The sequence below is a fragment of the Arachidicoccus sp. genome (assembly GCF_050436765.1).
Classification (GTDB): domain Bacteria; phylum Bacteroidota; class Bacteroidia; order Chitinophagales; family Chitinophagaceae; genus Arachidicoccus.
Genome location: NZ_JBNQGD010000199.1, coordinates 1 through 55,229, shown reverse-complemented (window position 1 = coordinate 55,229; position 55,229 = coordinate 1). Strand labels below are relative to the sequence as shown.

47 protein-coding genes, 1 tRNA gene, 2 pseudogenes and 1 riboswitch are annotated in these 55,229 nt (G+C 37.5%); of the genes and pseudogenes, 19 read left to right on the top strand and 31 right to left on the bottom strand.

All coding sequences use genetic code 11. The features are described from left to right. The 8 genes and pseudogenes from ACQR30_RS08765 to ACQR30_RS08730 all read right to left on the bottom strand — a co-directional run. On the bottom strand, window positions 1-1,062 hold a 1,062-nt coding region (locus tag ACQR30_RS08765), incomplete at its 3' end, for an ATP-binding cassette domain-containing protein (protein WP_429734114.1). A 257-nt stretch (window positions 1,063-1,319) separates the two neighbouring features. Continuing rightward, entirely contained in the window at window positions 1,320-1,988 is a 669-nt protein-coding gene (locus tag ACQR30_RS08760) for a M13-type metalloendopeptidase (RefSeq protein WP_429734156.1), read from the bottom strand. A 114-nt stretch (window positions 1,989-2,102) separates the two neighbouring features. Continuing rightward, window positions 2,103-3,332, bottom strand: a pseudogene (locus ACQR30_RS08755) (M13 family peptidase); the annotation flags it as partial. 337 nt (window positions 3,333-3,669) lie between these two features. Next, window positions 3,670-4,233, bottom strand: a complete 564-nt coding sequence (locus ACQR30_RS08750) for a cysteine hydrolase family protein (protein WP_429734112.1) — start codon at window positions 4,231-4,233, stop codon at window positions 3,670-3,672. Between the two features lie 4 nt (window positions 4,234-4,237). After that, a complete protein-coding gene (locus ACQR30_RS08745) occupies window positions 4,238-5,464 on the bottom strand; it encodes an MFS transporter (protein WP_429734110.1) in 1,227 nt (408 codons plus the stop codon). Window positions 5,465-5,531: 67 nt separating this feature from the next. Then, entirely contained in the window at window positions 5,532-5,840 is a 309-nt protein-coding gene (locus ACQR30_RS08740; RefSeq protein ID WP_429734108.1) for a hypothetical protein, read from the bottom strand. A gap of 71 nt (window positions 5,841-5,911) precedes the next feature. Next, complete coding sequence (locus tag ACQR30_RS08735) at window positions 5,912-6,481, bottom strand: Crp/Fnr family transcriptional regulator (protein ID WP_429734106.1); 570 nt, start codon at window positions 6,479-6,481, stop codon at window positions 5,912-5,914. 215 nt (window positions 6,482-6,696) lie between these two features. Beyond that, on the bottom strand, window positions 6,697-7,107 hold the full coding sequence (locus tag ACQR30_RS08730) for a hypothetical protein (RefSeq protein WP_429734104.1): 411 nt from the start codon (window positions 7,105-7,107) through the stop codon (window positions 6,697-6,699). Between the two features lie 315 nt (window positions 7,108-7,422). Here ACQR30_RS08730 and ACQR30_RS08725 point away from each other — a divergent pair, with 315 nt between their 5' ends. Together ACQR30_RS08725 and ACQR30_RS08720 are read left to right on the top strand one after the other, a co-directional pair. Then, window positions 7,423-7,950, top strand: coding sequence for an acyl-CoA thioesterase (locus tag ACQR30_RS08725; protein WP_429734102.1), 528 nt, complete (start codon window positions 7,423-7,425; stop codon window positions 7,948-7,950). Between the two features lie 138 nt (window positions 7,951-8,088). Next, window positions 8,089-9,909 (top strand): UbiD family decarboxylase, encoded by a 1,821-nt coding sequence (locus ACQR30_RS08720; RefSeq protein WP_429734100.1) that lies wholly within the window; start codon window positions 8,089-8,091, stop codon window positions 9,907-9,909. Window positions 9,910-9,915: 6 nt separating this feature from the next. Here the strand turns inward: ACQR30_RS08720 and bcp are convergent, their stop codons facing one another. Next, window positions 9,916-10,386, bottom strand: a complete 471-nt coding sequence (gene bcp, locus ACQR30_RS08715; RefSeq protein ID WP_429734098.1) for a thioredoxin-dependent thiol peroxidase — start codon at window positions 10,384-10,386, stop codon at window positions 9,916-9,918. A gap of 186 nt (window positions 10,387-10,572) precedes the next feature. On the opposite strand from bcp, the gene ACQR30_RS08710 reads away from it, so the two are divergent. From ACQR30_RS08710 to ACQR30_RS08700, 3 genes are all read left to right on the top strand, one after another. Then, the gene (locus tag ACQR30_RS08710) at window positions 10,573-11,364 is read left to right on the top strand and encodes a penicillin-binding transpeptidase domain-containing protein (RefSeq protein WP_429734096.1); all 792 of its coding nucleotides are present in this window, start codon (window positions 10,573-10,575) and stop codon (window positions 11,362-11,364) included. 96 nt (window positions 11,365-11,460) lie between these two features. Then, on the top strand, window positions 11,461-12,465 hold the full coding sequence (locus ACQR30_RS08705; protein ID WP_429734094.1) for a VWA domain-containing protein: 1,005 nt from the start codon (window positions 11,461-11,463) through the stop codon (window positions 12,463-12,465). Then, the gene (locus tag ACQR30_RS08700; protein WP_429734092.1) at window positions 12,462-13,121 is read left to right on the top strand and encodes a tetratricopeptide repeat protein; all 660 of its coding nucleotides are present in this window, start codon (window positions 12,462-12,464) and stop codon (window positions 13,119-13,121) included. Before ACQR30_RS08705 ends, ACQR30_RS08700 begins: the two co-directional genes overlap by 4 nt. A gap of 21 nt (window positions 13,122-13,142) precedes the next feature. Here ACQR30_RS08700 and ACQR30_RS08695 read toward each other — a convergent pair whose 3' ends face one another. The 6 genes from ACQR30_RS08695 to ACQR30_RS08670 form a co-directional block, all read right to left on the bottom strand. Further along, window positions 13,143-13,754 (bottom strand): hypothetical protein, encoded by a 612-nt coding sequence (locus tag ACQR30_RS08695; RefSeq protein ID WP_429734090.1) that lies wholly within the window; start codon window positions 13,752-13,754, stop codon window positions 13,143-13,145. A gap of 81 nt (window positions 13,755-13,835) precedes the next feature. Next, window positions 13,836-14,603 carry a Rossmann-like and DUF2520 domain-containing protein gene (locus ACQR30_RS08690; RefSeq protein WP_429734088.1) on the bottom strand — a complete coding sequence of 256 codons (768 nt, stop codon included), beginning with the start codon at window positions 14,601-14,603 and terminating at the stop codon, window positions 13,836-13,838. Between the two features lie 18 nt (window positions 14,604-14,621). After that, window positions 14,622-15,323 (bottom strand): LytR/AlgR family response regulator transcription factor, encoded by a 702-nt coding sequence (locus tag ACQR30_RS08685; RefSeq protein ID WP_429734086.1) that lies wholly within the window; start codon window positions 15,321-15,323, stop codon window positions 14,622-14,624. A gap of 10 nt (window positions 15,324-15,333) precedes the next feature. Further along, window positions 15,334-15,960: a sensor histidine kinase gene (locus ACQR30_RS08680; protein ID WP_429734084.1), complete on the bottom strand. Its 627-nt coding sequence runs from the start codon at window positions 15,958-15,960 to the stop codon at window positions 15,334-15,336. A 453-nt stretch (window positions 15,961-16,413) separates the two neighbouring features. After that, window positions 16,414-17,232, bottom strand: coding sequence for a 3-methyl-2-oxobutanoate hydroxymethyltransferase (gene panB, locus ACQR30_RS08675; RefSeq protein WP_429734082.1), 819 nt, complete (start codon window positions 17,230-17,232; stop codon window positions 16,414-16,416). Between the two features lie 438 nt (window positions 17,233-17,670). Further along, entirely contained in the window at window positions 17,671-20,196 is a 2,526-nt protein-coding gene (locus ACQR30_RS08670; RefSeq protein WP_429734080.1) for a DNA translocase FtsK 4TM domain-containing protein, read from the bottom strand. A 454-nt stretch (window positions 20,197-20,650) separates the two neighbouring features. Here ACQR30_RS08670 and ACQR30_RS08665 point away from each other — a divergent pair, with 454 nt between their 5' ends. Beyond that, a complete protein-coding gene (locus ACQR30_RS08665) occupies window positions 20,651-21,844 on the top strand; it encodes an aminopeptidase C (protein WP_429734078.1) in 1,194 nt (397 codons plus the stop codon). A gap of 127 nt (window positions 21,845-21,971) precedes the next feature. On the opposite strand, the gene ACQR30_RS08660 is transcribed toward ACQR30_RS08665, so the two are convergent. Together ACQR30_RS08660 and ACQR30_RS08655 are read right to left on the bottom strand one after the other, a co-directional pair. Continuing rightward, window positions 21,972-24,323: a family 20 glycosylhydrolase gene (locus ACQR30_RS08660; protein ID WP_429734076.1), complete on the bottom strand. Its 2,352-nt coding sequence runs from the start codon at window positions 24,321-24,323 to the stop codon at window positions 21,972-21,974. A gap of 24 nt (window positions 24,324-24,347) precedes the next feature. Beyond that, entirely contained in the window at window positions 24,348-24,995 is a 648-nt protein-coding gene (locus ACQR30_RS08655) for a carboxypeptidase-like regulatory domain-containing protein (RefSeq protein WP_429734074.1), read from the bottom strand. A 241-nt stretch (window positions 24,996-25,236) separates the two neighbouring features. Here ACQR30_RS08655 and ACQR30_RS08650 point away from each other — a divergent pair, with 241 nt between their 5' ends. Beyond that, window positions 25,237-26,313, top strand: coding sequence for an Mrp/NBP35 family ATP-binding protein (locus ACQR30_RS08650; RefSeq protein WP_429734072.1), 1,077 nt, complete (start codon window positions 25,237-25,239; stop codon window positions 26,311-26,313). 73 nt (window positions 26,314-26,386) lie between these two features. On the opposite strand, the gene ACQR30_RS08645 is transcribed toward ACQR30_RS08650, so the two are convergent. The 3 genes from ACQR30_RS08645 to ACQR30_RS08635 form a co-directional block, all read right to left on the bottom strand. Further along, window positions 26,387-26,587, bottom strand: coding sequence for a dodecin family protein (locus ACQR30_RS08645; RefSeq protein ID WP_429734070.1), 201 nt, complete (start codon window positions 26,585-26,587; stop codon window positions 26,387-26,389). A 153-nt stretch (window positions 26,588-26,740) separates the two neighbouring features. After that, window positions 26,741-28,021 (bottom strand): tRNA (N(6)-L-threonylcarbamoyladenosine(37)-C(2))-methylthiotransferase MtaB, encoded by a 1,281-nt coding sequence (gene mtaB, locus ACQR30_RS08640; RefSeq protein ID WP_429734068.1) that lies wholly within the window; start codon window positions 28,019-28,021, stop codon window positions 26,741-26,743. 237 nt (window positions 28,022-28,258) lie between these two features. Further along, window positions 28,259-29,563 (bottom strand): radical SAM protein, encoded by a 1,305-nt coding sequence (locus tag ACQR30_RS08635; RefSeq protein WP_429734066.1) that lies wholly within the window; start codon window positions 29,561-29,563, stop codon window positions 28,259-28,261. A 205-nt stretch (window positions 29,564-29,768) separates the two neighbouring features. Between ACQR30_RS08635 and ACQR30_RS08630 the strand changes: the two genes are divergently transcribed. After that, window positions 29,769-30,917 (top strand): alpha-hydroxy acid oxidase, encoded by a 1,149-nt coding sequence (locus ACQR30_RS08630; RefSeq protein WP_429734064.1) that lies wholly within the window; start codon window positions 29,769-29,771, stop codon window positions 30,915-30,917. A gap of 227 nt (window positions 30,918-31,144) precedes the next feature. On the opposite strand, the gene fabF is transcribed toward ACQR30_RS08630, so the two are convergent. The 3 genes from fabF to ACQR30_RS08615 form a co-directional block, all read right to left on the bottom strand. Then, entirely contained in the window at window positions 31,145-32,389 is a 1,245-nt protein-coding gene (gene fabF, locus ACQR30_RS08625; RefSeq protein WP_429734062.1) for a beta-ketoacyl-ACP synthase II, read from the bottom strand. A gap of 117 nt (window positions 32,390-32,506) precedes the next feature. After that, window positions 32,507-33,061, bottom strand: a complete 555-nt coding sequence (locus ACQR30_RS08620; RefSeq protein WP_429734060.1) for a TetR/AcrR family transcriptional regulator — start codon at window positions 33,059-33,061, stop codon at window positions 32,507-32,509. A gap of 443 nt (window positions 33,062-33,504) precedes the next feature. Continuing rightward, window positions 33,505-33,852: a 4Fe-4S dicluster domain-containing protein gene (locus ACQR30_RS08615; RefSeq protein ID WP_429734058.1), complete on the bottom strand. Its 348-nt coding sequence runs from the start codon at window positions 33,850-33,852 to the stop codon at window positions 33,505-33,507. 57 nt (window positions 33,853-33,909) lie between these two features. Here ACQR30_RS08615 and ACQR30_RS08610 point away from each other — a divergent pair, with 57 nt between their 5' ends. The 7 genes from ACQR30_RS08610 (at window position 33,910) to ACQR30_RS08580 (ending at window position 43,878) form a co-directional block, all read left to right on the top strand. Then, on the top strand, window positions 33,910-34,908 hold the full coding sequence (locus ACQR30_RS08610; protein WP_429734056.1) for an acyl-CoA reductase: 999 nt from the start codon (window positions 33,910-33,912) through the stop codon (window positions 34,906-34,908). 324 nt (window positions 34,909-35,232) lie between these two features. After that, a complete protein-coding gene (locus ACQR30_RS08605) occupies window positions 35,233-35,604 on the top strand; it encodes a hypothetical protein (RefSeq protein ID WP_429734054.1) in 372 nt (123 codons plus the stop codon). Between the two features lie 22 nt (window positions 35,605-35,626). Next, on the top strand, window positions 35,627-36,496 hold the full coding sequence (locus tag ACQR30_RS08600; protein WP_429734052.1) for a pirin family protein: 870 nt from the start codon (window positions 35,627-35,629) through the stop codon (window positions 36,494-36,496). A 103-nt stretch (window positions 36,497-36,599) separates the two neighbouring features. Then, on the top strand, window positions 36,600-37,454 hold the full coding sequence (locus tag ACQR30_RS08595; protein ID WP_429734050.1) for a pirin family protein: 855 nt from the start codon (window positions 36,600-36,602) through the stop codon (window positions 37,452-37,454). A 5-nt stretch (window positions 37,455-37,459) separates the two neighbouring features. Next, window positions 37,460-37,750: a GNAT family N-acetyltransferase gene (locus ACQR30_RS08590; protein ID WP_429734048.1), complete on the top strand. Its 291-nt coding sequence runs from the start codon at window positions 37,460-37,462 to the stop codon at window positions 37,748-37,750. Between the two features lie 207 nt (window positions 37,751-37,957). Continuing rightward, the gene (locus ACQR30_RS08585; protein WP_429734046.1) at window positions 37,958-39,988 is read left to right on the top strand and encodes a M13 family metallopeptidase; all 2,031 of its coding nucleotides are present in this window, start codon (window positions 37,958-37,960) and stop codon (window positions 39,986-39,988) included. Window positions 39,989-40,389: 401 nt separating this feature from the next. Then, window positions 40,390-43,878 (top strand): glycosyltransferase, encoded by a 3,489-nt coding sequence (locus tag ACQR30_RS08580; protein ID WP_429734044.1) that lies wholly within the window; start codon window positions 40,390-40,392, stop codon window positions 43,876-43,878. Between the two features lie 18 nt (window positions 43,879-43,896). Here the strand turns inward: ACQR30_RS08580 and ACQR30_RS08575 are convergent, their stop codons facing one another. From ACQR30_RS08575 to ACQR30_RS08565, 3 genes are all read right to left on the bottom strand, one after another. Beyond that, window positions 43,897-44,259, bottom strand: a complete 363-nt coding sequence (locus tag ACQR30_RS08575; protein ID WP_429734042.1) for a dihydroneopterin aldolase — start codon at window positions 44,257-44,259, stop codon at window positions 43,897-43,899. A 161-nt stretch (window positions 44,260-44,420) separates the two neighbouring features. Further along, entirely contained in the window at window positions 44,421-45,362 is a 942-nt protein-coding gene (gene trxB, locus ACQR30_RS08570; RefSeq protein WP_429734040.1) for a thioredoxin-disulfide reductase, read from the bottom strand. 98 nt (window positions 45,363-45,460) lie between these two features. Next, window positions 45,461-45,787 carry a hypothetical protein gene (locus ACQR30_RS08565; protein ID WP_429734038.1) on the bottom strand — a complete coding sequence of 109 codons (327 nt, stop codon included), beginning with the start codon at window positions 45,785-45,787 and terminating at the stop codon, window positions 45,461-45,463. A gap of 264 nt (window positions 45,788-46,051) precedes the next feature. Between ACQR30_RS08565 and ACQR30_RS08560 the strand changes: the two genes are divergently transcribed. Continuing rightward, window positions 46,052-46,126 (top strand) — tRNA-Val (locus tag ACQR30_RS08560). Window positions 46,127-46,446: 320 nt separating this feature from the next. Here ACQR30_RS08560 and ACQR30_RS08555 read toward each other — a convergent pair. The 4 genes from ACQR30_RS08555 to ACQR30_RS08540 form a co-directional block, all read right to left on the bottom strand. After that, window positions 46,447-46,821, bottom strand: coding sequence for a DUF4345 domain-containing protein (locus ACQR30_RS08555; protein ID WP_429734036.1), 375 nt, complete (start codon window positions 46,819-46,821; stop codon window positions 46,447-46,449). 73 nt (window positions 46,822-46,894) lie between these two features. Next, window positions 46,895-47,116: a hypothetical protein gene (locus tag ACQR30_RS08550; protein WP_429734034.1), complete on the bottom strand. Its 222-nt coding sequence runs from the start codon at window positions 47,114-47,116 to the stop codon at window positions 46,895-46,897. 155 nt (window positions 47,117-47,271) lie between these two features. After that, window positions 47,272-48,513, bottom strand: a complete 1,242-nt coding sequence (locus tag ACQR30_RS08545) for a PQQ-dependent sugar dehydrogenase (RefSeq protein ID WP_429734032.1) — start codon at window positions 48,511-48,513, stop codon at window positions 47,272-47,274. 22 nt (window positions 48,514-48,535) lie between these two features. Continuing rightward, window positions 48,536-49,063, bottom strand: coding sequence for a DUF1572 family protein (locus ACQR30_RS08540; protein ID WP_429734030.1), 528 nt, complete (start codon window positions 49,061-49,063; stop codon window positions 48,536-48,538). A gap of 753 nt (window positions 49,064-49,816) precedes the next feature. On the opposite strand from ACQR30_RS08540, the gene ACQR30_RS08535 reads away from it, so the two are divergent. Further along, window positions 49,817-50,692, top strand: coding sequence for a carbon-nitrogen hydrolase (locus ACQR30_RS08535; RefSeq protein WP_429734028.1), 876 nt, complete (start codon window positions 49,817-49,819; stop codon window positions 50,690-50,692). 106 nt (window positions 50,693-50,798) lie between these two features. After that, window positions 50,799-51,893, top strand: coding sequence for an agmatine deiminase family protein (locus tag ACQR30_RS08530; RefSeq protein WP_429734026.1), 1,095 nt, complete (start codon window positions 50,799-50,801; stop codon window positions 51,891-51,893). Window positions 51,894-51,953: 60 nt separating this feature from the next. Here ACQR30_RS08530 and ACQR30_RS08525 read toward each other — a convergent pair whose 3' ends face one another. Next, window positions 51,954-54,362 (bottom strand): TonB-dependent receptor, encoded by a 2,409-nt coding sequence (locus tag ACQR30_RS08525; protein WP_429734024.1) that lies wholly within the window; start codon window positions 54,360-54,362, stop codon window positions 51,954-51,956. Window positions 54,363-54,420: 58 nt separating this feature from the next. Next, window positions 54,421-54,519, bottom strand: a riboswitch (TPP riboswitch). 109 nt (window positions 54,520-54,628) lie between these two features. Between ACQR30_RS08525 and ACQR30_RS08520 the strand changes: the two are divergent. Further along, window positions 54,629-55,229: pseudogene (locus ACQR30_RS08520) on the top strand (1,4-alpha-glucan branching protein GlgB); the annotation flags it as partial.

The window sequence follows — 55,229 nt, the reverse complement described above, 5'->3', positions numbered from 1 at the left end:
TGGCCAAAGGAGCTGCTTATTATAGCTAAAATTAATACCGGTAGCCTTAAATAATATTTTGCCTTTGTGTAAAGCGGTATCATCAAAGCCGAATTTTATTTTATCTATGTTTGGTAATTCTTTTCGTAAGGCCTGTAACTTTTGAGAAATGTCATCAATTTTATCGCCATGGACACCTTTAATTTTGGCGGTACTTTTTTCAGCGCTGTTTCTTAAGGTGTTCATCATAATAGTAGCTATACCTGCCTTTTCTTGTTTCTTTTTCCCGCGTGCGTCTAATTTTTGTTGTCTTTCCAGCGTTTCGTGTTGCTTCTCCCTCGCCTTGCGTAATGCCTTTTCTTTACTTTTTACATCTTGTTCTAATGCATTCAACCCTATTTGTTTTTGCATTGCATAAAAGTCATAATGACCTCCGTATATCGTGATGCCATCCTTACTTAATTCAGCCGTTTTATCGAACAGATTTAATAATAGCCGATCATGGCTAACAACCAATAAAGTACAGGAAGTGTTGCGCAGAAAATCGTATAATAATGTTCTGGCATCAGCATCTAAATGATTACTTGGTTCATCGAGTAAAACAAACTCCGACTGATGGATGGAAATACCTGCCAGTAAGACTTTTGTTTTCTGCCCACCACTGAGTGTTCCCATTTTCTGCCGCAAGTCAAGATCGCTCAATCGCCAATAATTGAAAGCCTCTGAACAGCGTTCTTCAATTGTCCAATCGTCGTCGAGCGCCATAAAATGATCCTCGGTTGTATTCCCTTTGAGGATTTCTTTTAACGCATGCAACCTTTGCTCGATTCCTAAAGCTTGAGCAATCGTCAGCTCACTATATTGTCCAAAAATTTGCGGGACATAATAGGCTTTACTATCCAAATTTATTTGGCCGCTAGAAGCGTCTAATTCATTTGCAATTATTTTCAGTAAAGTGGACTTTCCGGAACCATTATTACCAATTAAAGCAATTTTTTCACCATTATTTATGGTGAGGTAAATGTGCTCAAATAATAAATCTTTATTGGGATGTATATAGGTTAGGTTTTGTAAAATAAGCATTATTTCTTTCTTTTAAGATTAGACAATAAAACAACCGCTAATAGTTGTTTGTTTCTATTTTTCTGAAAGAAATTGTATTCTACATTTAGGTGCCTTTTGATTGAGTGTGCAAAGATAAGGATATTTTGGAAACAGTGCTATATCAGCTATATCTCATTTTGAGAACTCCGCTCTGGTGAAACCCCACCCATCGGCTCTGCCCTGGGTGGGTAGCAATTCACTGTGTGCAAAGCGGAATTTCGGATTGGCGTTTATCACTACCAAATATGAATTCTATCCTTTTCTGGCAAATACATGGAGTCGCCAGGTTGCACATTGAATGCTTTATAAAATGCATTTGTATTCATCAATGGCCCGTTTACGCGCCACAGTGGAGGAGAATGCGGGTTATTATTAATCCAAAGACGCAGGAACTGATTTCTCATCTTTACCCGCCATATACGCGCAACAGAAATAAAGAATCGTTGATCTGGCGTAAATCCATCAATCTTTGTCGTATCATGACCTTCTTTGGTCATTTTAAAAGCATCGTACGCAATGGAAACGCCACCTATGTCCGCAGTATTTTCGCCAATTGTCATGGCTCCTTTTACGTGAACGGTGTCCAAGACAACGAATGTATTGTACAGGTCAATTACTTGTTGTGTCTTTGCCTTGAATTTTTTATAATCATCTTTCGTCCACCAGTTTTTCACATTGCCATACTTGTCAAACTGCGCGCCCTGATCGTCAAATGTATGGGTCATTTCATGACCTATCACCATTCCGATTCCACCATAGTTAAGCGCATCGTCAGCGTTGTTATCAAAATAAGGAGGTTGTAGAATTGCTGCCGGAAAAACAATCTCATTGGCAGAAGGATTGTTATAGGCAGTAACTGTCGAAGGCGTCGTAAACCATTCCGTTTTATCAACCGGTTTATTCAATTTTGTCAATTCATATTGATAATTACCCGCAGCGGCAGCTATTCTATTCTCGAAGTATTTTCCTTTTACAATCTTTACATTGCTATAGTCTCTCCACTTGTCTGGATATCCTATTTTCTCAGTGATAGCAAATAGCTTTTCTTTTGCTTTTTGCTTTGTACTGTCGCTCATCCAATCTAGCTTTTCTATTCGTATTGCTTAAGCTTTTTTTAAATTATTAACTAATTGTAGTGCGCGCTTTTTTGCTGCTTCTGAGAAATATTTTTTGACATACAGTTGCCCGAGTGCTTGTCCGAGTGACTGATCTACATTATTAGCCATCAGTTCACCACGAGATTTCTGTACTGACTGGCCCGACAATGCTTTATTGAATGCAAATGCGGCATCCACAAAAGGCTTACTTAAATCATTGGCGTATGTATTGATAGACTGAGCACGGAGATAAATTTTCCAATCATTTATAGGAATAGACTTTAAAAGTGCATTGAGTTTATCGTAATAGGCCAGTTGCGCTACATCTATGGAATCTGTTTTTGCCCCTAAATGAGGTAACACATTCAGCCAACCGATATTGGGTTGCCGGTTGGCAAGGGCAGCAACCGCCATTTTATTATAATTGGCATCTATATCTCGTAATTCGATATTTGTTTTATGAGATGAAGCCAATTTTTTTTCAATATTATAATCAACATCCGCATCTTTTATAGAAGTAGATGCATCGCTACCGGTAAGTCTAAACAGTGCAGCAAGATAGGTTTTATAAGCATTTTGAATGGCTATCGTTGCACTGTCTGTCTTGAAATAATAATCTCTTTCAGGTAGTCCAATCCCGGTTTGGTAAACATGGGCGATATTAAGGCCGCTATTCTTATTATCCGGGCTTACACCAAAAGCTACAAGAGAATTATTTCCCAAAGTTGCTTCAGTAGCTACGACTTCCATCAAAGTTGCTACATTCTTGATGCTTTCAATACGAGCAAGCAGTGGTTTTAGGGGACCATAGCTCAATTGGTTGATGGTCGCGGTATCCATTCCCGATGCGTAAAAATCACCCAGCTTTTGTTCAATGCTGCCCGCTTTGTTGTCGGACTTTGAAACACTGTCCAATATTCCTTGCAAACGCAATCGTTGTGGATAATTCATGAACATATACGCACCTACCCCCGCCTGCGTTGACGGTATCTGCGCAGTATCTTCCCATTTATGATTTACATATCGAAAAAAATTATCTCCGGGTCTAAGCGTCGTGTCAACTCCACGTATAGCCGTATTTTTTGTAACTGAAGCGTTTTGACAGGCTGCTAACAGTACTAATGAAATGAAAACGAGAAATGGTTTTTTCATAAATAATGGCTTTGGACAAGTAAACAGTGAAAAAAGGCCCAAAATTTCTATTAATCAAAAACGTCGGGTCCATTTATTATGTTATCAAAGCTAACTATTCTAATCGTTATAAAATCATTGCTATTCAAATTACTTGTTTTTGATGATGGATCGAATTTAAATGGGTTATCCATCAATACTATTCGTATTTTTTTTGCAAAGTGTAACCTTAACGAAAAACAAGCGGCAATTCATGAGCAGTATTGCCTATTGTTCGACACCGAATCAGCATAATCCGGCAGCTCGGATTATTCCTGACTTTTTAAATATTATAATAGAAGCTTTTATGCGTAATTTCTTAGAACATAGTATTTTTCCATTCATCAATGGTCATTACCTCAGCTTGTTTCGGGAATATTTTTTGAATGAGAAATTCATGTATGTCTTCTGTTAAGTCTGCACATGCATCTGAAAGAACCGTTTGTTGAAAATCTTTGTCAAATGCTTCTCGTAAGGTTGACAAAACTATTCCGCTGGTAGCAACACCGGTAAGTATCAGATGGGAAATATTATTGGCACGCAAAATCATTTCTAAATCGCTTCCACTAAAAGCACTAACCCTTTTTTTATCGACAATAATATCGCGTTCGAGCATTCCAAGGCCTGGATGGATTTGCATAAAACTCTCTAAACGAGCGTCAGTCATTTGTTCTTTGATCGCATAAAAAGTCTTATTGCGGGCACTTATTTCCGGCATGCCCGTTTTGAAACCCACCCGCACGAAAATCACCAAAATATCCTTTTTCCTTGCCACTTTTATGGCGCCGGCTACTTTGTTGACCAATGCTTCTCCTTGTAGGGGCAATCTGCTCGTAATACCTATTTGTATATCCATCACGAGCAACGCCGTTTTGTTGTTCATTATTTTAATGTTTAATTCGTTCGTTCGATGTATTTATTAGATTTTTATAGAAGACTATTCCCAGTATAACCCCCAGTACCCCTTCCATAAATACGGTAAATTGGGTTCCTACTACCGGTGCAATATATCCGACTAAAAGACTACCTAGTGGCAACATTCCGAAAATTGCCATGGCAATTAAACTCATCACCCTTCCTCGATATTGATTATCTGTTTCACTTTGTACAATAGTAATTATAATGGAAGATTGGAGGATAGAACTAAAGCCACCGACAATAGCAAAAAATAGGGACAAGTACACATTGCGCGAATAGGCAAATAATAATAAACTTACGCCAAATAGAAAAATATTAAAGATCAAGACCCTTCTAAAATCTGCCGTTTTTTTTAAGGTAGCAAGATAAAATGAGCCGGTGAACGCACCGAAGCCAATCGCCGCATTCAACCAGCCAAATGTAGCGGCATCACCTTTAAAAATTACTTTGGCATAAACCGGTAACAATGTTATATAGGGTAGTATTAAAAGACTAGAAATTGCGGCTATCAAAATTACGATGGCAATTGACTTATTGACTGCCAGATATTCCAACGCCTCTTTAAAATTCGTTTTAATTTTTGTCTTGTGCTTACTGAATTTATCCTTTGGAAATTTCATTGCTAAAATGGCACCTATCACTGCAATAAAACTAATCGCATTAGCCAGGAAACAAGATGCGGCTTCATATTTTACTAATACAAATCCAGCCAAAGCAGGACCAATTAGTCTGGCGAGGGTATTTAAAGACTCGTTTAACGCAATTGCATTATTCAAATCTTCTTTATGTTCAATGGTTTCCGGAATCATGGATTGCCTTACGGGGACATCATAGGCATTTATAATACCGAGAAATACACTTAAAATGAGAATGAGTGTAATTCCAAAATTTCCCGAAAAAGCAAAGGCAGTCAATGCGATCGCTTGTAAAGCAGATAAAATTTGCGTAAGAAGGAGCACCTTATAACGATCGTATTTATCCGCTACAAGCCCACCTCCCACGGAAAACACAAAGGACGGAAATTGTTCCGCAAAAGTAGCAACACCAATCATAAATATACTATGTGTTATGCTGTAAACGACCCAAATTACAGCAGTCCGCTGCATCCACATTCCTACGCGAGAAATAAATTGACCTGTAAAAAATAAAGCAAAATTGCGACTTCTAAGCGCTATGAATGTATTTTGTATGTTCATTATTACTGTTAAGACCCTTGCACTTGAAGATAAAAATAAAGAGATTGAATAGCATTTTATTAGTAGATTATTCTTTATCTTTTTTTTGAAAACCAATACTACTCATAATACTTATTACTGCCATGCCAAGAAAAAAAATAAGAATCAAAGGAACATTACTGCTGTTTATTTTACTTACGCTCAACAACGTATAGCCAATTAGTAAATTGAAAAGAGCCCAAACTACATTCACCGTGGGAGAGGAAAGGCCTTTACCGGGTGGTTTAGCAAAGGGAGTTGGGAATTTGTTTCCTGCAATACCATGCACAAAGTGCGGAATCGCATTGGTTAAAAAAACGCCTGCAAAAAAAGCCGCTATATATTGATACCATTCCATAACTAATATTTAATGACACAAAGGTAGTTCATGTGCATTGGGACAACTGTGATAAATATCAAAAAATGGATTTAATATTTGTTGCTGCGGATTCTACTGAGCGTTTCCCTTGTAATGCCCAAGTATGAGGCCAAATAGCTAAGTGGGATTCTTTGGATGAGCTCTGGTTTCTTCTCTAAAATATATTGGTATCGATCAGCAGGTGCATGCATGCGTAACATATTATGATGCTCTTCGGTTGCCATCAGTGTACGAATAGCTACTCTTCGAATGAAAGTAGAAAAAGCTGCAAAGGATCCATTCTCTTTAGCATACATTCTACTGTTTACTACCCAAACAACCGATCTTTCCATTGCTTGAATAATAATTTTAGAAGGTTCCCGATTCACGTAGGCTTCAAAATTTGTGGTGAAATGCTTTTCCATAGTAAAACTGAAATTTACATCCAGACCGTTATTGTTGTAGTAGTTTCGGAGCATGCCCGATTCTACGATAAAAAAGGTATTACAAAGTTGTCCTTCTTCTAAAAGGATTTCATTTTTCTTTAATGAAACCATTTGAAAATATGGTTCAATGAACGCAAATTCTTCTTCGGTAAATGGAGAAATTGCATTTAAAATTAATTTAAGTTCTATTGTCATTATTTAGCTAGATAGTGATAATTAATTGAACAATTTGGCAGATGAACGCTAATGCTGCGAATAATAGCTATCGTCTACCTTAATGTCTAATTTAAAGGGTGCAAGTTACATTACTTCGTTTTCCTTGCTCGAAACGTCGAAGAATGAAGTTAAGAGCAAAAGCTTTGTCGTTAGAGAAAGATACTGACAGGGACGAAAGATATACAAAATGGATATTATCTACTTAGCACAATTTTTCGACCAAATGTTCCGCCAGGAGTATAGATGTTAGCGGCAGTGATTGTGAGGCCCCTATTAGTATGATTGCTCATTTGGGATGTCTCTGGCTCGCCATTCGCAATTACACCAAAAGAAGAAATTATAATTGTCGTGTTTGATGTACGCTTATAATTCAATGTATCAAGGACTGAACCCTCCTTCATATAGATCACACTGTCGTTTAAGAAATCAAAATAATCATCTAATTTTCCCACATAATTTACTTGTTGGTTATCTTGTCCCAAACCAATAAATTTAGCATCTGTAACGATATTCCATTTTCCAGAAAGCGCATTATTATTCGTTGTGCTCTTGGAACAAGAGTAAAACATTGCTACAAATAGGCATACAAAAAATAGCCTTTTCATATTCTTTAATAGTTTAATGAAGACCTGAATCAGCCTATCAAATTATTCTTTAGAATTCTCAAATTTACTGTTTTTTTAAAAGCTGCCTTGTATTTTATTTGCTCTGCATTTCTGAAAATTAGATTTTCCATAAAATGTCAAAATACCTCCACAAGGAAAGAGATAGAAATAACTATAGCAAGGTCCAAATATAGAAGGACAATAGCCGTTGAAAGGCTGCACCGCATGTGGAGAGCTTTCAAAAGAATTTTATTAACCGCAAACACAGCTTATATCCATAACTTAACCCTTATCTTTGTTGCCAAAGATTTGAAAATGGATGCAAAGAAAGCAAGTGAAAGTTTAGTGGTAATGAATGAACTTGTATTACCCAACGACACCAATACTTTTGGGAATTTGATGGGCGGCAGGTTAATGTATTGGATGGACATCGCGGGTGCTATGTCAGCAGCCAGGCATTGCAACTCCCCTTGTATGACGGCAAGCGTGGATAATTTGAGTTTCAAAAATCCCATAAAGATTGGCAATATAGTACACATAGAAGCCAAACTAACCAGGGCATTTAACACTTCAATGGAGATAAATATAAAAGTTTGGGGCGAAGATAGTTTACATCAGTATCGTTACGAAAGTAATGAAGCCTATTTTACTTTTGTAGCACTTGACCCCAACAACCGGCCACGAAAAGTGCCGCAGGTAATCGCCGAAACTCCGGAAGAGAAAGAGCAATATGAGGGTGCTATGCGCAGACGTCAATTACGTTTAATACTGGCTGGAAAAATGTCCCCTAACGACGCTAGTGAACTGCGCGCCTTATTTGCTCCTACCAAAGAAAACTTATAAACCGACGATTAATTTATGGTTGCAAAAGCAGTAGTCGCTTAAGAAGTAGAAGTTGTTGGGCGGATTATACACTAAAGATCAAAGCACAATGGAAGTTCATTAACAATATGAATGGAAAGAATAATAGAATAAGACAAAATGGCCTATATCAACTTAGAAGATTGCCTAAAAGATCTGGAGAGTACTGGACAATTGTTGCGCATTAAAGAAGAGGTGGATCCTTATCTGGAAATGGCGGCTATACAGATGCGTGTCTACGGAGAGGATGGTCCGGCCATTTTGTTCGAGAAAGTAAAAGGCTGCAAATACAGAGCGACTTCTAATATTTTTGGCACATTAGAAAGGAGCAAATATATCTTTCGTGATACTTTGTCTAAAGTACAGGATTTAATTGAACTGCGCAATAATCCCATACAGGCAATTAAGCACCCCTTTAAAAATCTGAATACGGGTATTGTCGCGTTAAAAGGATTGCCAATAAAAAAACCAAGTTATATTCATATTCCTTTTGAAGAAATTAAAATTACGGACTTACCTCAAATACACCACTGGGAAAAAGATGGCGGTTCTTTTATAACACTACCCCAAGTATATACTGAAAATATAGAAAAACCAGGCACAATGCGATCCAATCTGGGCATGTATCGCGTACAAATTCTGGGCAATGAATATGTTACAAACGAAGAAGTCGGATTGCATTATCAAATACATCGTGGCATAGGTGTACATCAATCTATTGCCAATAAAAAGAACCTACCGCTTAAGGTAAGTATATTTGTAGGAGGTCCACCTGCACATACTCTAGCAGCAGTAATGCCATTGCCTGAGAACTTGAGCGAATTAACTTTTGCAGGGATGCTTGCTGGGCGTAGGTTTCGTTATTATTACCAGGACGGATATTGTATCAGTGCAGATGCCGATTTCGTAATTACAGGTGAAATATACCCCAACGAAACGAAACCTGAAGGGCCCTTTGGTGACCATTTGGGCTATTATAGTCTGCAACACGATTTTCCTGTAATGCACGTACACAAAGTATTTGCGAAAAAAGAGGCAATATGGCCTTTTACAGTCGTCGGCCGTCCACCACAGGAAGATACTTCTTTTGGCGCACTTATTCATGAAATAACAGGCAACGCTGTTGAACAAGAAATTCCCGGATTAAAAGCAATTAATGCGGTTGATGCAGCGGGAGTACATCCTTTGTTACTGGCGATTGGCAGCGAACGCTACACTCCTTTCGATTCCAAAAAACAACCTGCTGAATTACTGACCTTGGCCAACAGGATCTTAGGAACAGGGCAATTGAGTTTGGCAAAATATTTATTTATTACAGCAGATGATACAAATCAATTATCTGTCAATAATATTGAGAGTTATTTTAAATATATTTTAGAAAGAATAGATTGGCGAAGAGATATCCACTTTCAAACCAATACGACAATCGATACACTTGATTATTCCGGAACAGGATTAAATGCAGGCAGCAAAGTAGTTTTTGCCGCATACGGCAATCAGATAAGATCTTTGGCAATAGAACTACCTGCGTGTTTAAAAGAATTACGAAATACAAATGCGAAAATTGTTTTACCAGGAATTGTTGCGTTGCAAACAAAAGCGTTTAGCAATTATGCAGACGCTGAAAAAGAAATGCAGGAATTAAATATTTTATTAAGAGATAAAACAGAATCGCTTATTGAAATTGCACTCATAATCCTTTGTGACGATGCCGATTTTGTAGCAGAAAAACTAAATAATTTTCTATGGGTAAGTTTTACACGCAGCAATCCCTCCCATGACATTTATGGTATCAATTCTTTTACCCGATACAAGCACTGGGGGTGTGAAAATGCTTTAATTATTGATGCACGTATAAAACCTCACCATGCGCCCGCTTTAATAAAAAATGAAGCAGTCGAAAAACGAGTCGACGAGATTTTGAAAAGGAATCGGGGTTAGTATTTTTTAGATAGTTGCCCAAGTTTCCAATACTTGTTCCGTATGATTTTTTGTATTGGGTTTATCTATTATGGCTTTAATAATACCCTTTCCGTCTATTAAAAAAGTAGTACGATGGATGCCGATAAAAGAACGGCCCATAAACATTTTTGGTTTCCAAACACCGTAAGCTTCTAAAATGATTTTGTCTTCGTCGGCAATTAATGGAAAAGGTAAGCCAAATTTCTCTTCAAATTTCTTATGACTTTTTATACTATCGCCACTAACGCCAATTATCTGAAACCCTTTATTAATCAACTCCTCGTAGTTATCACGTAAATTACATGCCTGTGCGGTACAACCTGGCGTATTATCCTTAGGATAAAAATATAAAACTACTTTTTTGCCTTTAAAATCCGAGAGGGCAATTACATTTCCATTTTGATCTACCCCCTTAAATTCTGGCGCCCTATCTCCTGCTTTTAATACTATTGACATAATTTTTGTTTAATAATTTTTTGTTGTACCTATTTCACTTACGACCTGAGGCAAAGATAGCGAGAATTAAGGATGCAGGTGGCAACCGTCACTTAGAAAATAATTTTGGAGCAAGAAAGACTGAAAGTGTTTTCTTTTTCCGTTAAGGCAGATAGCCAAAAGATGATTACTTTTGCCAGAAAAATTATGAAGAAGCTATTATATTTTTCTCTTTTGTCAGCTGGGCTCCTAGCATTGGGTAGCTGTTCCTTGAATAATGTATCGGAAGATAGTCATCTGGAAAAATATTTTGCAGCCAATCATTTGAAAGGAAGTTTTGCTCTATTAGACAATGTGCACGAGACGTTCAATGTATATAATCTTTCTTCCTATAAAGATTCTTCTTATAATCCTGGCAATAGCTTTGATATATTGACTACTTTGATCGGTTTGGAAAAGGGCGCAGTAACTGACGAAAATTCCCTGATTCAAAGAAGGAACGATACAGCTATGACCTTAGGCCAGGCATTTAAAACGGATGACACCGCCAGTTTTATTTCGCTGAGCGACAGTATTGGTAGGTCGACCATGCAATTTTGGTTAGACTCCTTACATTATGGTAATAAGATTATTGCAAAGAACGATCCAGTTTTTTGGCAAAATGATTCATTAAAGCTAACACCGGATGAACTATTGGGCTTTACGGAGAAAGTATATTTTGCGCAATTTCCTTTTCAAAAACGCGTGCAACGATTAGTAAAAGATCTGATGACACAACAGAGTAACACCCTTTATTCTCTCTCCTATAAAGCCGTATGGCAGGTCAATAAAGAAGGGAAACATTCAGGCTGGATAATGGGTTGGGAAGAGGAAAACAAAAGAGTCTATTTCTTTGTAATACATGCAGAGGCGATCAATAACACGGCCGATAAAAATGCCTTGGTTAATACACTTAAAGCTATTTTAACCGATTATGGATTTTTTAAAGGAAAAAAATAATACCTCTTACTAAAAAGCAAACGTTAAAAAACGCAGAGAAAGAAAGGTAGTTTTAATTTTTTAGAATAGATTGCAACTTCGTTTTTATCATCAATTATGTTATCCTTCGAAAACTCGACTTATTTATGGTGGCTGCTGGCATTAGTGCCCGTAGTATTTTTGTTTGTTTCTGTGATAAAATGGAAGCAACAAGTAAAAAAAAATTTGGGAGATGCTGTTTTGATAAAACGGTTGACCGCCAAATACTCACCCCGTCTATTTCGTATAAAATTTTATGTTATCATCATTGCGCTTTTTATCGGTATATTCACCTTGTCTAACTTGCGTAAATCTGCCAATCGCGGCGTCGAACAATCTAGTGGCATAGACATTATTATCGCCTTGGATGTGAGCAAAAGTATGTTGAGCCAAGATATAAAACCGACCCGGATTGATCGCGCGAAACAGCTTATAAATCAATTAACAGATAATCTTTATAATAACCGGGTAGGACTGGAAGTATTTGCTGGACAAGCTATTTTACAAATGCCGTTAACAGATGATGTGGGCGCCATAAAAATGTATTTATCGAATATAAATACTGACATGGTACCGATTGCCGGCACAGCCATAGGGGACGCTTTAAACCTTGCCAACAATGCATTGGACAGTAATGATCGAAAACATAAAGCCGTTATACTGCTAACAGATGGAGAAGATCACGACGCAAAGACGGAAGATGCTGTCAAAAATCTATACAACCACGGTGTCGTTGTCTTCACTGTAGGTATAGGAACAGCTCAGGGTTCTCCTATTTTAGATCCGGTGACGAATGAATATAAAAAAGATAAAGACGGTAATACTGTTATTTCTAAACTTAATGAAAAAGAACTGCAAAATATTGCTTCTTCCACGGGTGGTAGTTATTTATTGTTGAATAACGATGCCACTGCCGTTAAAACCATTACCAGCAAAATTAATGCGATAGAAAAGAAATTAATTGTTTCCGGCAAGGTGGGTAACCGGCAATATTTTTACTATTTCCCTTATCTTATCGCCTTGGTACTTTTGCTATTGGTGATAGAGTTATTTATTCCTGAAAGAAAAAAAGAGTTGGTTTGAAAAATTTTTATATACTAGCCGTCTGTTTATTTTACAGTCTTTCTGCTCTGGCACAGAAGGGCAATAAAGAGGTGTATTATGGTAATAAGGCTTTTGAAAAAGGTGACTATAAAACGGCCATATCGGAATATCAAAAAGGGTTAAAAATTGCGCCAGGTAACACGACCGCACGTATCAATCTGGCAATTGCTCAAAGTAAATTGGCGCAGACAGATAAGTCGCTGGCCAATTTTGATGAAGCTATCAAAAATAGCAAGAGCGATCAATTAAAAGCAGAGTTGAATTATGATAAAGGAGTAACCTTTGCAAGAAGTAAAAAATATGAAGATGCGGTGAAGTCTTTTGAAAACACTTTGCGCGTAACACCTGAGGATCAAGATGCAAGAGAAAATCTGCAGAAGGCCTTAAATGAATTAAAAAAACAACAACAGAAGCAACAACCGAAAGATAATAAGGATAAAAACAAGAACCAACCTCCCCCACCCCCTAAGAAAAAAAATCAGCAAGAAAAGCAGCAGCAACAACAACAAGAAAAGATGAATAAAGAGCAGGCAGAGAAATTGCTTCAGGCTTTAAGAGATCAAGAAAAAGAAACACAGAAGAAGTTACAACAAAAAGCCGGAGGTCAGGTTACCAATAATGGCAAAGATTGGTAATTCAATGTAGAAGGAGCTCCGTCATTTCCTAAAATTGATCGAGTCCTCAATATCACCACAATGCAGCATTTTGGTTTTAAATTTAGGGTCCTTGTTCCCAAAATAAGGATTGACAATAGTAGTATCAGTACTTAGCCAATACGCTTCTTCCTCGTCAAAGGCCATGGGACAATGCATATGATATATGGTGGCCTGGTCATAATGGACAGTTCTTAAGAAATTATACAAATTTTCAGAGATATTATAAAAATCGCGGCGTTGTTCACCAATAGCGGAGTCCCCTTTTAAACCTTCGCTTTCGGCCAATATAGAGCTAGCAAAGTTTTTTGCTGTATTGATTAAAAGTGTATCTGCTTTTAATGCACCAAAGGGAATCTGATGGGTATGAAAGATTAGAGAATCATTAAGTTTTTGAATTGTAGAGTCAGCACTCCAATTGACAAAGGCATCTCGTAGATTAAAGTAACTGCTTAGAACAGCTGCAGTCGCATTATTGAAGGTACTGTTGTTTTCACTTATTTTAAGTGGCGTTTCAGCCGTAATACTTTTTTTAACGTCTGTTTCTTTAGAATATATAATATAGATGCCAAAGCATACAACAATAGCCAATAGCAATAATAATCCCTTTTTCATAAAATGAGCTTAAGAAGTAAATATAATCTTTTTGCGTGAGAAATTAAAGCAATTTATAGAGCCTTTCGCTCCAACTAACAATTAGTCCTTGAAATGCATCTGTATCTTTTTTGACAGGAAACGATATACTTCCTGAGCCTCTTCAAAATCATTTAACATAGCTAAATGCTTTTCTAATGTAAGTGTATCGCCACGAACCGCGGGTCCCGTTTGTATCTCGCTAGGGGCAAACTGTTGCAGTCTACTAGCAGTCTCTACTATTAGGGGTTGTAAAAAAGAAAAATTAATTTGCGATGCTGTACAATAATCATTGGCCAAAGAGTAGAGATAATTGGTAAAATTACTGGTAAAGACAGCTGCCAAATGTAACTTCATTCGTTGTATGTCATTAGCCCGATGAACTTGCGCCGACATTGTTTTTGCAAATTCAGATAAAATAACACAATTATGTTCATTATTGGCATCCACAAAAAAAGGAATGACGGGCAATACAGTCACTTCTTTGCGCAAGCTTTGCAATGGATAAACTATACCATAGTTCCTAAACATTCCGGCCAATACCTGTATAGAAATACCGCCTGCAGTATGAACCACCATGGCGTTTTCCGGCACCTTCATTTGAGCTACTACAGCATTTATTTCCTTATCCTGTACACAAATGAAATAAATATCTGCCTCTTGTTCCATTGCTGTCAGCTCCAGCGAGTAGGTACATTTTAATGCTGATGCTAACACTGCAGCAGCGCGTTCGCTACGGCCCATGACCTGCAAAATAGTATGATGAGCACCGGCCATTTTTTTTCCTAAAATAGTGGCCACATTCCCCGTACCGATGATTACAATTTTCATTCTTTCAATAACTTTTTACTAAAGACTTTCATCCATCAAGCCCTTCAATACTTCCTGCACCTGCTTCTGATACGTATAAGAAATGGGAATTATCTTATCATTAACCGTAATTGTATTTTTATTCCAACTGATTACTTTCTCCAGTGCAACAATATAAGAACGGTGAACTCGAATAAATTTTTCCGCAGGTAATTTTTCCGAGACCACTTTCATACTCATGTGAATGAGGAACGGTCTGGGCGATACGTTTATTTTTATATAATCGTCTAGGGCCTCAATAAAATCAATATTTTTATAAGCGATTTTCTGCCACTGGTAATTATATTTCACTAATAAAAAACCTTCTTCCGCTTCCTTGTTTTGTCGAAAGCCAATGAGCTCTTTGGCCTTTTCCGCTGCCTGCAAAAAACGTTCATATTCAAAAGGTTTAACCAGGTAATCTACTGCATTCAGATTAAACCCTTCAGCAGCATATTGACTATATGCGGTCGTAAAAACCACTTCCGGTTTTACTTCTAAATTCTTAAAATACTGCATCCCGTTTATTTCCGGCATTTGTATATCCAGAAAAATCAAATCAACAGGATTTTCTTTTAAATACTCCTTTGCCTCCAATGCATCAGTAAACACAGCATCGATCTGCAGCCAATCGATATGTTGTGCATATTGTTGTATTACTTTCAAAGCTAGAGGTTCGTCGTCGATGGCGATTGCTTGCATGCTGCTATTTTTAACCTATTTCTAAACGAAGTACTACTTTATATTTATCTTCTTCAGTTGAAATATTTAAAGTATAATTCTTTTTGTATAATAATTCCAGCCGACGTCTTACGTTGGCTATCCCCAGTCCGGTTCCGGGCTGCATAGAGATGTTAGGGATAATATCATTCTCACAATTAAAAAATAATTGTTTATTTTCTACCACAATGATAACTTTTATCGAAGTTTTATTTCTGGCACTTACCCCATATTTAAAAGCATTTTCAATAAAAGGTATTAATAGTAAAGGAGGTATTTTGGTATCACCATCATTGCCTTTCACTTCATATATAACCTGTACTTTGTCGGTTACACGAATCTTCTGCAATTCTAAATAGCTATTGATAAACGCCAATTCATCTTCCAGGGGAACAAATTCGCTTTGAGCTTCTTCTAAAGTATAACGCATAATGCGTGAGAGTTTCATCACTGCATCCGGTGCCTTTTCATTATTGGTTAATGTAAGGGAATAAATACTATTGAGTGTATTGAAAAGAAAATGGGGATTTACTTGCGAGCGCAACAAAGAAAGCTCCGTTTCTAATTGTTGTTTAGATACTTCTTCTTTAAGCTTCTCAGCATAGAACCACCTTGCCACAATTTTGGAAACACTACTAAAAGTAAAAGCTAATAAGAACATCATGATAGGTCCCAAAGAGAAAAAGTTGAATAGCCAATTTCTGCGTTTGAACATATGCGGATGCTCTGTAAAAAATTTAATGGTTTCTGGGGAGTAAATCCATATCCAATAAAAAACAGTCAGATAAATTAGGAAGAAAAAGAGAATAGATAAAAAATAGAGCCCGGGCTTACGCTTAGCTAAAAGTTTAGGAATAAGAACGCCTGAATTAAAATAATAAAATCCTACTAAAAAAAGGTTACTAAAAATATATAAGGCGATAAACCGACCGCTTTCCAACTCATGCTTGGACGGGTTATGGGGAAAAAATATAAAGGGCAGCATCAGAAAACATGCCCAGAAAACGAGCGTGAAGACCAATTGTGATATCCAACTTCTTTTATCTTCCATAATATAGCGCTTGAGCGTTTTTTAATACGATTCTTCCACGTTTGGGAAAGAGCCGGATTTTACATCTCCAATATATTGTTTTGCCGCGTTGGAAATCATCTGATGAAGATTTAAATATTTGCGTACAAAGCGCGGGTTAAATTCATTGTTGATGCCCAACATATCGTGCATAACTAATACCTGTCCATCGCAACCATTACCAGCACCAATACCTATTGTGGGAATAGACAAAGTCGCTGAAACCTCTTTGGCCAGGTTTGCCGGAATTTTTTCCAGCACAATACCAAAAGCGCCTGCATTTTGTAACGCCAAAGCATCAGACTTTAATTTATCTGCTTCTGCGTCTGCTTTGGCACGAACAGTGTAAGTACCGAACTTATAGATGCTTTGCGGTGTTAAGCCTAAGTGCCCCATTACAGGGATACCTGCTGACACAATCTTGCGTACACTATCACAAATTTCTATGCCTCCTTCCAATTTCAAAGCATGTGTCCCAGCTTCCTTCATCATACGAATGGCAGACGCCAATGCAATATCTTGATTTGACTGATAAGCACCAAAAGGTAAATCAGCTACAACCAGGGCTCGAGAAACACCGCGTACCACTGATTGTGCATGATAAATCATTTGATCTAAGGTAATAGGCAGGGTGGTCTCGTGACCAGCCATCACGTTGCTGGCGCTGTCGCCAACTAGAATGATATCTAATCCAGCCTCATCGAAAAGTCTGGCAAAAGAAAAATCATATGCTGTGAGCATAGAGATTTTTTCCCCTGATGCCTTCATTTTTTGTAAGGTATGTGTAGTGATACGCTTTATTTCTTTTGTTGCTGCGGACATTTCTTTTAAGTGAGAAGTGATAAAAATAAAATGATTTTTAACTAACTATTCCGTATGAAATTGAACTATCTTTTTTGATCATCAAGACGAATGTTACCGTAAATTTATATAATGAGCCGTAAAACCTAAAAATCTTTAGTTTTAGCACAATTCACAAACGAATTCTATACCAAATATATTTATTTTCATTTATACAAGAGTATCCTTTAGTACAGAAGACCAATAAGCCTAAGATATGTGCTTGTTTTACCATTTAGCAAAGACTGTGAATAATCTCCATGACGAAAATATAAGTTATTAAAATAGATTTCGTAACAAAATCGACTATTCATTTTTTACTTAATCAGGTTGCAAATTACTTGTTTATATTTTTCAATTGACTTAATAAATGTTTTCGACTTTTCCGCCTAGTGAAGGCAATATTGCATTATTCACATACTAGGGCATATTATCCAACAAATATTGAAGATCAGCATCGGTTTTTATGAGGACATCTCTGGCTTTGCTGCCCTGATTAGAACCTACGATGCCCGCCATTTCTAATTGATCCATCAATCGGCCGGCACGGTTATAGCCAAGCTTCATTCTTCTTTGAATTAAGGAAGTGGAGCCTACTTGGTTTTGAACGATCAATTTTGCAGCATCTTCAAACAGCGGATCACGGTCAGTCAAGTCATTGCCGCCGCCGCTAGCAAGTTCTTTTTCGTCCACATATTCCGGTAATAAAAACGCTTCCGGGTAGCCTTGTTGTTCACCGATAAAATCGCAGACTTTATCGACTTCAGGTGTATCGACGAAAGCACACTGTAAACGGGTAATTTCACCATTGTAACTTATGAGCATATCGCCCTTTCCAATTAATTGTTCCGCGCCACCCGCGTCTAGAATAGTACGGCTATCTATTTTCGAAGAAACCTTAAATGCAATACGCGCCGGGAAGTTTGCCTTAATAGTTCCGGTAATAATATTCACCGAAGGTCTCTGGGTTGCAATAATCAGATGGATACCTACCGCCCTTGCCAGTTGAGCTAAACGAGCGATAGGCATTTCTATTTCTTTACCGGCCGTCATAATTAAATCAGCAAATTCGTCAATCACTAAAACGATGAAAGGCAAAAACTGATGGCCTTTCTGTGGATTAAGTCTGCGTTTCACAAACTTTTCGTTATACTCTTTTATATTGCGGCATCCGGCTTCTTTGAGCAAATCATAACGGTTATCCATCTCGATGCACAAAGCGTTTAAAGTCGTCACCACTTTTTTGGTATCGGTGATAATAGCTTCCTCTTCACCCGGTAGTTTTGCTAAAAAATGATGCTCGATAGTACGATACAAACTCAATTCCACCTTCTTTGGATCGACCAATACAAACTTTAATTGTGAAGGGTGTTTTTTGTATAACAAGGAAACCAGAAGGGCGTTTACCCCCACAGATTTACCTTGTCCCGTAGCCCCAGCCATCAACAAATGCGGCATGCTTGCCAAGTCCACAATAAAATTTTCGTTATTGATTTTTTTGCCAATGGCAATCGGTAAAGAGAAATTGTTATTCTGAAATTTATCAGAAGCTAGTAATCCACGCATACTCACAATCGTCTTATTCATATTAGGCACTTCGATACCGATTGTTCCTTTACCAGGTATAGGTGCAATGATACGAATTCCCAGTGCGGCCAGACTTAATGCGATGTCATCTTCTAAATTTTTAATACGCGAAATACGCACCCCTGGTGCAGGTACGATTTCATATAAAGTAACTGTCGGGCCTACCGTAGCGGAGATACGTTGAATTTGTATATCGTAGTTTTTGAGTGTCGATATAATCTGATTTTTATTTTGCTCCAATTCTGTGGGATCATGAACACTTTTTTCCATCCCGTGTATATCCAACAGATCAATAGAAGGATATTTGTAATTACTTAGGTCTAAAGTGGGTTCATAGTTGCCCTGCGTCATCATTTTGGCCTGTGGTGCTTCGGGGTTTACAATAATCTCAGAAGGAACATCTTCGACTTCCGGCTTTATTTCCAAAGGCATATTTTCCGCATTCGGAACTACAGGCTTTGTGACCTTTGCTTCCAACGGTTTAATATCTTCCTTTGCCACCCCCTCATAGAGCGATGGCACTTCCTTCTCCTCTTTTTCATCAACAGAAAACTCTAATCTATCTTCCTCTGCAGCGTCGGGCATTATAACAGAAACACTTTTGCCTTTTTTATTTTTCAACTGATTCCCTGCAGCTATTTGACTGTCGACAAATAGTTGGGCGCCTTCATTTTCTTGTTCCTCTTCCCTCACCGCATCTATTTCCGGTAAGATTTCCGCTATTTTCTTTTCTTTCTTTTTAAAAATATGTAGAGAAAATATCGGGTCGAAACGCCAAATAAGATAAATGCCTAAGATTAATAAGATAGCGCAAACGGTGCCTAAGGTACCAATCCATTTTATTAGCCATTCACATATCAACTCCCCTGCTGCGCCTCCCCAGGAAAATCCCGCATTCAATAATTCCATATTCAGGAAGGCAAAAGTGGTGCTCAACACTAGGAGTCCAGCCACCACATATTTTATATTTCTTTTTAAGGAGAAAACTTTTTTACCAAAAAGAAAATTTACCCCTGCGACGAAAAAAGTGGTACAAAGCAGAAAGGAGGCAACGCCAAAACCATTATACATTAAGTTGTGTGACGTATAAGCACCCAATACTCCAAAGAGGTTCGCCACTTTTACATCCGAAGTGCTGAAGATTTTGGCCCCAAAACTCATTACTTTATCCTGGTCTTCTTGCCAGGTAAATAGATAAGAAGCGAAAGAAATAAACAAGAAAAATCCTATCAATAACAAAATAGCACCAGTGATTTTATAGGTACGCTCGTCCTTAACGATCTCAGAGACAGAAACTTTTATTTCTTTCTCCGGTGTAAGTTTATCGGGAGAAGGAACAGCACTCTTATTTGTTTTCAATTTATTGGCCATAATATTATATCGAAATAAAGCGGCAAATTACCACATTTCAAGGGGAAATAAAGCCGTTGTGGAAAATTGATTTTTTCTCCCTTCGTTTGAATAGCTGTGTTGATAAGGTATGCTATGCAATTTTGACAGTTGCAATAGCGGAATAACGAACTTTGGGCTTATCTTTTCTATGCTCATGTGAAACGTTTGATATGATAGCGACAAAACCAGAGCTAATGAAAAAACTAGTATTTGATAAAATAATGACTGAATGGTCATTTAAACAATAGATTGCCGTACGCTCAGCCTGACTGCGCGGATTTGGCGCTGAAGATCATTGTTATTAAATAAACGGAAATTAGCAGATACTGTTTAAAACATTCGACAACTTGCCTATCTTTGACTCCATACAATGTAAACTCCTGAAAGAGAATTGCCTAATACTTTTTTAAAAAAGATAATGATGAAAAAAATATTTTTATCGGTATTTATTGTAGTCTTTGTAGTAACTATATCACAAGCACAAACAGATTTAATTAAAAAGGTAAACAAAAACCAATCGACTGCAGATGCAAATGGTTTTGCGTTCACTAAAATAAGAGACCTCACCTACACACCTGTAGAAAACCAGGGCAGATCGGGAACTTGTTGGAGTTATTCTACCAACTCGTTTCTGGAAAGTGAAATGATAAAAGCGGGCAAGCGGCCACTACATCTTTCGAAAATATTTTCGGCGCGATGTGCATATTTGGATAAAGCGGAAAATTATCTGAGAATGGACGGTAACGTAAATTTTGGTGATGGTGGCCAAGCGCACGATGTAATTAATATGTATGCAAAATATGGCGCAATGCCCGAGTCTACCTATACTGGCTTGATAAAAGGTGCTACTGAAAATGACTTTGGTGATATGTTAGCACTGGTAAAAACACAATTGAATAAATGGCTGGCGCAGCATAATATTCCAACTAACTGGCGAGATACTGTCTCTGCAATTTTAGATGCGCATTTGGGAAAAGTACCGGCACATTTCACATTTGAAGGTAAAAGCTATACGCCCAAAACTTTCGCAAATGAATATGTAGGATTGGACCCCAAAAATTATATCGAAATAATGTCCCAAACTAATACTCCTTATTGGCAACAAGGAATGTTGATGGTGCCAGATAATTGGGAATTTGTTTCAAATTACTTCAATGTCCCTCTAGACGACCTCACTAAGATTATTGATGATGCATTAAAAAACGGATACACCGTAGAATGGGATACCGATTGTTCAGAACCTTATTTCAATTGGTTAAGTAGCGTAGCTATTGTACCGCCTGGTGCAGACACCATCTCCGCTAAAACCACCACGAAAGAGGAAATTAAAGACTGGTTTAATGAACCAAAAACGGAAATGAATATTACGCCAGAAAATCGACAAGCGGCCTACAACGACAAACAGACTACCGATGATCATCTGATGCATATCGTAGGTTTAGCAAAAGATCAAAATGGTAAAGAATATTATATCGTAAAAAATTCTTGGGGTACTAAGAATATTTACAAAGGGTTTTTATATGCATCTAAAGCCTATATCAACTACAAGACAGTGGCCATTATGATCAATAAAAATGCGTTGACCGAGGAGATGAAGGCCAAATTGAAGTTGTAAATTAAGGCAAAAAATGATATTCCGGTAGCTTCTCATTTCCAGTTGTTCTATCTTGGTTCATTGTTCACAACAGCAATTGATTGACCAGAAAGTATTGGCTGTTAATCAATTGCTTTGCAACCGTATTCTACTTAAACCAAGTGTCCGGGATATTTTGCTTTTGATTAGTATTAGGCATGCTGTATTGCAACTGCAATTTATAGCCGCCACCTCCTTCGATAAAATCTATTTCGAAGAAATGACTGCCTTTTTGCAAAGCTATCTGTCCATTTCTCTCTTGTGCAGAATGTAACCCGTCATTATCAACAACGAGTTTATCTGCTATTTTTAAAATAGAACCGTCATCTGATGTAAGATAAAAAGAATAGACCCCATCTTCAGGCACAGTTATTACGCCTGTAAATTTTAATCCGAAAGTACCAGCATTTATATGTTCTTTCGAGAAATTTAAATCCGGTTCATTCCATCTACGAGCAGGTGTTGATTTATCCATAGCGGCAATAGCTCTATAAGTGCCTTCATAATAAGCAACATTTAAGCCGGTGTAATTGCGTTTGACCATTATGGAAGGCATGAGATCTTGTTGGTCAAATTTTACCGTATTTATTTGCCCACGCAAACCGCCTTCAGTGAATAATGCAATTTTATAAGTGGCTGACTTTGTAATGACGATCGGCTTATTCAAAATAGGCGACTGCATGCTCGGCATGGATCCATCGACCGTATAATGAATCGCTAAACCGGACATAGGCGACTGTAAATTCAATGTATCTGAATGGATGAAAACATTTTGTTGTAAAAGATGGGCAATATCTGGTAAGCGGTAATGGATATCTAAAGCATCCATTCTTTTGTATTGATATCTTAATCTCTTTAAAAAAGACGCATCATCGGTTTTGCCTGTCCATAAAACTTCTGAAAGAGCCAACATGCGCGGATAAACCATAAATTCCAGACGGTTGGTCGTTGGGATATACTCCGTCCAAATATTGGCCTGGGCACCGATAATATTAGCTGCTTGTTGTTTATTTAGGCCTTTCGGAATTGGATTAAAATGATACACATTCATCAAAGAATTTTGATCAGGGATAGCGTCGAAATATAGAGGATTGCCTGGTGTCATTATTACTTTATTTCCTTGTTTGGCTGCGATAACCGGCGCATCAGGAACCCAAGAGCGCCAGTACATAACAATAGCAGAAGAAGTAACACCTCCTTCCAATATCTCATCCCAACCAATTAATTTTTTGCCATGTGCATTGAAGAATTTCTCCATTCTTCTTACAAAATAGCTTTGTAATTCCTCCACATTTTTCAAATGCTGTTTTTGCATTACCTCTTTACATTCAGGTGATTTTGCCCAGCTCTCTTTATTCACCTCGTCAGCGCCAAGGTGTACATATTTGTAGGGAAATATTTTAAATATCTCGGAATAAACATTTTCCGCGAAGGTGAATGTGTTTTCATTGCATGGGCACATTGGTACCGAAAAGCCTTGCCCAGTCTCCTTTCCGGCAGTGCAAGCAAGGAAAGGATATAATTTAATGGCCATGCGTGAATGGCCGGGCATATCTATTTCTGGAATAATATCGATATGACGTTGCGCCGCATAAGCTACTATTTCTTTCATTTGCTTTTGGGTGTAAAACCCGCCATACATTTCTTTCCCATTCACGATTTTTATATGTGAGGGATCAATTTCCATATCAGGATCGTCGGTCGCTTTTGCGCGAACAATACAGGCGGAGTCGTGGGCATCAAAAGTACGCCAAGCACCCTCCTGTGTTAATTTGGGATATTTTTTTATTTCAATTCGCCAAGCTTCGTCATCAGTTAAATGTAGATGCAGTTTGTTGAATTTATATAAGGCCAATCTATCGATAAACTTTTCCAAATAATCAAAAGAAAAGAAATGTCTAGCTACATCTAAATGCATGCCGCGATATTCATATATCGGAAAATCCTTTATGTAAACATCCGGAACAGTCCAGGAACCAATATTTGAATAGTTTATCAGTCCCTCAATTTTATTAGGCAACAATTGACGAATGGTTTCAACGGCACGGAAAATGCCTACATTATTTTTCGCGGATATGAGTATGTCATTTTTATCAATATCTAAAATATATCCTTCGTCATGAGTGATGGTGGAATCTAGCTTAAATTGTATAAAGTTTTTAGAGCTCCCTACTCCTGTTACCTTCAGTTTCATCTTTAACAAAGACTGTAGCTGTTCTATTTCATTGGCGAACATCCTGCTATCGGCAACAATAACAGTATGCCGGTCAATTGTGAATGAACCACTCCGAGCAGTAAGTTCTTGGGGATAAGGTACGAGTGGATACCTATTTTCCAAAGATTGGTTTGCTTGCGCGAAACTGACTTGAGCACATAATAGCATACTGGTAATGCCTGCGACACTAAGCATTCGAATAAAAGCATTCTTTTTTACCATGGCAACCGTCAAAGATTTAAACATTAGGAAAGATATAGAGAGAATAGGTTATTTAGAGCCGCCACCTTCTTTTAAGGATCTGATAAAATCATACCATGCTAGAGGATTAAAAATCCCAGAACTGGGCACGAGTCCTTTTTGAGAGCCTTGTCGAATCAATTCGCGAGAATTCATATTAGCTATCGTCTGCGCATCCATTGGGAGGTACCGCATTTGTCGAAGCATATTTTCCAAATTAAGGTTTTGTCGAGCGATGGCATAATTATCATCTGGAATAGAAGTTTCTAAGAACAATCGTCGAAACTCCGCCGGCGTAGGTAAAGCGGTTACAATTGCAGTGGGTAAGTAAGTAGTATCCTGCTCCAACATAGGAGAAACCATCAATTGATCTCCATTTACATTGTTAGGCACCGTATAAAACACACTTTTAAATCCTATAAAAGAAAACTCAATTTTACTTCCGGGTACAACTGCAATAGAAAAAATACCATAATCATTCGTAATAGTTCCCCTGTGCGTGCCTTTTATATATACACTCGCTCCTGGCAAGACGGAAGAACTATCATTAGCTCGAACTATACCATATAATTGTATTACCTTCTGCCCCTGCTGAGCTTGCACGTTCTTTACACTCAACAAGGTTGCAAATGCAACCAACAATAAATAACCAAATGGCTTCGTCTTAATAAAATTCAAAAGTCAGTCTTTAAAAAATGTAAAAAATGTATTTCTAAACCTTCTGTTCACCAATTCAAACGTATTACTTATGCTTTATCAAAGTTAAAGTATCCTTTTCATAAAATAAATCAAACCTGGCATAAGTGAATGTTTTTACAATAAAATGGGCAGACATTATAAATAATAACCGGAATATAGATAAAGTAACCTTATGATGAATTAATTTTGCGCCATTAATTTCCTTTTAACTTAACAGATAATGACAGAAGATGACATACTAAAAGCATTAAAAAATGTAATAAACCCGGACACAAAGAAAGATATTGTATCGCTAAATATGGTGGCTGATATAAAAATCCATGGCAAAAATATTGCACTCACTATTATGGTGCCGATGACCTCTGCACCCTATAAAGGTGAGATTAATGAACAATGCGAAAATGTAATTAGAGAATTGGCACAAGACGCGTCGGTAAACGTAAATGTAACTTTTACCTCAAAGGTAAATTCCAAGCGTAGCCTTCATGAAACCGTACTACCCAAAGTAAAAAACATTATAGCGGTAGTAAGTGGTAAAGGTGGCGTAGGTAAAAGTACGGTTGCAGCCAATCTCGCACTTGCATTAGCTAAAGATGGAGTAAAAGTTGGTTTGATGGATGCGGATATTTATGGACCAAGTGCGCCTATCATGTTTGGGCTGCGTGGTGATAGGCCGATGATGGCAGAGATTGAAGGGAAAGGCAAAATAGTGCCATTAGAAAAATTTGGTATTAAAGTCATGAGCATTGGTTTTCTGGTTGATGAAAGACAAGCCGTAGTCTGGCGGGGACCAATGGTCAGTAGTGCTGTTCGGCAATTCGTGACCGACGTTTATTGGGATGAACTGGATTATTTAATCATTGACATGCCACCGGGTACAGGTGACATTCATCTTACCTTGATGCAGTTGGTACCAGTAACAGGTGTTATTATTGTAACTACTCCGCAAGACGTCGCATTGGCAGATGCAAAAAAGGGCATTGCTATGTTTAGTCAGGCACAACTAGATGCACCCATTATTGGTTTGGTAGAAAACATGGCATACTTCACTCCTGCTGAATTACCCGAAAATAAATATTATATATTCGGAAAAGAAGGTGGAAAAAGGCTTGCCAGTGAATACGATCTAAACTTTTTGGGTCAAATACCTTTGGTACAAAGCATCCGCGAAGGCGGGGATAAAGGCATTCCTGTAATGCTAAGTGAAGATAGCGTTAGCAAAAAAGCTTTTCTAGATTTTTCAGATGAAGTAGCAAAGCAAATTTATATACAGAATAAATCGTCTAGATCTTTATAACCTAATTAAGGTCAGACAAAAGATAAAAGCGGCATCGGGTATTACTCGGTGCCCTTTTTGTTACCAGACCCTGTCACTCGATAACAAAGGATAATTTAAGGTTTACCCTGTATTCAGTTATTTTGCCGTTCACCACCGCCGCACTTTGATCTTTCACATATACGGATCGAATATTTTTTAGCGTTTTGGATGCTTCACTTACTGCTTGCTGAGCAGCATCTTCCCAACTTAACTTAGAGCTCGACATTACTTCAATTACTTTTAATACAGGCATGATATTTTGTTTTACAGGTCAAAATCAAGTAAGTGACACAAAAGTCTTGCCAATTGAGTAGGGAACAAATAATTTAAAAGTCACCGCGGAAAGTTAAAGAGCCTTCGTGGGCAGGATTGCCTTTAAAATGAATGTGTTGATAAAAGGCGATATTCACTGAATTTTCCAACTCACCAATTCATTTGCCCATTTTTCCTGATAAGGGGTAGCGATGCGAATATAATTGTCCGTATACCCTTCCATCATACCATTTTTATTATGGTCTTCAAAAAGTACGGTTCTAGTCTGCCCTACATTTTGATTAGAAAAATATTGCATTTTCATATAAGAAAGGTTACGTAGTGTTTTATTGCGCTCATGACGAACATTTTGAGGAACCACCGGCGTTATTTCTAAGGCTTTTGTATTGGCCCTTTCTGAATAAGTAAAAACATGCAAATAAGAAATATCCAGGCTATGCAGAAAATCAAAGGTCTCTTTAAAATCACCGTCAGTCTCTCCGGGAAAGCCCACAATTACATCTACTCCAATAGCGCAATGGGGCATTAATCTTTTTATTAATTCAACACGTTGTTTATATAAATCTTTTTTATAACGGCGGCGCATGAGTCCTAAAATTTTATCGCTACCACTCTGTAAAGGGATATGAAAATGTGGCATGAACTTTTTACTCCGCGCCACAAATGCTATAATTTCGTCTGATAATAGATTCGGTTCAATGGAAGAAATACGGAAGCGTTCAATACCTTCTATTGAATCTAATTCTTTTATCAATTCTAAAAAATCTTCTTCTGTTTTCTTATTACCATCAGCACCTTTTCCAAAATCGCCAAGATTTACACCAGTTAAAACTATTTCTTTTACGCCCCCCGATGCCGCGATATTTCGTGCATTTATTAAAACATTTTCAATCGTATTACTCCTACTTTTCCCGCGGGCCATTGGAATAGTACAAAAAGAACAGGTATAGTCGCAGCCATCTTGCACTTTCAAAAAAGTACGCGTACGATCGTTCAATGAAAATGAAGTATTGAAACCGGAAACTTCTTCAATATCACAACTAGATATTTTTGCTGAATCACCCTTGGTTAATTCCCTTAAATGAGCGACAATATTAAACTTTTCAGAAGCGCCCAATACCAAATCTACCCCCGGTATTTCAGATATTTCTTTAGGTTTTAGTTGTGCATAACAACCGGTAATTACCACCAAACTTTCTGGCGCTTTGCGTTGAATGCGGCGCACCAACTGACGACATTCCTTATCAGCATTATCGGTAACCGAGCATGTGTTAATAACATATACGTCAGCAATATCTTCAAATTCTTTTTTTAAAAAACCATCACTTTCCAACATCCGAGAAAGCGTAGAGGTTTCAGAATAATTGAGTTTGCACCCTAAAGTATGAAATGCAACGGAGCGTTGTGTGGACACTTACTATTAAATTTTAGAATGGACAAAGGTAAAGAATTATGCCAAATATCCTATTGGACTAGTTAACAATATGAGCATCATTACGGTACATTTGTGAACGAGGCAAAAAATACTGTGCAGTTTTCTTTGATAAGCTATAATAATTAACCATTGACTAAGCATAACAATTAAAGAAGGCCGTATGTTTTCGCAATGAATAGCAGAGATTCCTTTATAAAGAATAAATGAGCGAAAGATTTAATGATGTGCGAAGTCATTTTCATACTCGCCCCGAATTCTCTCTATTGGGGGGTTATAATACCCAAATTTTACATGGGGAAACTCCTCGTGAATAAGGCTCATCAGTTGCTTTATGCCCATCATTTCAAAAGATTCACTTACGCCAATATGCCCCAAATACCAGTCAGGATCAATATTGAAATTGCGCCATTGAATCATATCCAGATTGGTATCTTTAATTAATTTGCGTAACGCTTCATATTCAGCTTCAGAATCGGTCATCCCGGGAAAAACAAAATAATTAATACTAGTCCAACCACCAAAACTTTTCACCACCTTTAAGCTTTCTACAATATCTTCAAACTCGTAGTTATTAGGTAAATAATATCTGGTATAAATATGTTTCTGTGCGGAATTTAAACTCACCCGAATACTATTCAATCCCACTTCACACAAGGCTTTTACCGCATCTGGTTTAGACCCATTGGTGTTGATATTGATGCTGCCTCTATGGGTATGCTTACGTATCTCTATAATTGCTTTGCGAATAACTTCCCACATCAAAAGCGGTTCCCCTTCGCAGCCTTGACCAAAGCTTATAATGGGAAAAGGCGCATTCAATAAATGTGGTACGGTAAATTCCACAATTTCTTCCGGTGTCGGTTTAAAGGTTAGCCTATCTTGTGTGGAAACAATGCTTTCTTCTTCAGGCTGAAAAGAAATGCAGCCGACGCAGTTGGCATTGCAGGCGGGCGAAGCGGGGACCGGACACTCCCAGCGTGCCAAGGCAAAATTACGAGCTGCTGGACAATGATAAGTGTTGCAACAAGTATCCATCAAGTGTTTCACCAGACGGTTTTCGGGATAATTTTTCAACAATTCTATTGCCCCGCTCGCAACTTTATCGTCGTTATATCCGGCACACTCCTGACGTATATCCTGTTCGATTCTTACAGCCGGTACATAAAATTTTTCGTCTAACCAACCGGCTGCGGTGTAACAAAACAGTGGTAAAGTAGGTGCATTGTCTTGTGTAGTTTCATAAGCCGATAAATATAGACCTGTATGCGCCGGTGGAATAAAAGCAGCTACTGCCCAGCCTTTATCGCAAAGACGCATCTCACCCGTTTTTACATCTATCCCAATACCACGGCGACCGGGCAATTCATATAAATTTCCTCCTTGAGGCAGTTCTATCCAATCTTCTTGTGGGATGGGAAAGGCATCCCAACCCGCACGGCCTACGACATACAAAGAAGTATCTTCAAAAATATTTCCTTCTCCATCGGAATATAATAAATAGGGAGATTGATTTAGAGGCATAATTAACGAGTATAAATAGCTGGCAAAGTTACAATTTTAAATTTACAGCGCAGCCTGTTACAACAGATTATCGTTTTAATCAATGACATATCGATAGAAGTGACAAAATATTTTTTGCAAAATTGTCAATTAATGAAAAAATAAAACAAGTAAATGAGAAGATATCGGAAAAATAATTTTAGATAATATAGTAATTTCGCTGGCTATGAAACTAAACTACATTCCCAAATATCCATCTGTTGATGATTTAAGAAAAAAAGCGAAGAAAAGGATACCTAATTTTGCTTTTGAATATTTAGATGGCGGTTGCAATGAAGATGTAAATATCAAAAAAAATACCGACGACATTCGTAAGATAGAACTGATACCTAATTACCTCAAACCGCGAAAGGAAGTAGACATGAAAACAGAACTGTTTGGTCATGTTTACGACGCGCCATTCGGCATTTCACCCGTCGGTCTCCAAGGTCTTATGTGGCCCGGCGCGCCCGAGATTTTAGCAAAAGCAGCAAAAGCGGCGAACATACCTTTTGTATTGAGTACCGTCACTACCGCTAGTATAGAAACAACCATGAATATTACAGAAGGGAAGGCATGGTTTCAGCTCTATCATCCTGCAAAAGAAGACGTAACAAATAGTGTGCTTAACAGAGCGCAGGACGCTGGTTGTGAGGTTTTGGTATTACTTTGTGACGTTCCTGTCTTTGGCTGGCGTCCCAGGGATATACGTTTTGGACTAGCCATGCCGCCCCGAATGACTTTGAATAATATTATCCAGATCATGGCACATCCTAACTGGGCTTTAACGACCCTGCTTCATGGGCAACCCGCCTTTGAAACAATGAAACAGTATATGCCTAAAGGTCTCAATATGAAACAATTAGGCCGGTTTATGAATGATACTTTTAATGGTGTTTTGAATGAAGAGAAAATAAAACCCATTCGTGATATTTGGAAAGGAAAAATCGTCTTAAAAGGTGTTTCTTCACGATCAGATATGGATATGTCTATAAAATTAGGTCTGGACGGCGTCATTCTCTCCAACCACGGTGGAAGACAATTAGATGCGGCGCAATCATCCATTGCTACACTAAAAGAGTTCGTTCCCTTATTTAAAGACAAGATTAAGATAATGATGGACAGTGGCTTACGCTCCGGGCCAGATATTGCACGCACCCTAGCAGAAGGCGCTGATTTTACTTTTATGGGTCGTTCTTTTATGTATGGTGTCGCAGCCTTAGGCAAAAAAGGTGGCGATCATACGATCAATATTTTAAAGACCCAACTTTGGCAAGTAATGAATCAAGTTGGTTGCGAAAAAATAGCCGACTTGCCTGACTTCTTAAAAAGATAAATGTTAGGTGTGAATATGTCCTAAGAAAGCCTAATAAGTAGACATAAAAATAGTTTTTGCAAAAGTTGCCATTCAAAGGGGGCCACAACAATTTAAATGAACCAGAAACAGAGACATTATAACAAATCAAGAATTTGAATTTATGCCAACGATGTAGCTATCTAAAAAAATAGCTCCTTACGATCCAAAAAATGATTTTTTTGGTGCTTGCACTTCACCTTTATAAATTAATTTGAAAACTTCTTGAAAATTGAACAACCAATATGGCCACCAAAGCCAAATGTATTGCTCAATGCATAGTTGATGGTTTTAGATTTTGATGCGCCTAAAGTAAAATCGAATTTATCTGCAAATTCCGGTTCGACATTTCTGGTATTTATTGTCGGGGGAACAATCCCCTCTTCTATGGCTTTGATACAAGCAATCGCTTCAATTGCCCCGGCAGCTCCCAACAGATGTCCGGTCATAGATTTGGTAGCACTGATCGAAAGGGTTTCTCTTACACCAAAAACAGCATCTAGGGCTAACAGCTCACTTAAATCTCCTGTAGGTGTAGAGGTTGCGTGCAAATTAATATAGTCAATTTCATTTGCTGTAATTTCTGCTTCTTCTAGTGCCAACGACATTCCCAATATTGCGCCTGCACCTTCGGGATGGGTTCCTGTGATATGATAGGCATCGGCGGCCAATCCTCCGCCTACAATTTCCGCAATGATTGGCGCATTACGTTTAATTGCGTGTTCGTAATTTTCTAAGATAATAGCTCCCGCCCCTTCCCCCAAAACAAAGCCGTCTCTATCAATATCAAAGGGTTTGGACGCGTGCTTATAATTATCATTGTTGGTGGACATTGCTTTCGCAGCATTAAATCCTCCAATAGAACTTGGTGTGATCGATGCTTCAGATCCGCCTGTAATCATCATATCTGCTTTTCCCCAACGGATATAATTAAATGCATCAATAATAGAAGTATTGCTCCCAGAACAGGCCGCAACGGTAGTAAAGTTTACACCTCGCAAACCATATTTAATAGAAATAATACCAGAAGCGATGTTGATAATTCTTTTCGGAATAAAATACGGGCTGAAACGTGGTATTCCATTACCAGTATAATATTCTTTTAATTGTTCTTCAAATGTTGAAACACCGCCGTCGCCAGATGCCCATATTACTCCAATCCTGTCTTTATTTAACTTCTCAAAATTGATTTCAGCATTTGCTACTGCTTCGTGAACGGAAGCCAACGCATACTGAGTGTATAAATCATATTTCCTCAGCTCTGTCTTGTCGATGGTCGCTAAAGGATTAAAATCATTTACTTCACAAGCAAATTTTGTTTTGAAGTTTTCGGTATCAAATTTGGTAATAAGATTTGCTCCACTCGTCCCGGTAATAAGTGACTGCCAAAAGCTTTTTACATTATTTCCTAAAGGCGTGATCGCGCCAAGCCCTGTAATTACAACTCTTTTCATCTATTTTTTACTAATTTAAATTCGTAAGTCCTTTGACCGTCGGTTTGCTTTTGTCAGCATTCCATATTTCGCATCGTTGCCAGTAAAGGATGCTGACAATTCTAAGAGGTTCTTAGGTTATTTTTTCAGCAAATCTTCTTTGATTTTACTTGTCACAATCTTAAAATCCTTTTCGCCTGTGACTCTGGATAACTGAACGATTGCAAGCATATTGGTAATAATCATTAACGCCTTATCGCGGCCTTCCCCTCCAAAATAGAAAACATTCCTTTCTCTTCCTTCTTCTAAAAAGAAAGTTACCCAATCTAACACCAAGTTGGTAAACTCTTTAATCTTGCTTTTCATATTTTCTTCAATGGTATTGAGGTCGGATGCAACCGAACCCACTATGCAGATTTTATTTTCAGTTTTTGCTTCCGAATAAACAGAAATAAATTTTTCAAATTTCTCGACAGGGCTTTTGCCTTTATACTTGTTAATAGTATTCTTAAGGCCAAGGATATGTTCATTAATTACAGCCGTTCCTAAATCTGATTTTTGAGGAAAATGATAGTGAATAGAAGCTTTCTTTATTCCAACGACATTAGAAATATCAGAAAAACTAAACGCATTGTATCCCTTTTCTCTTATAAGTTTATCTGCCGATTGTATTATTTGTTCTCTTGTAGTCATTTGCGTAAGCTTACTGCAAATATACAAACCTATTAGTAGGTAGACAAATAAATTAAAATTCTTAGTAAAACGAATATTTGGTCCTTAAATAAGAAGAAAGGGTAGCCTCTTGACCGCCCGCGGTAGGAGGTTACTTCTATCGGCTACAGCTTTAATACTGCTTGGCCAAAGGAAAGGGAATAATAGCTAATAAAGGTAAAAAAGAGTCATGGAAGATCATTTACCATATGGTCATAACGCCATTTCGCCTTGGTTATTCTAAGTAAACACTCCATTACAAAAAAATACCTTATCCAAAACAAAGAAATTTCAAAAATAGAATGAAAATCAATGAGTTAAACATCCGAGTTATTGCAGTTACAGCATCTAAATATATAATGAGTCGACTGCTAAATAAAAAAACCGGAAGAATCTCCCGGTTCCTTTTTTAAAAAAACGGTAGACTACAAGTGTAATTTCTCCTTTTTCTGTAATAGTTCCTCTATGGTTTCTTTGTACATTTCGTCAGGAACACAGCAATCTACAGGGCATACAGCCGCACATTGAGGTTCTTCATGAAACCCTTGACACTCGGTACATTTATCGGGAACGATATAATATACATCGTTACTGATGGGTTCAAAACGTTTGTCGGCATCGACCACATCACCATTCATCAACGTATAATCGCCACTGAGAGAAGTTCCATCTTTCATCGCCCAGTCTACACCACCTTCGTAGATGGCGTTATTGGGGCATTCTGGTTCACAAGCACCACAGTTAATGCACTCGTCTGTTATTTTAATTGCCATATCTTTATTGTATAACTTTTACTTTTTTAGAATAATTTTGCGCAAAATTACATCACCATGAATTTGGAGCAAAGGATAAATCTGTTGGCAAAATTAGGCAATTATTTGTTGGAAAACAACGATGAGTGGAAAGCAATTAAACAAAAGGCTTTTACTATGAATGCCTGGTTTGCGCCGGAGTTTATAGATTTGGCTTGCGAGTCGATTGCCTCCGGGTTTTTGCAAAAGGATTCGTTAACCAATTGGGCAGAGAACTATAGACTGCCTGCTCAACAAAACACACCTCAGAATATAGGAATAGTAATGGCGGGAAATATTCCTATGGTAGGTTTTCATGATTTTTTATGCGTGTTTGTTTCCGGTCATCGGCAGACTATAAAATTGTCTTCCAAGGATGAGCTATTATTACCTTTCTTGGTAGATAAATTAATCGAATGGAATGACGAAGCTGCCGCTTATGTTTCTTTTGCTCTTCATTTAAAGGGTTGTGATGCCTATATAGCAACAGGTAGTAATAATTCAAGCCGATATTTTGAATTTTATTTTCAGAAATACCCAAGCATTATTCGCCGCAATCGTACTTCTGCAGCTATTATCAACGGTGATGAATCAAAGGAGGAATTGGAATTATTGTGTAAAGATTTGATGCAATATTTTGGTTTGGGATGCCGAAACGTAACGAAAATATTTGTTCCTGAAAATTACGATTTTGTTCCAATGATTAATGTTTTGAAGCAATACGAATATTATTTAGATTTTCATAAATACAAACATAACTACGATTATCAGTTGGCCATCTTGCTGTTGAGTAATAAATTTTATATGAGCAGCAACTCCCTACTTCTCTTAGAAAACGATTCTCTATTCTCGCCTATCAGCCAAGTAAATTATTCTTTCTATACAAATAAAGAAGAATTGGTTGGTTCACTAAAAGCTAATGAAGATGTACAATGCATCATTTCATCGACAAATATTCCATTCGGCAGTAGCCAACAACCATCTTTATATGATTACGCCGATGGCGTAGATACCATGCATTTTTTGATAAACTTGTAGAATTCTTTTAAGATAATTAACTATACTTCCGGTTTAGTCGTTTAGAATTAGGGCTTCATCCGAAAATGATTGATTTTCCATAGCAGAAAACGTTAAAGCTATTGTTTAAAAACAATTGTATGGTGACTTATTGCTTAAGCTGCTTTTTTGTAATTCTCCGAGAACGCCGGTTTGCTCAAGGCTATTTTAACAAAAAATATCATTTTTAGCTGGTACGCAAGATTAAAAAGCAAAGCATCTAAATAGGTGCCGGATACGCTTAATCTACATTATTTTTTATGGGTTATGTGCTTTGTAATTTTGCGTAATAAAAATGGAAATACAATGCAAACGCAAATTATGATTTTTGGAAAAGAAGAAAAAGCTGCGAAAGAGATCTTCAATGCACTTCGTTTGCAAAAGAGATGGGAAATTGTAGTGCTATTAGATGCCGAAAAAGCAATTGAATGCATGCATCAACAGAGATTTGATTTAATCATTATTACAAAAGATGTGGCGGTAATTGACGAAAATAAACTACGTAAGATTGGTAATATATTGCATGAGGATATCCTTTTTTTGAAACACGAAAATGTAGAGTCGATTGAGAAGGAAATAGCTGTAAGGCTGAATAGGCAAAAATTGCAGAAATCTAATAGGTTTTCCATTAAGGATGATGCATTTAAAAACATCGTATATAATATATCAATGAATTAAGAAACATAAAAAAGAAGTTAATATGAAAAAATCGATTGAAAGAATAATAGCCCGCCCCGAAAGACCCGGAATGGTAGGCGACGGGTTTCGTGTATTTAATTTTATACCTGGAGCCAATATTGTGCAACGAAGGATTAGCCCCTTTTTAATGCTTGATTTTAATGCTGCTTACGATTTCGGACCTTCCGATCACGTGCGCGGTGTAGATGTTCATCCTCATAAAGGCTTTGAAACAGTGACCATTGCGTACAAAGGTAGCGTAGCACATCAGGATAGTGCAGGCAATAGCGGCGTAATCAATCCAGGAGATGTGCAATGGATGACAGCCGGTGCGGGTGTGTTGCACAAAGAATTTCATGAAGAAAATTTTTCTAAAAAAGGTGGCCCTTTTGAAATGGTGCAACTTTGGGTAAATTTACCGAAGAAAGACAAATCAGTTTCAGCACACTATCAAGGTATTACAAAAGAAGAGATTGCAACGGTGGATTTGCCGGATAATGCAGGTATAGTAAATGTTATAGCCGGTGATTTTAATGGAACAAAAGGTGCTGCAAAAACTTTTACCCCGGTAAATCTATTTGACATAAAATTGAAAGAAGGCGGTCAAACTGCATTTTCATTGCCTGAAACTTTCAACACAGCTATTTTAGTAATCAATGGAAGTGCTGTCATAAATGAAGAAAAAGTGAAGGAGCATAGTTTCGTTTTATTTAAGAATGACGGAGAAGGAATTTCTATAAAGGCCCTGGAAAATACCGTATTACTGGTAATGAGCGGTGAGCCGATAGATGAACCTATTGCAAGCTACGGCCCATTTGTAATGAATACGCAACAAGAAATATTGGAAGCAATCAACGATTTTCAGAATGGCAAATTTGGCTATTTGGATTAAAACAATGAAGTGCGGATACCAATTGCGTAATTGTGTATCTGCGCTTTATTGCTTATTTTTCTATTTATTTTTTATTTACCGTTTATAATTTACCACCCATTCCATGAAAAAGAAGATAACTTATATACTCGATGGACGCGAAAAACATATAACGCCTGAAGAAAAAGTCCTGCAGCCATTGCCACATAAGGATTTTAGATTTGCCAATCCTTTTATCGTCTTACACCATTTAGGGCCGGATATAATAGAAGCCGGTCAGCAATTAAGAATACATCCGCATCCACATCGTGGCTTTGCACCGGTTACATTTCAACTGCAGGGATCCGGCTACCATAAAGATAATGCCGGTCATGAAGAGACAATCAATGCCGGCGACGTACAATGGATGTTTGCGGGGAAAGGTTTGTTGCATAGCGAAGGACCCTCGCCAGCGTTACTGGAAAAAGGCGGTACCCAAGAGTTGCTCCAGCTTTGGGTAAATGTGCCTGCCAAAAATAAGTGGGATGCTCCCTCCTATCAATCTGCAAAAAAAGAGACACTGCCCAAAGCAGTACAGCAGAATGGTGTAGAACTGCGGCTTGCAAGCGGCAGGTATTATGGCTTCGAGGGCCCCTTAAAAAGTATTACGCCAATTATCTCTCTTATTGGTGAAGTGGCGAAGGGTGCACGTATACAACTCAATGCTATACCTAATTATTGGGCGTTGTTGTACATCATTAAAGGGAAAATATTGATTAATTGCGAAACGATTGAAGCACATAATTTATTAATCTTTGAAAAAGAAAACGATGAGATAATTTTATCTGCCGAAGAAGATGCGCAAATTTTGTTTCTTTGCGCCGAACCAATCTTAGAGCCTGTAGCAGCCAAAGATAATTTTGTAATGAATTCACAGGAAGAAATTTCGCAAGCGATGGAAGATTATAAAAACGGTGTTTTCGGTACGCTAAATTTTTAATACTCATGAAAGAATCTTATCAACAATTAGTGCTAAAAAATAACATTGATGACCAAAGGTTTGAATTAGATGTAGAAAATGAAATGGCGTTTTTAGAATATAGAAAAAAAGAAAATGCTTACGTTCTTATTCATACAGAAGTACCAGAAACACTGGAAGGGATGGGTGTTGCGGCGGCCTTAGTCGAAAAAGTATTTATGTTTATGAAAGAAAATAAATTTTCGATAATCCCATTTTGTCCTTATGTGATAGCTTACCTGAAGAAGCATCCGGAATGGGATTTTTTGGTTAAGTAAAGGGTGTTATTTTTTTGTACTGGTCCTTCCTTATTATAAGATAGGGAAACGACGATTGTGGACTTCCTGTATAAATAATCAGATGACTTCGCTCGCCTCTTGTTCACCTGACGCCGACAAATGATTATTCTTTACCATTCATCATTTTTTATTTACATAGAAAAAAAATATACTTACCTTGTTTATTATTTTCACAAAAAAGACAATATGAATAAGCTAACTTTCACTGTGATGGCTACATCAGTAATATGTGGCATGGCAGCATGCAGTAATGAAAATGCGGCAACCAAGCGGCAATTTATTGAAACGAAATATATTGATAGTTCGGTAAAACCGGGTGATAATTTTTACCAATTTGTTAATGGTAAATGGTTAGACACTGTAAAAATTCCCGGCGATAAATCTGGGGTTGGTGGCTTCTATAAACTAGCTGACGACACACGTAAAAATTTACAAACGCTTTTAGAGAATGCGGAAAAAAATGATGCTACAAAAGGCAGCCTTGAACAAAAAGTTGGAGACTTCTATGCGTCCGGCATAGATACAACCACCATTGACAAATTGGGTTATGAACCCGTAAAACCAATTCTCGCAAAAGTTGATGCCATTACTGATGTCCCATCGATGATGAAATTTGTTGCTGATGAACAAAAAAATAACGATGGTTCTATTATTTCTTTTGGCGTTGGTCCCGATCAAAAACACAGTGCTATCAATATCGCCTCTTTCTATCAAACTGGTATAGGTTTACCGGATAGAGATTATTATTTTAAAACAGATAGTGCAACTGTGGCCATTCAAAATGCCTATAAGAACTATCTCACTGCATTGTTCACACTTACCGGAAGTGACCTGACCACTGCTACAAAAAATAGTAACTTGGTTTACGGAATAGAAAGAGAGATCGCCGGATCACATAAAACACGGGTACAACTGCGTGACGTAAAGGGAAACTATAATAAGGTGGCAGTAGCGTCTTTAGCCGCTAAAGAACCCAATATTGGTTGGAGCAGTTTGTTGAACAATTTAGGAGCAAAGGTAGATTCCATTGATATGGAGCAACCTGCTTATTACGAAAAGTTAAATAGTTTATTGAAATCTGTTTCAATAAATGACTGGAAAATTTATTTAAAAGCAAACGTTTTAGGCAGTTACGCGGGCATTTTAAGCAAACCTTTTAGAGATGCAGCGTTTGATTACTCTAAAGTATTAACCGGGCAAACAGTTCAGAAACCACGTACTGAATTAATGGCTAGCGCTACAGATAGACATTTAGGCGAATTATTAGGGCAGTTATATGTAAAAAAATATTTTCCACCTGAAGCAAAACAGAGGATGGACGAATTGGTAAGTAATTTAACCAAAGCATTTAGCAACCGCATTCAGCATTTAGACTGGATGAGTGACTCTACCAAAGTAATTGCTGAGGCAAAGCTAAAAGCAATTATTCGCAAAATTGGTTATCCAACTAAATGGCGCGATTACAGTAAAGTAAATATTGATAAGACAAAATTCTTTGACAATATTGTTTCTGCCAACCAAAACGATTATGATTTTCAAATGTCTCAATTAGGCAAACCTGTAGATAAAACTTTGTGGGCAATGACACCGCCTACAATCAATGCCTATTATGATCCTACAACCAACACGATTAATTTCCCGGCAGGTATATTACAATATCCATTCTTTGATAAAGATGCCGATGATGCCGTTAACTACGGAGCCATCGGAATGGTGATAGGTCATGAAATGACTCATGGTTTTGATGATCAAGGTTCGCAATATGATAAAGATGGAAATATACACGACTGGTGGACGGCGCAAGACAAAGTCAAGTTTGACGAAAAAGTAAAACAAATTCAAAAGCTATATGATGGCTTTACGGTCTGGGATAGCCTGCACGTAAACGGCCAGTTGACTACTGGTGAAAATATGGCTGATTTTGGGGGCGTTTCCATCGCTTATGATGCATTCAAAATGACCAAACAAGGCCAGGATACCACAAAGATTGACGGCTTCACACCCGATCAACGTTTCTTTTTGTCTCTTGCTCAAATTTGGAGAATGAAACTTAAAGATGCGCTCGTACGTGAACATATTAATTTAGACCCACATTCGCCAGACAAATGGCGCGTTTTAGGACCCTTGATGAATTTTGATCCATTCTATAAAGCATTTAATGTACAACCCGGTGACAAAATGTATCGCGATGAAAAAGACAGAATCAGAATTTGGTAGATAATTATTTACATAATGTGCCGTAAAACCCATTCATCGCTTTGGCGTGGGTGGGATGTAAGGCACATTATTATTTAGCCGACATTTAAAAGAAACTGCATATTTTTGTTTTGTCAGTATAAGACTTAAAGACCTCGTAAGTGACTTGCGAGTATACGTATGGAGTAACTGTAAGGTCCTTATGTATGGATCGATAAGCGAGTTGCAGTGAAGTACGAAGCCAGACAATCTTCAGCTGTTTGGCGGTTCATACTAAATAAAAGAAGCCCGGCATATTGCTGGGCTTCTTTTATTATGGGAACTTTCATTAAAAAAAAATAATATCTCTGTTTTATTGATTCTTTACAAAAACCTAGACTAATTTTGTGCTGTCCAATAAGGACATTTATTTTAAATAAAATATGCAGGATCCTTCTAGGAAACAGGTTTTTCAAACAAACAACCCCACACGCTGGCAACGCTTTAAATGGAGTAGCCGTGTAATAATTGCAATTGTTGCATTGCTATTTGCGGTTTTGGCTACCATGCTCCTTTTTGAAAAGGATCCAGTTATCCCCATCAAACAAGATTATCGTACCGTTATCTCTGCAGACAAACCTTTTTATCAGGAAACCAAATTATCAAAACAATATAAAGGTTTTAGAAAATTTTTTAAAGAAAAAAGGCCTCATTTTAATATTATTTCCAACAAGCGAAAAACGCAACTGAGAAATAATCTTGACTCCAATATTATCAGGGATTCCGTTCTACAACCGAACTTTGTAAGTCAATTATTTTTAGGAATAAATGTCAAAAATTCTCAAGCTACGTGGAATAAATTCCCTTGTGGTATCCGTTCTGCTTTTTTTGTTGCCTGGGACCCACAATCTTTTCTTTCCTTAAGAAAAAATATAAGTCATCTGAATTTGATAATGCCAGAATGGTTTTTTATAGATCCCAAAGCAGATACAGTCCTATTTAATTTAGATCAACAGAGTAGAAATGCCTTTCAGCTAATGCGTGCTCACGGAGTAACCATAATGCCGATGCTGAGTAATAATTTTAATCGAAACTTTCATCCTGAAGCAGCTAAGCGTATCTTAAAAAGTCCGGCAAAAAGAAAATTTTTAATAAATAAATTGATTAAGCTCTGCTTAGAAAACCATTTTGCCGGTGTGAATGTGGATTTTGAGTCGCTCAATTTAGATAATAATGAGCTATTGGTTTCTTTTATAAAAGAAATGGCCACCATTTTTCATGCGAACGGTCTTTTATTATCCGAAGATATTGAACCATTTAATGATGATTATAACACCAAAGAGCTCTCAAAATATTGCGATTATTTGGTTTTAATGGCCTATGATGAATCTTCTTCAGATGGAAATCCGGGTCCAATTAGTTCACAAAAATGGATAGAAGCGGCAGTAGATAAGATGTCTGAGAATGTGCCTTCGAGTCAAATTATTTTAGGACTGGGTGCCTTTGGTTATCAATGGCCGACAGATTCGTTGCAGGATCCTAGTCTTACCTATCAGCATGCATTGGAGCTTGCATCCGGTAGTGGAGCAAAAATTGAATTTAACGACGATACTTATAATTTGCATTATAGTTTTGTGGATGATACCAACACGGTACATCAGGTATTTTTTACGGATGCTGTAACGGTATTTAATACCATGCGCTTTGCTACTGAATATGGATTAGCGGGTACCGCCATTTGGCGCCTGGGAAGTGAAGACGATCGTATCTGGACTTTCTACAACAAGGATATGCGCAGTGATTCAATCGCGCATTTCAATTTTAGAAAACTAGGTTTTATTAAAGATACTTCTATTGTAGATTATATTGGTGACGGTGAGGTCTTAGACGTATTACGTACACCTAAAAACGGACATATCTCTACGCAACTGGACAGCTCCGACATGCTTATTTCAGCGGAGAGTTATGATACATTACCCAGCTCCTACGTTATTCAGAAATATGGATCCGCACCCTTAAATCAATTGGTGCTTACTTTTGATGATGGCCCCTCAGCGGAATTTACACCCCAGATATTAGATATTCTTTCTCATTTTCATGTGCCTGCGGCTTTTTTCATGGTTGGTTTAGAAGCAGAGAAAAACTTACCACTTGTAGAAAGGGTTTACAGAGAAGGGCATATCATAGGTGATCACACTTTTACACATCCCAATATTGCCGATGTTAGCCGCGATAGGGCTATTATGGAAATAAAACTGACACGATTGCTAATAGAATGTATTACCGGGCATAGTACTATTTTGTTTCGCGCGCCTTATAATGCCGATAGTGAGCCTGTTACACAAGAAGAAATCATTCCTATCGTTTTAGCCCGACAGCTAAATTTTTTGGACATTGGTGAAAGTATTGACCCAGAAGATTGGGAACCGGGTGTAACCGCTGATACTATTTTGGCAAGGGTAATTAAAGGTGTCCAGGAGCAGCGAGGAAATATTATCTTATTACACGATGCAGGTGGCGATACAAGAAAAGAAACAGTAAAAGCACTTCCTTTAATAATAGAATATTTTCAAAAACGAGGTTACACGTTTACCACTTTGGCAAATATTATGCATAAGCGTAAAGATCAGTTGATGCCAGCAGTCCCTCCCGGGAACGGTTATTATATGATGCGCGTCAACCTGGCCTTGGCAAAAGGCACTTATTGGATCAGCCATTTTTTGGCAGCATTATTTATTCTATTTATATTTTTAGGCATTATAAGATTGGCATTCATGATTGCGCTTGCTATGCGCGAAAGGCGTAAAAATAAATTATCTAAGCAAGAAAATTTTGTTTTTACAAAAGAAAATGCACCCCTGGTATCTATCATTGTTCCAGCTTATAATGAAGAAGTAAACGCGGTGTCCTCAGTGGCTAATTTATTAAAGCAGGTGTATCCAAATTTTAATATTGTCTTTATTGATGACGGAAGTACTGATGCGACGTATGCTAAAATAATGGAAGCCTTTTCGCAAAACGAAAGAATAAAAATACTTACCAAGACCAATGGAGGAAAAGCTTCTGCACTTAACTATGGCATATCAAATACAAATGCTGATTATATCGTTTGTATAGATGCTGATACTAAACTAGAGCCTAAGGCCATTGCAATTCTACTGCAACATTTCTTTGGAGAAAATAAAGAATCTGTGGGTGCGGTAGCCGGGAATGTGAAAGTGGGAAACACTGTAAACCTACTCACTAAATGGCAGGAGATTGAATATGTAACCAGTCAAAACTTTGATAGAATGGCTTTTGCCGATATAAATGCTATCACAGTGGTTCCTGGTGCTATTGGCGCCTTTAAGAAAGAAGCTATTGTTGATGCAGGAGGTTTTACCTCCGATACAATGGCGGAAGACTGTGATTTAACGATACGTATTTTGCGCGCAGGATATATTATTAAAAATGAAAACAATGCCATTGCGCTAACAGAAGCTCCAGAAAAAATTGAGCAATTTGTAAAACAACGCACTCGCTGGACTTTTGGCGTTATGCAAACTTTCTGGAAGCATCGAGACACTATGTTTAATAGCGAATATGGCTCACTTGGATGGATAGCTTTACCCAATATTTTATTATATCAGTTTCTTATTCCTATTTTCTCTCCACTGGCGGATGTATTGATGATTGTAGGCATATTTTCGGGGAATGCGGAAAAGATCGGTAAATATTATTTGCTGTTTATGTTGGTAGATATGAGTGTAGCTTTAGCTGCTTTTGTTTTTGAGAAAGAGAAATTAAAAAAGTTATTTTGGATAATCCCGCAACGTTTTTGCTATCGTTGGATAATGTATGTGGTGCTGTTTAAGAGCCTTAGGAAAGTCTTGCGCGGCGAATTACAACATTGGGGTGTATTGAAAAGGAGTGGCAATGTACAAGATATATAAGGACTAGCGACTAGTATGTCAGGAGGCTGACTTTCTTTTAGTTATGTAGGAAACACTCACATTACCCGTAAATCCGATGATCGGTGGGCTCGTTTTTTTGATAGATACATTTATTTCCTCAGCTAAAGGAAATTTATCCAAGATTTCATTGCAGATATTCATGACCAAGGTTTCCAATAAAGGTTCAGGCTGTGCCATTCGCTTTTTCACCAATGCATAGACTGCTGAATAATCAATTGTGTCAGAAATCATTGTAGGAATTCCATCGGGTAAATAAAGCAGTGTGATATCAATATTAAAATTACCTCCTAATACTTTCTCTTCTTCATACAAACCATGGTGCGCGTGAAACCATAGATTGTGTAATTCTATTTTTAGCATTGTTTATAAATTGAAGATCGATAATTTGGAGAGCCTGTTTTATTAAGAATGTGGATGTTTCACGGTTCATTTTTAAACATCCACACTACAGTATTTTTTGGAATGATATTCCACACAAAAGGAATCCTCATTAATAATTAATCAATGACCTTCATTGTTTTCTATGCAATTCCTTTTTCCGTTAAATATCTTTCTGCATCTAAAGCAGCCATGCAGCCACTTCCCGCCGCCGTCACCGCTTGACGGTATATTTTATCTTGTACATCTCCGGCCGCAAATACACCATCGATATTTGTTTTAGAAGTGCCTGGGGCAGTAAGTATATATCCCGCGTCGTCTAATTTCAGCCAATCTGCAAAAATGTCACTATTAGGTTTGTGCCCAATAGCCACAAAAAAAGCACTTACTGGGATCTCTCGTTTTTCCCCAGATTTTATATTTTTTATACGCACTGCCTCCACTTTTTTCTCACCCAAAACTTCGTCGGTTTCGACATTCCAGTAGATTTTTATGTTGGCCGTATTTTTTACTCGCTCCTGCATTACTTTGCTGGCACGCATATTTTCTTCATCTTTTCGCACTATCATATGTACTGTAGTTGCCAATTTAGAAAGATACACTGCTTCTTCGCACGCTGTATCCCCTGCCCCTACAATGGCTACCTCTTTTCCCTTAAAAAAGAAACCGTCGCAAACAGCACATGCGCTTACACCATAACCATTCAAACGTTGTTCGCTTTCTAAGTTTAACCATTTAGCTGAAGCACCAGTAGAAATTATTACTGTATCAGCCTCAATCCATTCATTTTCATCAATCTGCACTTTATGAACGGGGCCAGAGAAATCAACCTTTGTAGCCAATCCATATCGAATATCTGTACCCATTCTCTTAGCTTGTTTCTCAAAATCAATCATCATTTCGGGCCCTTGAATGCCCTGTGGATAACCAGGATAATTCTCTACCTCGGTTGTAATTGTTAACTGTCCTCCGGGTTGGATACCTTGATACAACACAGGTTTCATATTTGCTCTTGCGGCATAAATAGCTGCTGTATAACCCGCAGGACCCGAACCTATAATTAAACAATGTACTTTTTCACTCATATAGAAATATATTTTTATAAAATTGGGCGTAAAATTACTAAAACTTATTGGTAAGGAAATAATAATGTTATTGCATTATCAATATCGGAAGATTATTCTTATAATTCTTGGGGGATGTCAAATGCCTTTTTCAATTCTTTGAGGGCTTGATTATATTGGTCTTTGTCTATTTTTTCATTTTGGTAATCTTCTAAGAGTTGTTGCAGTCTTAGTTTGTACGTACTGCTTTTATTGTTGTTTTTCAAATCCAAAAACTCTTGAGAAATGTTTTTGGGCTCGTCTATTGGTTTTATTTCGTCATTATTTTGATGCTTGTTATTGTTTTCCTGAGATTGCTGCACCAAATAGTTAGCTAATACTTCAAGAGGAGCTTTGATTTCTTTGACTTCTTTTTTAATCACTTTCTTTACAATATTTTTTATCATAAAGTATAAGATAAAAACAAAGACAGCTGCTAAAAGTATTTCAAGAATATAAAACTGATCGTTCATGCAGATATATTTTTATTTGTGATAAAGATAAAAGATAATTAATGTAATAAAAGTTTTTCCCAAAAATGATGACGACAAAATGTTGCAAGGGTGTCAAAATTGCTATATAAATTGCTCTATAAAAAAGAAATAAAAAAAATATTGTAAAAAAATTTGGAAGAAAAAAATATCGCTCTATATTTGCACTCCAATTACGAAGGGAGTTTAGCTCAGTTGGTTTAGAGCATCTGCCTTACAAGCAGAGGGTCGGCGGTTCGAGCCCGTCAACTCCCACAGATAATCAAGCAGTTATGAAATAATTTCATAGCTGCTTTTTCCATTTGATACATAATTTGATACATCCTCTGTAAAATTTGCCTCCCCGTAAATTTTAACAGACGATTTCCGGATCAACGCAAAAACTTGTGGAAAGGGCATAATATTTTTACATTTGCGGCCTATTAAATATTATTATGCAAGACAGCTACCCGTCCTTATTAAAGTTTATTCTACCCTCGTATATTTTAGTTTTGTTGTAGCTACTTCAAACGCTTTTTTTAAACAGCAGCAAACGGGCGCAGACGTTTCCTATTTACCAATACGCGTTTATCCGTTTATCTTAGCTGCCATTCCAACACAATAATGGATAATCCAAGCAAAATTTCGACAACCATAATATAGTCAAAGTACTTACCGGCTGACCCTAGTTTAGACGTCGAATACAAACGTCCTAGGCCTGAAAATATCACGGCAAGTCCTAGTAAATAAATAATGTTTCCCGACATCCCTACGTTAAATGCGGCGTAAACAAAAAGGAATCCCGAACCTATATAAATACCACTTAGAAACCGGACCAAATTGTCCAAAATGAACTGCGGCGGCGTTTCTTTAGGTAAAAAACGCGTTGCTCCCTTAAGCAGAATATTTGTTCCTCCAAGAAAACATATTAGCGAAACAAGCCCCAATAAAATGCTTAATGTAAGCGACATACAAATTTTTTAGTTAGTGATCATTTTATCATCATAAGTATCTGTCATTTTTTGAAGATAAATGACTCTTTCCTCAAGTTGGTTCAGCAAAATGTTGGATAATTTTCAATTTTACATGCAAAACGCGGTAAGACAATTCAAATTTAAGCTGACCTGATATGGCAATCATATCCAAACGCTTTATTACGTTTATTATTTTGTCATCATGTAATAGTTGTTCGATAATTTCAATCCAGACTTCCTTTTCGTCCTCGTCCTTAAAATAGACATCTGCAAAACCAGCAAGGAACTTCATTGCATGAAAATAATATAATCGGAACAGCCTAAAAACAGGACAAACCTTTGATGGCAACTTGCGACATTTATGAGATAAGAGTCTTCAAGACTCTATTATTAGAATAATCCTATTTTCAAGTCATTATTAAATATTAATAAATCATATTACTGCTTTTACTTTTTTGCAATCTTATATAAATGTCCTTCATCGGTAACCGCGTACAATGCGCCATCCTTGCCTTGAATCAAAGCGCGGAAACGCTGACCCATATTTTGCATCAACCATTCTTCCCCAACTACTTTATTATCTTTTATAACCAAGCGATCGATATGTGAGCCACTTAAACAGCCCAAAAATAAATCTCCTTTCCATTCCGCAATACTGTCACTATTGTAAAAAGCAATCCCTGAGGGAGACACACTTGGATCCCAATAATAAATCGGCTGTTCCATCCCTTGTTTTTGCTGAATTCCATCCCCTACTTTTTCTCCGCTATATTCAATGCCATAGGTAATGATAGGCCATCCATAATTTTTCCCCGGCTTTATAATATTCACTTCATCACCACCACGCGGGCCAAATTCAACTTCCCATAAATCACCTGTTTGGGGATTCCAGGCCATACCTTCGGGGCTACGAAAACCATACGCATATATTTCCGGGCGAGCGTTAGCTGTATTGGCAAAGGGGCCATCAGGAACAGCTTTGCCGTCTTTTGTTATATGTATAATCTTACCCAAAGAAGAATTTAACCATTGCGCCTGCACCCGTATTTCTTTGCCCGAACGTTCGCCCGTACTAACCAGTAAATTACCTTGCTTGTCAAATAATATACGGGATCCATATTGCAGATTTCCTTTATAAGCCGGCATCGCACGATAAATGACTGTTGGGTTTTCTATCTTTGTTTCATCCTTAGATAATGTACCTTTTGCGATGGCTAGGAGTTTCGTGCTATCCGTAATCGGTTCGGAATAATCCCAATAAATCATTCTATTTTTTACAAAATCAGGATCAATATTTACATCTAACAATCCACCTTGTCCATCGGCATTTACTTTTGGAAAACCCTCAACGATTTTATCTAATCTGCCATCTGTCGTTTCAATACGCATATTGCCCATCTTTTGAGAAATCAAAAAACGTCCGTCGGGCAATTGACAAATACCCCAAGGATGTTGCAAGGAACTATCGAGTAAGGTAATAGATATAGGCGTCTTTGTAACCACCGCAGGAACCCGCGTTTGCCCTGCAAATGCTGGTTTATAATCGGAGTTTGGCGTCTTAGTTTCCACCGAACTATCCGTAGATGACTTATTATTTCCTTTGTCCTTGGCAGGACTACTTGTACAATTAACCATTACCATTGACAAGGTAAATGCGGAAAAGATCAAACCGAATGTCTTGTGTAACATATTCTTTATTTTAAAATTAGATTTATTTTACTCCCATCGCTGAATTAAATTCGTTGCTTTTGTTCTTTGGAATTGATAGGGTTCGCCAATTATCACCTTTTAATATTTTTCCATATAAAACAATCTGCCCTACATGATAGCTATAATGCATTAATTGACGAATAATAGCATCATACACTTTTAATGGTTCTGTACGGATGTAAATTGTTTTTTCTACATCTTCGGCTTTTAAATTACGAAGTGTATCAAACATGCAGGCCCAACCATCCTCCCATAATTTTATAAGTTCTTCTTTACTGCATTTAAAGTCTTCAAATTCTGCATCGCGCTTGCGCCACGGCTTTTCACCATCTTCCGTTAAAAAGTTTGTCCATCTGCTCAACAGATTGCCATTCATATGATTTATAATCATGGCAATGCTGTTCAGAGTTTCGGAAGAACGAGCAAAAAAATCTTCTTCAGTTAATTGTGTGAATGTCTTATCACCCAAAGCTTTATAGGATTCAAACCTTTCAATAACACTTTTTAAAAAATCAATTTCAAAAGACATAGAATTATTTTAAAATTTAGTAATCAAATAACTTGCATCAGCATCAGAGAAATATCGCGGCCAACGGGTTACAATACCAAGCGGCTCCTTGCATATGCTCTTATATTTGTTTTACGTCCTTCCTCCTCACTACATAGAAGTATTGTATTTTCATTTTAGAACCAGAATAATCACAAAAATATCCTTTCGTCCACAAAACCCTTCTCCTGGTGTTAAATTAGCAAGAGTACTTGATTCAAATTGGCTTCTATTTTGATAAAAAAATCATAACACCGGCATCTCTATATAAATCCTTATTTAGATCTGCCTGTATCAACCACTCCAATATGCCTACGCAACGAGATCTGACATAACCTATAAATTGATACATCTATATTAATATATTATGATTCTTACGCAGACATTTATTCCATTTTCAAATATAATTCTTTTGTTTGAGCCAAAGAAGCGTCCGGGAAGAACTAGACTAAAAAATTAAGCCTTTACTAACATTTAATATATATTTTCGGTTGAATACTAACATTGATTTTTAGAAAACCCGCCCCCGCGTTAAGACCTGCCGCGTATCCAGTCCGAATTATTTTCCTTAGGTCAAAAGCTTTCCTTAAAGAGAAAAATATATAGATCAATTTCAAAGGATTTTCAAAAGTAATCACCGTTGACGAAATACCACACAGAAAATTTGGTCTGGTAATTTGACACCACAGAACAGCAAATTTTTCTTAGTTTTGCAGCACTAAATTTTTAGAAGTTATGGTAAAAGTAAAAGTTGGTTTGGTGCAAATGTCTTGCACGGCAGATAAAGCAGAAAACCTACAAAAGGCCATTGACAAAGTGAAAGAAGCGGCTGCAAAAGGCGCTCAGATTGTTTGCTTACAGGAGCTTTTTACTTCTTTATATTTTTGCGATGTAGAGGATTACGAAAATTTCCAGCTGGCGGAAGCCATTCCTGGCCCTTCAACCGATGCCCTTAGTGGGATAGCTAAAGAGCTGGGTATTGTGATTATAGCCTCGCTTTTTGAAAAAAGAGCGCAAGGACTTTATCATAATACGACTGCCGTTTTGGATGCAGATGGAAAATATTTGGGCAAATATCGCAAAATGCACATTCCTGACGACCCAGCTTTTTATGAGAAATTTTATTTCACACCAGGGGATTTAGGGTACAAAGTTTTTGATACGAAATTTGCCAAAATTGGTGTTTTGATTTGTTGGGATCAATGGTATCCAGAAGCGGCACGTATTACGGCTTTGATGGGTGCGGAAATATTATTCTATCCGACAGCAATCGGTTGGGCTACTTCCCAAGATGATGCAACTAACAAAGAACAATACGAGGGCTGGCAAACTATACAGCGCAGTCACGCTGTGGCAAACGGATTGCATGTTGTAAGTGTAAATCGTGTAGGTTTTGAACAAGACGGCCGTATGAGATTTTGGGGCGGCTCTTTTGTCGCAAACCCTTTTGGTGCATTGCTATACAAGGCATCACATGATAAGGAAGACACAGCGGTTATAGAGTTAGATCTTGCTAAAACGGACCATTATCGAACCCACTGGCCGTTTTTGCGCGATAGACGAATTGACAGTTACGCTCCTATTGAAAAAAGGTTTATTGAGAACGAATAAGGAATTTCGAAAGATCAAAAGTCAGGAAATATGAAGACGGATAGCTGGAGGCTTGTTGTATTGTTCAACTAAATTCCACGAACTGCTCCTAACAAATAATTAAATAATGAATAAAGATTCACGCATGCCTAATCCCGAGACCGATCTTCCTTCGTCTGGCTTTCTTCCCAAAAACTTTGGCTATTATTTTCCCGCCGAATTTGAGCAGCATGAGGCTACTTGGTTAAGCTGGCCGCATAAAGATGCATCTTGGCCTGAAAAACTGAATGCAGTTTATCCGTATTATAGCCAGTTTGTCAAACAATTGGCATTGAACGAACGCGTGCGCATCAATTTAAATGATGAACGAATGAGAGTCGCTGCCATTGAGCATTTGGAAAAAGCGGATGCAGACTTATCCAAAATTGATTTTTTTATACATCCCACGAATGATGCTTGGTGTAGAGATCATGGGCCTGCATTTCTTATCAATCCAAATGCAGAGATAAAAAAAATAATTGTTGATTGGAATTACAATGCCTGGGGCAACAAATATCCTCCTTATGATTTGGACGACGTGATTCCGACATTGATTGGGAAGGCCTTGAACATCCCTGTTTTTAATCCAGGCATTATAATGGAGGGCGGTTCCGTAGAATTTAACGGAAAAGGAACGATTCTGACTTCCTCTTCTTGCTTATTGAATCCTAATAGGAATCCACAATTGAGTCAGCAACAGATTGAAGAATATCTGTGTAATTATTATGGAGCTGAACAGGTTTTGTGGGTAGCCGATGGCATAGTCGGCGATGATACCGATGGTCATATCGATGATACAATTCGCTTTGTAAATGAAGATACGGTATTGACAGTGGTCGAAAAAAATAAATCAGATGAGAATTATGAATTGTTGCAGCATAATTTAAAACAGCTACGCACCATGCGTTTGCTCAATGGGAAACAGTTAAACATTGTGGAATTACCCATGCCGACTGCTGTAGTTTGGGATGGACAACGTTTACCAGCTTCTTATGCCAATTTTTATATTGCCAATAAACAGGTAATTGTTCCAACTTACCGTTGCGCACAAGACGACGAGGCACTCCAAATTATTCAGCAGGCATTTCCTACGCGAGAAGTTGTAGGAATAGATTCTACAGAAATTATTTGGGGTCTGGGAAGTTTTCATTGCTTGAGCCAACAGGAGCCGGCTGTTTGGTAAAAAAGCCAGTTAAACTCCCCAAGAAGTACACTGGCTTTTTTACTGTGATAACTCAGTATTTTACAATTTAATATTTATGCCCACCATAAAGTTTGTTCCCGCCATTGGAAAGAAATAATTGTAATTTTTAAGTACACCATTATCGTATTCAGGATAAGTAGCGCCATTAGTGTCGTATAAATGATTAAATACATTATATACTTGTCCAATAATATTCCATTCTTTAAAGATCTTATTTCTTAGTGTAAGAATGACACGCGCATCTTGATTGTAATAGCCTTTCAGCAAACGTGTGGCATTCTGCGTATTGTCTAAATATTGATCGCCCACATATTTACTTATTAAACTAATCTGAACATTCTTACAAGGCAAAATATTTAAGCTCCCTGCTCCTACTAGTTTAGGCGAAAAAGCTATATCTGAATTGTGATAACTAGCAGATTGTTGCGGCAGTTCATTCCAATCAGCATCGTAGGCATTAAAATAAGCCGTATAGTCTTTAATTTTATTCTTACTAAAGGATAAATTGGCTATAACATTCAGCCAATTTGAGAATACATAACCTCCTTGCAATTCAATACCCGCTCTGTAACTATTGGGCGCATTAGTGCGCGTGGCACTTCCAACGTCATTCAATTGTCCAGTTAGTACTAATTGATTCTTATACGACATATAATACAGGTTGATTCCCCAATTATATTTCCTAGCTTTCTTATTAACTCCCAATTCAAAATCATTCAACCGTTCAGCTTTTGGTTGATTAGTCAAACCGGCTTCGAAATCGTCTCTATTAGGTTCTTTATTTGCTAAAGCATAGCTTAGATAAGCATTGTAGCCATTTTTTAAATACGAAATTCCTATTTTAGGATTTAAGAAATTAAAATTACGTTTCACCGTCAAATTGGGATTATCTTGGAATCCATACATGTGATGCCAAACATTTCTGTATTGCATGTCCGCAAAAAGATTCCAATTCTCATTAAAACTATGAAGCCATTTTAGATAAACGTTTTTATCATATTTGTAGGCAGGCAGATCGTAATAAATAGCATCTTTATCAATCCCTCCATTTTCGGCCCAAATAACTTTTCCATAATGCCATCCATCGTAGTTTGTCCAGCTTCCACCTAATGTCAATTCATTTTTTTTGCTTTTATATTGAAGTGAAAAAGTTTGTCCATAAAATTTGTTATCCAAAAACTGCTGACGAATCAAATCTGTAGAAAGGATGGTATCGCTTGCAAATGGGACTGGATAGGCGATTCCATAATTTGCGTAGTCCTGCTCATTTTTGTATTCTTCATAATAGCCGATTCCAGTGCTTAAAAAAGTAGCAATAGCTAACGATAATTTAGGATTGAATTGGTGTGTTACAAATAGTTGATAATGGTTCTGATTATAATTGTCGGTTTCATTATTGTAATATGTACCACTTTTACTAATGTATCCTAATTCGTTATAAGTTCTATTCACATTTATCGAATCTTCAGGCACCCCGTCCCATGCCTGATAGGTTTTTTCTTTGCCCACTATCAAATTAAAGCGCACACTTGTTTTTCTGCCAATATATGCGGTTGAAAAAAGTAAAGATTGCAATTTACTAGAAGCCCTATCAATATATCCGTCACTGGTAATGTTACTCAAACGTACATCTGCAGTGAATTTCCCGTCAATCAGGCCACTTCCTGCCATCACCGTATTTTTCCAAGTATTGAAAGAGCCAAAACTGTTATTTATTTCTCCATATGCGCTATCATGCACCTCATTAGTGCTTAGATTGATAGTCGCACCAAAAGCGCCTGCCCCATTTGAGGACGTTCCTACCCCTCTTTGAATTTGAATCGATCCAACCGAAGAAACCACATCGGGCAAATCAACAAAGTAACTTCCGGAACTTTCCGCATCATTATACGGAATGCCATTAAGCGTAACATTTGTTCTGGTACCATCTGAACCGCGAATATGTATGCCTGTATAACCCACACCATTTCCGGCATCAGAGTTAATGACCACATTGGGTGTTTGGTCTAACATGTACGGCAGGTCTCTTCCTAAATTATTTTTTTCAATATCTGCTTTCGTAATATTCGTTTTTGAGAAAGGTGTTTTATCACCGGCACGCACAGCACGCACCTCAAGTGGTTCTAGAGATTCCACACTTTCGCCTAATTGAACATTTATATTCTGGTCTGCATCCTTTAACGCAACGGTAGCGTTAAAAGATGTTTTACCCGCATAAAAAATATTTATCCTCCAATTTGAGTTTTTATGGAGGTCATTAAACAGGAAATGCCCGTCGCCGTCTGTTTTTGTGCGTAAAGTTTTTTTACTGTTAGTACTTTTTAAAACGATGGTTGCATCTGTCAAATATTGACTTTGTTTATTTGTCACAGTACCGGTTAAAGACAGTTGGGCGCGTGTACTCATTGTAAGCAGCAACCACGTTGTTACCAAAAAAAACTGTTTCATAATTTTAAATAAAAATTAAGAACAAGAATGCAGGAGGAAGTAATTCTACAAAGCTCTTATAATGCCTTGCAGCCTTCCCTTCGCAGGCATTACCCTGTTCAGGTTATACGGGTCTAATCTCAGCCTTCCTTACAAGAAAGCACCCCGAGGAATGAAGTTTACGGGCGCAAAGGTATGTGTTTATTTTTTATTTAAAAATTTGAATACTGGAGAATAAATATAGCTCTTACATTTATTGTATCTTGCTTACAATTAAATGCCAGTATATGACGCCGACAAAAAGGATTCCTTATGAAGAACAATATTTTGTAGATAGTAGTAAACCAGTTTGGAATTATTCTTTGTTTACAGATGAAGACATTCGTTCTTATCAATATGGTACACATTGCAAACTCTATCAACTTTTCGGCAACAAAAATATTACCGTTTCCGGTAAAAATGGCACATACTTTTCTGTCTGGGCTCCAAGTGCCAAACGCGTTTCAGTAATAGGTGATTTCAATCAGTGGAATACGACTGCTCATTTACTAAACGCACGTCAAGACTCCTCTGGAATTTGGGAGGGATTTATTCCAAATATTGCTGCCGGCGAATTATATAAATATAATATTATTTCCTCAAATGGTGAAAGCTTCGACAAAGGAGATCCCTATGCCAACTACTGGGAGAAACGCCCTAAAACGGCTTCCATTACTACCGCATTTGATTTTCAATGGCAAGATAAAAATTGGATGAAAAAGCGAAAAAAATTAAACGCTTTAGATGCGCCCATCTCCGTATATGAAGTACATCCTGCTAGTTGGATGCGCCCTAATAAAGATGATGAAGAGTCTTACAATAGCTACCAATTGATGATTGAATTATTGG

Excerpts from the sequence above, each read along its gene's own strand:
- ACQR30_RS08585 (WP_429734046.1), top strand. The coding sequence starts at position 37,958 with ATGAATAAGCTAACTTTCACTGTGATGGCTACATCAGTAATATGTGGC.
- ACQR30_RS08710 (WP_429734096.1), top strand. The coding sequence starts at position 10,573 with ATGAAGAAGCTATTATATTTTTCTCTTTTGTCAGCTGGGCTCCTAGCA.
- ACQR30_RS08595 (WP_429734050.1), top strand. The coding sequence starts at position 36,600 with ATGAAAAAGAAGATAACTTATATACTCGATGGACGCGAAAAACATATA.
- ACQR30_RS08750 (WP_429734112.1), bottom strand. The coding sequence starts at position 4,233 with ATGAACAACAAAACGGCGTTGCTCGTGATGGATATACAAATAGGTATT.
- ACQR30_RS08540 (WP_429734030.1), bottom strand. The coding sequence starts at position 49,063 with ATGTCTTTTGAAATTGATTTTTTAAAAAGTGTTATTGAAAGGTTTGAA.
- ACQR30_RS08565 (WP_429734038.1), bottom strand. The coding sequence starts at position 45,787 with ATGATAAAAAATATTGTAAAGAAAGTGATTAAAAAAGAAGTCAAAGAA.
- ACQR30_RS08545 (WP_429734032.1), bottom strand. The coding sequence starts at position 48,513 with ATGTTACACAAGACATTCGGTTTGATCTTTTCCGCATTTACCTTGTCA.
- ACQR30_RS08590 (WP_429734048.1), top strand. The coding sequence starts at position 37,460 with ATGAAAGAATCTTATCAACAATTAGTGCTAAAAAATAACATTGATGAC.
- ACQR30_RS08690 (WP_429734088.1), bottom strand. The coding sequence starts at position 14,603 with ATGAAAATTGTAATCATCGGTACGGGGAATGTGGCCACTATTTTAGGA.
- panB (WP_429734082.1), bottom strand. The coding sequence starts at position 17,232 with ATGTCCGCAGCAACAAAAGAAATAAAGCGTATCACTACACATACCTTA.
- ACQR30_RS08525 (WP_429734024.1), bottom strand. The coding sequence starts at position 54,362 with ATGAAACAGTTTTTTTTGGTAACAACGTGGTTGCTGCTTACAATGAGT.
- ACQR30_RS08555 (WP_429734036.1), bottom strand. The coding sequence starts at position 46,821 with ATGTCGCTTACATTAAGCATTTTATTGGGGCTTGTTTCGCTAATATGT.
- ACQR30_RS08605 (WP_429734054.1), top strand. The coding sequence starts at position 35,233 with ATGCAAACGCAAATTATGATTTTTGGAAAAGAAGAAAAAGCTGCGAAA.
- ACQR30_RS08530 (WP_429734026.1), top strand. The coding sequence starts at position 50,799 with ATGAATAAAGATTCACGCATGCCTAATCCCGAGACCGATCTTCCTTCG.
- ACQR30_RS08685 (WP_429734086.1), bottom strand. The coding sequence starts at position 15,323 with ATGCAAGCAATCGCCATCGACGACGAACCTCTAGCTTTGAAAGTAATA.
- fabF (WP_429734062.1), bottom strand. The coding sequence starts at position 32,389 with ATGAAAAGAGTTGTAATTACAGGGCTTGGCGCGATCACGCCTTTAGGA.
- ACQR30_RS08575 (WP_429734042.1), bottom strand. The coding sequence starts at position 44,259 with ATGCTAAAAATAGAATTACACAATCTATGGTTTCACGCGCACCATGGT.
- ACQR30_RS08720 (WP_429734100.1), top strand. The coding sequence starts at position 8,089 with ATGGCCTATATCAACTTAGAAGATTGCCTAAAAGATCTGGAGAGTACT.
- ACQR30_RS08610 (WP_429734056.1), top strand. The coding sequence starts at position 33,910 with ATGAATTTGGAGCAAAGGATAAATCTGTTGGCAAAATTAGGCAATTAT.
- ACQR30_RS08725 (WP_429734102.1), top strand. The coding sequence starts at position 7,423 with ATGGATGCAAAGAAAGCAAGTGAAAGTTTAGTGGTAATGAATGAACTT.
- ACQR30_RS08630 (WP_429734064.1), top strand. The coding sequence starts at position 29,769 with ATGAAACTAAACTACATTCCCAAATATCCATCTGTTGATGATTTAAGA.
- bcp (WP_429734098.1), bottom strand. The coding sequence starts at position 10,386 with ATGTCAATAGTATTAAAAGCAGGAGATAGGGCGCCAGAATTTAAGGGG.
- ACQR30_RS08550 (WP_429734034.1), bottom strand. The coding sequence starts at position 47,116 with ATGAAGTTCCTTGCTGGTTTTGCAGATGTCTATTTTAAGGACGAGGAC.
- ACQR30_RS08695 (WP_429734090.1), bottom strand. The coding sequence starts at position 13,754 with ATGAAAAAGGGATTATTATTGCTATTGGCTATTGTTGTATGCTTTGGC.
- ACQR30_RS08600 (WP_429734052.1), top strand. The coding sequence starts at position 35,627 with ATGAAAAAATCGATTGAAAGAATAATAGCCCGCCCCGAAAGACCCGGA.
- ACQR30_RS08650 (WP_429734072.1), top strand. The coding sequence starts at position 25,237 with ATGACAGAAGATGACATACTAAAAGCATTAAAAAATGTAATAAACCCG.
- ACQR30_RS08705 (WP_429734094.1), top strand. The coding sequence starts at position 11,461 with ATGTTATCCTTCGAAAACTCGACTTATTTATGGTGGCTGCTGGCATTA.
- ACQR30_RS08665 (WP_429734078.1), top strand. The coding sequence starts at position 20,651 with ATGAAAAAAATATTTTTATCGGTATTTATTGTAGTCTTTGTAGTAACT.
- ACQR30_RS08615 (WP_429734058.1), bottom strand. The coding sequence starts at position 33,852 with ATGGCAATTAAAATAACAGACGAGTGCATTAACTGTGGTGCTTGTGAA.
- ACQR30_RS08735 (WP_429734106.1), bottom strand. The coding sequence starts at position 6,481 with ATGACAATAGAACTTAAATTAATTTTAAATGCAATTTCTCCATTTACC.
- trxB (WP_429734040.1), bottom strand. The coding sequence starts at position 45,362 with ATGAGTGAAAAAGTACATTGTTTAATTATAGGTTCGGGTCCTGCGGGT.
- ACQR30_RS08730 (WP_429734104.1), bottom strand. The coding sequence starts at position 7,107 with ATGAAAAGGCTATTTTTTGTATGCCTATTTGTAGCAATGTTTTACTCT.
- ACQR30_RS08745 (WP_429734110.1), bottom strand. The coding sequence starts at position 5,464 with ATGAACATACAAAATACATTCATAGCGCTTAGAAGTCGCAATTTTGCT.
- ACQR30_RS08620 (WP_429734060.1), bottom strand. The coding sequence starts at position 33,061 with ATGACTACAAGAGAACAAATAATACAATCGGCAGATAAACTTATAAGA.
- ACQR30_RS08535 (WP_429734028.1), top strand. The coding sequence starts at position 49,817 with ATGGTAAAAGTAAAAGTTGGTTTGGTGCAAATGTCTTGCACGGCAGAT.
- ACQR30_RS08740 (WP_429734108.1), bottom strand. The coding sequence starts at position 5,840 with ATGGAATGGTATCAATATATAGCGGCTTTTTTTGCAGGCGTTTTTTTA.
- ACQR30_RS08580 (WP_429734044.1), top strand. The coding sequence starts at position 40,390 with ATGCAGGATCCTTCTAGGAAACAGGTTTTTCAAACAAACAACCCCACA.
- ACQR30_RS08660 (WP_429734076.1), bottom strand. The coding sequence starts at position 24,323 with ATGTTTAAATCTTTGACGGTTGCCATGGTAAAAAAGAATGCTTTTATT.
- ACQR30_RS08645 (WP_429734070.1), bottom strand. The coding sequence starts at position 26,587 with ATGCCTGTATTAAAAGTAATTGAAGTAATGTCGAGCTCTAAGTTAAGT.
- ACQR30_RS08635 (WP_429734066.1), bottom strand. The coding sequence starts at position 29,563 with ATGCCTCTAAATCAATCTCCCTATTTATTATATTCCGATGGAGAAGGA.